This is a genomic window from Chryseobacterium sp. UYP7, from assembly GCF_056279225.1.
Genome location: NZ_JBWBQW010000004.1, coordinates 230,685 through 288,355, shown reverse-complemented (window position 1 = coordinate 288,355; position 57,671 = coordinate 230,685). Strand labels below are relative to the sequence as shown.

At 35.2% G+C, this 57,671-nt stretch carries 52 protein-coding genes (1 of these 52 only partly in view); 34 read left to right on the top strand and 18 right to left on the bottom strand.

Annotated features, from left to right (window positions below):
* The 9 genes from ACZ9HT_RS10720 to ACZ9HT_RS10680 form a co-directional block, all read left to right on the top strand.
* Positions 1 to 934: the 3' end of a polysaccharide biosynthesis protein gene (locus tag ACZ9HT_RS10720; RefSeq protein WP_476040480.1), read on the top strand. The gene continues 1,004 nt to the left of window position 1, outside the view; 934 of the gene's 1,938 nt are visible here — the last part of the coding sequence; its start codon lies off the left edge, out of view; it ends in the stop codon at positions 932 to 934.
* 44 nt (positions 935 to 978) lie between these two features.
* Complete coding sequence (locus ACZ9HT_RS10715; RefSeq protein ID WP_476040479.1) at positions 979 to 1,779, top strand: polysaccharide biosynthesis/export family protein; 801 nt, start codon at positions 979 to 981, stop codon at positions 1,777 to 1,779.
* 18 nt (positions 1,780 to 1,797) lie between these two features.
* Complete coding sequence (locus ACZ9HT_RS10710) at positions 1,798 to 4,161, top strand: GumC family protein (RefSeq protein ID WP_476040478.1); 2,364 nt, start codon at positions 1,798 to 1,800, stop codon at positions 4,159 to 4,161.
* 104 nt (positions 4,162 to 4,265) lie between these two features.
* Positions 4,266 to 5,732 carry a flippase gene (locus ACZ9HT_RS10705; protein ID WP_476040477.1) on the top strand — a complete coding sequence of 489 codons (1,467 nt, stop codon included), beginning with the start codon at positions 4,266 to 4,268 and terminating at the stop codon, positions 5,730 to 5,732.
* A gap of 62 nt (positions 5,733 to 5,794) precedes the next feature.
* The gene (locus tag ACZ9HT_RS10700; protein ID WP_476040476.1) at positions 5,795 to 6,898 is read left to right on the top strand and encodes an EpsG family protein; all 1,104 of its coding nucleotides are present in this window, start codon (positions 5,795 to 5,797) and stop codon (positions 6,896 to 6,898) included.
* A 36-nt stretch (positions 6,899 to 6,934) separates the two neighbouring features.
* Positions 6,935 to 7,831: a glycosyltransferase gene (locus tag ACZ9HT_RS10695; RefSeq protein WP_476040475.1), complete on the top strand. Its 897-nt coding sequence runs from the start codon at positions 6,935 to 6,937 to the stop codon at positions 7,829 to 7,831.
* A complete protein-coding gene (locus ACZ9HT_RS10690) occupies positions 7,831 to 9,009 on the top strand; it encodes a glycosyltransferase family 4 protein (RefSeq protein ID WP_476040474.1) in 1,179 nt (392 codons plus the stop codon). The genes ACZ9HT_RS10695 and ACZ9HT_RS10690 overlap by 1 nt, the downstream gene beginning before the upstream one ends.
* 1 nt (position 9,010) lies before the next feature.
* Complete coding sequence (locus ACZ9HT_RS10685; RefSeq protein WP_476040473.1) at positions 9,011 to 10,021, top strand: polysaccharide biosynthesis protein; 1,011 nt, start codon at positions 9,011 to 9,013, stop codon at positions 10,019 to 10,021.
* Between the two features lie 145 nt (positions 10,022 to 10,166).
* Positions 10,167 to 10,838, top strand: a complete 672-nt coding sequence (locus ACZ9HT_RS10680; protein WP_476040472.1) for an NAD-dependent epimerase/dehydratase family protein — start codon at positions 10,167 to 10,169, stop codon at positions 10,836 to 10,838.
* Between the two features lie 28 nt (positions 10,839 to 10,866).
* Here the strand turns inward: ACZ9HT_RS10680 and ACZ9HT_RS10675 are convergent, their stop codons facing one another.
* Complete coding sequence (locus ACZ9HT_RS10675) at positions 10,867 to 11,982, bottom strand: right-handed parallel beta-helix repeat-containing protein (RefSeq protein WP_476040471.1); 1,116 nt, start codon at positions 11,980 to 11,982, stop codon at positions 10,867 to 10,869.
* A gap of 65 nt (positions 11,983 to 12,047) precedes the next feature.
* Between ACZ9HT_RS10675 and wecB the strand changes: the two genes are divergently transcribed.
* From wecB to ACZ9HT_RS10605, 14 genes are all read left to right on the top strand, one after another.
* Positions 12,048 to 13,169, top strand: coding sequence for a non-hydrolyzing UDP-N-acetylglucosamine 2-epimerase (wecB, locus tag ACZ9HT_RS10670; RefSeq protein WP_476040470.1), 1,122 nt, complete (start codon positions 12,048 to 12,050; stop codon positions 13,167 to 13,169).
* Entirely contained in the window at positions 13,166 to 14,020 is an 855-nt protein-coding gene (locus ACZ9HT_RS10665; RefSeq protein WP_476040469.1) for a dTDP-4-dehydrorhamnose reductase family protein, read from the top strand. Before wecB ends, ACZ9HT_RS10665 begins: the two co-directional genes overlap by 4 nt.
* A gap of 8 nt (positions 14,021 to 14,028) precedes the next feature.
* Positions 14,029 to 15,222 (top strand): glycosyltransferase family 4 protein, encoded by a 1,194-nt coding sequence (locus tag ACZ9HT_RS10660; protein WP_476040468.1) that lies wholly within the window; start codon positions 14,029 to 14,031, stop codon positions 15,220 to 15,222.
* Positions 15,223 to 15,292: 70 nt separating this feature from the next.
* Positions 15,293 to 15,901 carry a sugar transferase gene (locus tag ACZ9HT_RS10655; RefSeq protein ID WP_476040467.1) on the top strand — a complete coding sequence of 203 codons (609 nt, stop codon included), beginning with the start codon at positions 15,293 to 15,295 and terminating at the stop codon, positions 15,899 to 15,901.
* Complete coding sequence (locus tag ACZ9HT_RS10650; protein ID WP_476040466.1) at positions 15,898 to 16,500, top strand: acetyltransferase; 603 nt, start codon at positions 15,898 to 15,900, stop codon at positions 16,498 to 16,500. The genes ACZ9HT_RS10655 and ACZ9HT_RS10650 overlap by 4 nt, the downstream gene beginning before the upstream one ends.
* Positions 16,497 to 17,645 carry a DegT/DnrJ/EryC1/StrS family aminotransferase gene (locus ACZ9HT_RS10645; protein WP_476040465.1) on the top strand — a complete coding sequence of 383 codons (1,149 nt, stop codon included), beginning with the start codon at positions 16,497 to 16,499 and terminating at the stop codon, positions 17,643 to 17,645. Before ACZ9HT_RS10650 ends, ACZ9HT_RS10645 begins: the two co-directional genes overlap by 4 nt.
* A 52-nt stretch (positions 17,646 to 17,697) precedes the next feature.
* Entirely contained in the window at positions 17,698 to 18,711 is a 1,014-nt protein-coding gene (locus tag ACZ9HT_RS10640) for a Gfo/Idh/MocA family protein (protein ID WP_476040464.1), read from the top strand.
* Positions 18,712 to 18,721: 10 nt separating this feature from the next.
* Positions 18,722 to 19,267 (top strand): dTDP-4-dehydrorhamnose 3,5-epimerase, encoded by a 546-nt coding sequence (gene rfbC / locus ACZ9HT_RS10635; protein ID WP_476040463.1) that lies wholly within the window; start codon positions 18,722 to 18,724, stop codon positions 19,265 to 19,267.
* 8 nt (positions 19,268 to 19,275) lie between these two features.
* Entirely contained in the window at positions 19,276 to 20,355 is a 1,080-nt protein-coding gene (gene rfbB / locus ACZ9HT_RS10630) for a dTDP-glucose 4,6-dehydratase (protein WP_476040462.1), read from the top strand.
* Positions 20,356 to 20,411: 56 nt separating this feature from the next.
* Positions 20,412 to 20,813, top strand: coding sequence for a four helix bundle protein (locus ACZ9HT_RS10625; RefSeq protein ID WP_476040519.1), 402 nt, complete (start codon positions 20,412 to 20,414; stop codon positions 20,811 to 20,813).
* Between the two features lie 38 nt (positions 20,814 to 20,851).
* Positions 20,852 to 21,712 (top strand): glucose-1-phosphate thymidylyltransferase RfbA, encoded by an 861-nt coding sequence (rfbA, locus tag ACZ9HT_RS10620; protein WP_476040461.1) that lies wholly within the window; start codon positions 20,852 to 20,854, stop codon positions 21,710 to 21,712.
* Between the two features lie 186 nt (positions 21,713 to 21,898).
* Positions 21,899 to 23,116, top strand: coding sequence for a cation:proton antiporter (locus ACZ9HT_RS10615; protein WP_476040460.1), 1,218 nt, complete (start codon positions 21,899 to 21,901; stop codon positions 23,114 to 23,116).
* A 45-nt stretch (positions 23,117 to 23,161) separates the two neighbouring features.
* Positions 23,162 to 24,463 (top strand): 30S ribosomal protein S12 methylthiotransferase RimO, encoded by a 1,302-nt coding sequence (rimO, locus tag ACZ9HT_RS10610; RefSeq protein WP_476040459.1) that lies wholly within the window; start codon positions 23,162 to 23,164, stop codon positions 24,461 to 24,463.
* A gap of 342 nt (positions 24,464 to 24,805) precedes the next feature.
* Entirely contained in the window at positions 24,806 to 25,183 is a 378-nt protein-coding gene (locus tag ACZ9HT_RS10605; RefSeq protein WP_476040458.1) for a septal ring lytic transglycosylase RlpA family protein, read from the top strand.
* Between the two features lie 678 nt (positions 25,184 to 25,861).
* Here the strand turns inward: ACZ9HT_RS10605 and ACZ9HT_RS10600 are convergent.
* The 4 genes from ACZ9HT_RS10600 to porX all read right to left on the bottom strand — a co-directional run bounded on the left by ACZ9HT_RS10600 (position 25,862) and on the right by porX (position 29,385).
* A complete protein-coding gene (locus tag ACZ9HT_RS10600; RefSeq protein WP_476040457.1) occupies positions 25,862 to 26,623 on the bottom strand; it encodes an exodeoxyribonuclease III in 762 nt (253 codons plus the stop codon).
* 73 nt (positions 26,624 to 26,696) lie between these two features.
* Positions 26,697 to 27,038, bottom strand: coding sequence for a hypothetical protein (locus tag ACZ9HT_RS10595; RefSeq protein WP_476040456.1), 342 nt, complete (start codon positions 27,036 to 27,038; stop codon positions 26,697 to 26,699).
* 192 nt (positions 27,039 to 27,230) lie between these two features.
* On the bottom strand, positions 27,231 to 27,734 hold the full coding sequence (locus ACZ9HT_RS10590; RefSeq protein ID WP_476040455.1) for a hypothetical protein: 504 nt from the start codon (positions 27,732 to 27,734) through the stop codon (positions 27,231 to 27,233).
* A gap of 109 nt (positions 27,735 to 27,843) precedes the next feature.
* A complete protein-coding gene (gene porX, locus ACZ9HT_RS10585) occupies positions 27,844 to 29,385 on the bottom strand; it encodes a T9SS response regulator signal transducer PorX (RefSeq protein ID WP_476040454.1) in 1,542 nt (513 codons plus the stop codon).
* Between the two features lie 263 nt (positions 29,386 to 29,648).
* Here porX and ACZ9HT_RS10580 point away from each other — a divergent pair, with 263 nt between their 5' ends.
* The 8 genes from ACZ9HT_RS10580 to ACZ9HT_RS10545 all read left to right on the top strand — a co-directional run bounded on the left by ACZ9HT_RS10580 (position 29,649) and on the right by ACZ9HT_RS10545 (position 37,444).
* Complete coding sequence (locus ACZ9HT_RS10580) at positions 29,649 to 30,860, top strand: HD domain-containing protein (protein ID WP_476040453.1); 1,212 nt, start codon at positions 29,649 to 29,651, stop codon at positions 30,858 to 30,860.
* 60 nt (positions 30,861 to 30,920) lie between these two features.
* A complete protein-coding gene (gene lpxD, locus ACZ9HT_RS10575; protein WP_476040452.1) occupies positions 30,921 to 31,952 on the top strand; it encodes a UDP-3-O-(3-hydroxymyristoyl)glucosamine N-acyltransferase in 1,032 nt (343 codons plus the stop codon).
* Positions 31,945 to 33,345, top strand: a complete 1,401-nt coding sequence (locus tag ACZ9HT_RS10570; protein ID WP_476040451.1) for a bifunctional UDP-3-O-[3-hydroxymyristoyl] N-acetylglucosamine deacetylase/3-hydroxyacyl-ACP dehydratase — start codon at positions 31,945 to 31,947, stop codon at positions 33,343 to 33,345. Before lpxD ends, ACZ9HT_RS10570 begins: the two co-directional genes overlap by 8 nt.
* Positions 33,342 to 34,130, top strand: coding sequence for an acyl-ACP--UDP-N-acetylglucosamine O-acyltransferase (gene lpxA / locus ACZ9HT_RS10565; RefSeq protein ID WP_476040450.1), 789 nt, complete (start codon positions 33,342 to 33,344; stop codon positions 34,128 to 34,130). The genes ACZ9HT_RS10570 and lpxA overlap by 4 nt, the downstream gene beginning before the upstream one ends.
* A 71-nt stretch (positions 34,131 to 34,201) precedes the next feature.
* The gene (efp, locus tag ACZ9HT_RS10560; RefSeq protein WP_039351669.1) at positions 34,202 to 34,765 is read left to right on the top strand and encodes an elongation factor P; all 564 of its coding nucleotides are present in this window, start codon (positions 34,202 to 34,204) and stop codon (positions 34,763 to 34,765) included.
* Positions 34,766 to 34,915: 150 nt separating this feature from the next.
* A complete protein-coding gene (locus ACZ9HT_RS10555) occupies positions 34,916 to 35,818 on the top strand; it encodes an LpxD N-terminal domain-containing protein (protein WP_476040449.1) in 903 nt (300 codons plus the stop codon).
* A 76-nt stretch (positions 35,819 to 35,894) separates the two neighbouring features.
* Positions 35,895 to 36,767 (top strand): succinate--CoA ligase subunit alpha, encoded by an 873-nt coding sequence (gene sucD, locus ACZ9HT_RS10550; RefSeq protein ID WP_476040448.1) that lies wholly within the window; start codon positions 35,895 to 35,897, stop codon positions 36,765 to 36,767.
* A gap of 14 nt (positions 36,768 to 36,781) precedes the next feature.
* Positions 36,782 to 37,444, top strand: a complete 663-nt coding sequence (locus ACZ9HT_RS10545; protein WP_476040447.1) for a porin family protein — start codon at positions 36,782 to 36,784, stop codon at positions 37,442 to 37,444.
* 104 nt (positions 37,445 to 37,548) lie between these two features.
* On the opposite strand, the gene ACZ9HT_RS10540 is transcribed toward ACZ9HT_RS10545, so the two are convergent.
* From ACZ9HT_RS10540 to ACZ9HT_RS10490, 11 genes are all read right to left on the bottom strand, one after another.
* Entirely contained in the window at positions 37,549 to 38,463 is a 915-nt protein-coding gene (locus tag ACZ9HT_RS10540) for a hypothetical protein (protein WP_476040446.1), read from the bottom strand.
* A gap of 418 nt (positions 38,464 to 38,881) precedes the next feature.
* On the bottom strand, positions 38,882 to 39,280 hold the full coding sequence (locus ACZ9HT_RS10535) for a GlcG/HbpS family heme-binding protein (RefSeq protein ID WP_476040445.1): 399 nt from the start codon (positions 39,278 to 39,280) through the stop codon (positions 38,882 to 38,884).
* Positions 39,281 to 39,383: 103 nt separating this feature from the next.
* Positions 39,384 to 40,574 carry a formaldehyde dehydrogenase, glutathione-independent gene (gene fdhA, locus ACZ9HT_RS10530; protein ID WP_476040444.1) on the bottom strand — a complete coding sequence of 397 codons (1,191 nt, stop codon included), beginning with the start codon at positions 40,572 to 40,574 and terminating at the stop codon, positions 39,384 to 39,386.
* A gap of 188 nt (positions 40,575 to 40,762) precedes the next feature.
* Entirely contained in the window at positions 40,763 to 41,596 is an 834-nt protein-coding gene (locus ACZ9HT_RS10525; protein ID WP_476040443.1) for a helix-turn-helix domain-containing protein, read from the bottom strand.
* Positions 41,597 to 42,002: 406 nt separating this feature from the next.
* A complete protein-coding gene (locus tag ACZ9HT_RS10520; RefSeq protein ID WP_476040442.1) occupies positions 42,003 to 43,319 on the bottom strand; it encodes an ABC transporter permease in 1,317 nt (438 codons plus the stop codon).
* Between the two features lie 65 nt (positions 43,320 to 43,384).
* Positions 43,385 to 44,293 carry an ABC transporter ATP-binding protein gene (locus ACZ9HT_RS10515; protein WP_476040441.1) on the bottom strand — a complete coding sequence of 303 codons (909 nt, stop codon included), beginning with the start codon at positions 44,291 to 44,293 and terminating at the stop codon, positions 43,385 to 43,387.
* A gap of 276 nt (positions 44,294 to 44,569) precedes the next feature.
* The gene (gene dusB, locus ACZ9HT_RS10510) at positions 44,570 to 45,565 is read right to left on the bottom strand and encodes a tRNA dihydrouridine synthase DusB (protein ID WP_476040440.1); all 996 of its coding nucleotides are present in this window, start codon (positions 45,563 to 45,565) and stop codon (positions 44,570 to 44,572) included.
* A gap of 239 nt (positions 45,566 to 45,804) precedes the next feature.
* Positions 45,805 to 46,008, bottom strand: coding sequence for a hypothetical protein (locus tag ACZ9HT_RS10505; protein WP_476040439.1), 204 nt, complete (start codon positions 46,006 to 46,008; stop codon positions 45,805 to 45,807).
* On the bottom strand, positions 46,008 to 46,634 hold the full coding sequence (locus ACZ9HT_RS10500) for a DUF3575 domain-containing protein (protein WP_476040438.1): 627 nt from the start codon (positions 46,632 to 46,634) through the stop codon (positions 46,008 to 46,010). Before ACZ9HT_RS10500 ends, ACZ9HT_RS10505 begins: the two co-directional genes overlap by 1 nt.
* Positions 46,635 to 46,643: 9 nt before the next feature.
* Positions 46,644 to 47,816, bottom strand: a complete 1,173-nt coding sequence (locus ACZ9HT_RS10495; RefSeq protein WP_476040437.1) for a thioredoxin family protein — start codon at positions 47,814 to 47,816, stop codon at positions 46,644 to 46,646.
* A 198-nt stretch (positions 47,817 to 48,014) separates the two neighbouring features.
* The gene (locus tag ACZ9HT_RS10490) at positions 48,015 to 49,694 is read right to left on the bottom strand and encodes a glutamine--tRNA ligase/YqeY domain fusion protein (RefSeq protein ID WP_476040436.1); all 1,680 of its coding nucleotides are present in this window, start codon (positions 49,692 to 49,694) and stop codon (positions 48,015 to 48,017) included.
* Between the two features lie 351 nt (positions 49,695 to 50,045).
* Between ACZ9HT_RS10490 and ACZ9HT_RS10485 the strand changes: the two genes are divergently transcribed.
* From ACZ9HT_RS10485 to ACZ9HT_RS10475, 3 genes are all read left to right on the top strand, one after another.
* Positions 50,046 to 50,648, top strand: a complete 603-nt coding sequence (locus ACZ9HT_RS10485; protein ID WP_476040435.1) for a hypothetical protein — start codon at positions 50,046 to 50,048, stop codon at positions 50,646 to 50,648.
* A 6-nt stretch (positions 50,649 to 50,654) separates the two neighbouring features.
* On the top strand, positions 50,655 to 51,467 hold the full coding sequence (locus tag ACZ9HT_RS10480) for a sensor histidine kinase (RefSeq protein WP_476040434.1): 813 nt from the start codon (positions 50,655 to 50,657) through the stop codon (positions 51,465 to 51,467).
* A 283-nt stretch (positions 51,468 to 51,750) separates the two neighbouring features.
* Positions 51,751 to 55,968, top strand: a complete 4,218-nt coding sequence (locus ACZ9HT_RS10475; RefSeq protein ID WP_476040433.1) for a T9SS type B sorting domain-containing protein — start codon at positions 51,751 to 51,753, stop codon at positions 55,966 to 55,968.
* A gap of 118 nt (positions 55,969 to 56,086) precedes the next feature.
* Here ACZ9HT_RS10475 and ACZ9HT_RS10470 read toward each other — a convergent pair whose 3' ends face one another.
* Together ACZ9HT_RS10470 and ACZ9HT_RS10465 are read right to left on the bottom strand one after the other, a co-directional pair.
* On the bottom strand, positions 56,087 to 57,115 hold the full coding sequence (locus ACZ9HT_RS10470) for an o-succinylbenzoate synthase (RefSeq protein WP_476040432.1): 1,029 nt from the start codon (positions 57,113 to 57,115) through the stop codon (positions 56,087 to 56,089).
* 32 nt (positions 57,116 to 57,147) lie between these two features.
* On the bottom strand, positions 57,148 to 57,609 hold the full coding sequence (locus ACZ9HT_RS10465; RefSeq protein WP_476040431.1) for a GNAT family N-acetyltransferase: 462 nt from the start codon (positions 57,607 to 57,609) through the stop codon (positions 57,148 to 57,150).
* Between the last annotated feature and the right edge of the window lie 62 nt (positions 57,610 to 57,671).

Here is a 57,671-nt window from a genome sequence, read left to right as displayed (position 1 = left end):
AGTGCTGGATCAGGCGGAAACCCCCATGTACGAAATAGAGATGGAAATGAGAGAAAAATTTCCACACATCAGTTTTAAATTTGTTTTGGCAGATATTTCGTGTGCAGAACGGATGGAGATGATCTTTCAGAAATATCAATTCTCTATGGTTTATCACGCTGCTGCCTATAAACATGTTCCTTTGATCGAAGAAAATCCACACGAGGCTATTCTGGTAAATATTGCAGGCACCAAAAATCTGTCTACAATGGCAAGTAAATATAAAGTCAACAGATTTGTAATGATCTCTACAGATAAAGCCGTGAAACCTACCAATGTAATGGGTGCCTCTAAAAGAGTAGCGGAACTTTTTGTACAGGCACTTCAAAATTGCGAAGGCAACACGACCAAATTTATTACGACGCGTTTTGGAAACGTTCTAGGATCCAACGGGTCTGTAATTCCACATTTTAAAAAACAAATTGAAGCCGGTGGACCTGTTACGATTACCCATCCTGATATCGTACGCTATTTCATGACCATTCCGGAAGCTTGCGAACTGGTTCTTCAGGCAGGAACCATGGGAAAAGGTGGTGAAATTTTTGTCTTCGATATGGGTGAACCGGTTAAAATTGTGGATCTCGCTCGCAGAATGATTAAACTGTCTGGCTTCGATCCGGAAATCGATATTAAAATTGTTTACACCGGTCTTCGTCCAGGAGAAAAACTATATGAAGAGCTTTTGAGTGATAATGCCACCACTATGCCTACTCATCACGAGAAAATAATGATTTCAAAAGATCCTTTAATGAATTTTGAGGACATCGATTCTTTTACAGATCATATCATTAAAGTGGCCTTAAGCAGCGAAAAAATAGAAGTTGTGCAGGTTTTAAAAGATATCGTTACAGATTTTAAAAGTAATAATTCTATTTATGAAGTTTTGGATAAGTAAGATAGAATTGTATATTTGCAAAATTCCTATTTAAACGGTATCAAATGAACAAATTTATATATCTATTCTATTTTTGCGTTCTTCTTTTGTTAACTTCCTGCAAGACAAAACAAAAAGTTAACGAATTTAACTACCTTCAAAATGCAGAGGAAATTGCTATAGAAACTTCTAATAAAACTTCTGTTCCCACCGTGCAAGTAGGCGATCAACTTCTTATATTGGTTACTGCTAAAAATATGGAGGTTGTGAAACCTTTCAATCAGAACTATTACTCTTCAGAAAATTCAATTACTCCCGCTCCCTCTGCTAATGCTAATACATCGGAAAAAACATATCTCGTTAATTCTGAAGGCAATATTGATTTCCCTACATTAGGAATGATCAATACTACGAACAAAACTTTGGAAGAATTGAAGATTGAAATGGTGAACAGAATTTCTGCATATGTTAAGAATCCTACCGTTACGGTAAGATTAGCCAATTTTAAAGTTACCATTTTAGGGGAAGTGTCTAGACCTGGGCAATATACATTAACTGAAGTTGATCCTACTATTTTGAATGCTTTGGGTATGGCAGGAGACTTAACCATGTATGGTAAAAGAGATAATGTACTGGTCGTTCGAAATGTTGATGGAGAAACCATTAAACAACGAATTAATTTGATGGATGCTTCGTTTATTAATTCTCCATTTTATAGAGTAAAACAAGGTGATGTTATCTATATTTCGGCAAATCAAACAAAAGAGAAGAGTGCCCGTCTGGATCCAAATACAAATATCTACATTGCTGTTGCAGGAACTATTATTGGTTTAGCCGGAATTTTCATTACTATTTTCAAAAAATAACTTTACAAGATAAAATTAATGAGCCAAATCTCAAATGCTAAAGGTAAAACTTCGGAGGATCTTAATGTGAAGGAAATGCTTAAACCCTATACCAAGAAATGGCTATGGTTTGTGTTTTCTGTCTTTGTCACAGTAATTTTAGCTTTTTTATTCTTAAAAGTTTCCTCTCCTGTTTATCAAATTGACTCTACGGTATTAATAAAAGATGCAAAAAAATCTCCAGGTGGTAACTTAAGTATGCTCTCTGACATAGGTGGTTTCGGTAATATGTCTACAAGCAGCATCGAAAACGAAATAGAAGTTTTCCGTTCCAAAAAATTAATGAAAGATGTTGTGACAAGTCTTAATCTCCAGACATCTCTTTATGCGGAAAAAAGCTTAAAAAAAACATATCTCTTTGGTGAGAACGCACCTATTTTAGTACAGGTAATAAATGAAAAGGAATATGATGAACCGATAAAAAAGCCTATCGATATCAGAATTGAGGGTGATAAGATCACCTTATCTTCTGAGGAATTTCCAGGTATTATTGTAACTACATATAATAAAACTATAAGTCTTCCGTACGCGAATATTATGATTCGAAAAAATCCACTTGTAAAACAGCACAAGATTAAAGATTTAGGAGATTTGAAATTGAACTACTCGACAGTAGATGGAGCCGTTACTGATTTCCAAAAAGCAACCAACGTGGAGCTAGTTGACAAGGATGCAACAGTAATAGGACTTAGCATTAGGTTACCCAATAAAGAGAAAGCAAAAAGTTTAATTAACAGCCTGGTGCAAGCATATAATAATGATGCTACTAATGATAAAAATTCTGAATCTAAAAAAACAAAGGATTTTATTGATGAACGAATTTCCATTATTTCTAATGAGTTGGGAGATGTAGAATCTCAGAAAGAAACATTTAAACAGGCGAATAAAATTACTGATATACCGAGTGAAGCCGCACTAAGCTTAGGAAAAGCTGCAACAACAAGACAGAAATATATAGAAACTGAAACGCAAATAAGTCTCGCAAACGATTTAATTGGATATATGTCTAAAATAGGGGGAAATCAAACGCTCCCATCTAGTGTGGGCTTAAGTAATCCAACAGCTTCCGCTAACATAAATGCTTATAACCAGTTAATCCTGGAGAGAAATAATCTTTTAGAAAATGCTACCCCTGAAAATCCTGTAGTAGCTGATCTTACAAAGCAAATTACTAATTTACGATCATCTGTGATGGATGGTTTAGTTAAATACAAAGTGGCTCTGCAGATTTCGATGGGCGATATAGAAGCGGAACAAAATACAGTTACTGCTAAAATTTCCAAAATACCTGCACAGGAAAAAATGTTTAGAAGTATTGAAAGACAACAGCAAATCAAAGAAAATCTTTATTTATTGTTGTTAGAAAAGAGAGAAGAAACAGCGATCAATCTAGCGATGACTGCACCAAAGGCTAGAATACTAGATTCAGCTTATGCATCCGAAAAGCCAGTATCTCCAAAAAAAATGATCACAATGGGTATGGCTCTGTTACTTGGTCTTTTATTGCCTTTTGGATGGATTTATCTGAAAGAGTTATTCAATACTAAAATCACTTCAAAACATGACCTCGAAAAACTATCAGATGCACCAATTATCGGGGAATTACCTCGGATTCTAAAAGGACAGGGCGAAATTGTCGAAATTAATGATCTTTCTCCCATGGCGGAAGCTTTTCGAATTATTATTACCAATTTGAATTTCATGTTGCCGAAAAAAGAGTTTGGTAAGATCGTATTTGTCACGTCTACGATTAAAGGAGAAGGTAAAACTTTTGCATCCCTCAATCTCTCTTTAACTTTAGCATCTCCGAATAATAAAGTAGTTATTATAGGTGCAGATATTAGAAATCCGCAATTGCAGCGCTATAATCCATCAAGAAAAGGTTTAGATGGTTTAACAGAATATTTATATAATGAAAGTGAAAAATTAGAAGATATTATTCATGTATCTACTTTTAACCCGAATTTAGATGTGATTTATTCAGGAAGCATCCCTCCAAACCCAACTGAACTTTTAACCAATGGCCGATATAAGATCTTAATCGAAGAATTAAGCAAAGTTTACAATTATATAATTATAGATACTGCTCCATTAATGTTAGTTACAGATACTTTTTTATCTGCAGACATGGCAGACGCAACCATATATGTTACCAGATCTGAATTTACAGAAAATCAGTTGATTGATTTCGCAAATAAACAGATTGAATCCAAAAAAATCAAGAATGTAGCTTTTGTTCTTAATGATGTTAGTAAGAGTAATTTTGGATATGGAAATAAATACGGATATGGTTATGGAACACAAGAAAAAAATTGGTTTCAAAAGCTAAAGGATAAATTTTAATTCATTTTAATTTAAAACTTTACAGAAAAATTAATAAGATTTTCGTTTTCATTTTTTTTAAATAAATTGTCAAAGATAAGCGATATCGCATTTTACCTTTTTAAATGCTTAATATAGGATCTAGAAGTATAAAAGCAAATTATATTCTCAATGTTTTGAGAATTGCATCTATTGCTCTTATCAGTATTTTTACAATTCCACACGTTAGTAGAGTTTTAGGACCTGATAATTTAGGCAAGGTAGAATATATTTTTACGATCATTAATTATTTCGTATTATTTTCAGGTTTAGGAATTCCAATGTATGGAATAAGAGAGATTTCTAAATGTAGAGACAATCCCAGAGAACGAAATAAGGTTGTTTTAGAACTTTATCTGATCTTGTTTGTTACTACAATTATTTCTTATGTAGGAATTGCCTTTATTTACCAATTGAGTTATTTTCAGGAATACAAAGATTTAATACTCATTATGTGCAGTATGGTCTTCTTAAGTAACATTGGCGCAGAATGGTATTTTCAGGGAACAGAAAATCAGCTTTTTATTACTATTCGAAATGTTATATTAAGATTAATTGTATTCGCCTTAATTATATACCTAATTAATACAAGTTCAGACTATAAAATTTATGCATTTTTAATGGTATTTGCAACATTCGGTGCTAATGTCTTAAACTTCGCTATTATCTTTAAAGGTGTATTAAAAGAAAAGTTTAATAAAAATGAATTAGATATTAAAAGGCATTTGAAGCCTATTTTGATTATTTTTGTTGCTACTATATCTGTTAATATCTACTTGCAACTAGACAATCTATTGATTGGTAGTATTTCTGGGGATCGATACGTGGGCTATTATGCCATTGCGAACAAATTAATAAGATTCCTGATCTCTTTCATTACAATTATTGGATCTGTTTTATTACCTAGGGTTTCATATTTATATATTAATGATAAAAATCTTTATCATGAATATTTACGTAAAAGCTTTAATATTCTAGCGTTAATGTCTGTGCCGTTTACTGTTTTCTTTTTTGTGTATGCAGATAATATTATCCATTACATGGGAGGGGAGCAATTTACCGCGTCTATACTTACTATGAAAATATTGTCTCCTTTATGTTTTATTGTTAGTATGGCTTATTTCATGGGTTTTATTATATTGTATCCTCAAAATAAAGAGAAAATATATACCGTTGCTACTATAATTTCTGCTGTTTTCAGTCTGTGTGTTAATTATTTTGCAATCACCTATTATCAACAAAATGGCGCCGCCGTAGTTGCAGTCCTTTCGGAGTTATTAGCCATTGCAATCATGTTCTACTTCTTAAAAAAAGAAGAGTTGTTAAAAAACATGGTAGACCGTAATTTTTTAAAGATTACTTTAGCGGGCTTAGCAATGTTAATTTTTTCTTTCGGACTTAAAATGCTGATCGGGCAGAATATATTCTTATTTGTTCCCGTTGTGTTTTTTAGTTTTATGGTTTATTTGTTAGCGTCACTGGTATTAAAAGAGAAATTTTTATCAGAGCTCTTCAATTCGCTGCTTTTAAAAATTAAAAATAGAAACGCATAAAAATTTTTAATCATGAGAGACATTAATAAAAACAAATCCTATTTAATATAAAGTAATTTTTAATGTTGGTATTAGCGGTAATATTTTTATTTCATTTTTTAATCGGACAATTTTTAGACATTTCTAAAAATAAGTTAGCCAATTATTTGGTCAGCATTGCTCTGCTTGCTACAGTTTTCTATTTTACACTGGGCGTTACAGAAACTTCAGACAATTTCATGTTCCAATTTTTTTATGAAAATGACTGGGATAAGATAGATCCTATGTTCATTCTTTTGATGAAGATCATGAACTATTTTCATTTTGATTATCACGCTTTTTATCAGCTTCATTTGGTTATCTATACTTTAGCTTATTTCTTTTTTATCTCCAGATATACTAAAAACATTTTTTATGTATTTTTAGTATTCTTTGTGCTGTACTACGTTCCTTACGTAAATCAAATTAGATATTATTTGGCTTTTCCATTCTTTCTTCTTTCCATTCATTACTTTATTCAAAAAAGAAATTGGATTTTATTTACACTTTTTACAGTGCTTGCATTAACATCGCACTCCACCACGATCTTATTATATGGTTTTATTCCACTTTACTATCTTATCTCTACTAAATCCTATTTTAAGATATTATTTATAGCATCTGGAGTCACATTTATAGTGGTATTGGCTCTTTTCCAGCTAGGTATTGCTCAGGAAATAGAACATTTTGGCGATTATTTTGACAAAGGCATGACTAGCTCGGTAGCTGGCGGTTTTTTTAATGCAGTTCCCTATTTTATCTACATAACTTACCTATATATCATTGATAAGCGCTACCGGAAAAAATATCCTGATTTCGCCGAAGATAAAACCTACCTTTTATTAAGCAAATTTTCATTTTTCTGTATAATTTTTATTCCAGCTTCTTTCTTCATTCAGGTTTTAGGTCATCGTTTTGTATTTCCCTTTCTTATTGTTTGGATGATATTTTATTTATACACCATTCGCAACGAGCCTCCGAAACGTAAATTTTTCAGTTTTTTGATAGCAGGATTTGTTCATTTACTCGTTGCGTTCAGTATTTATATTTTATCCTTTTACGTGTTAGGTACGACATTTTACGAAGATGAATTATACAAATCGGTGCGTTCAATTGAATATTTTGATTTTATTTACTTCTTTAAATAATAATTTCCTAAGACACCACTATTTTAATTAGAGCTAATGCATAAAAAAATATCTATCATTATTGTTACCTACAAATCCCAGGTATACATGAATGACTGCTTGTATTCTATTCAAAATTTTTTAGATATTGAGGCATCAGATCTGGAAGTGATTATTGTAGACAACAGTTCTGGAAGAGATGCTGATGAAATGAAAATACTTTCTGAATCCCACCCTTTGAACAAAACCTTGTCCATTAGATATTTGCATAACGTGACTAATTTAGGATACGGCCAAGGTAACAATGTCGGTATCAAGGCGAGTAGTGGCGATATAATATGTATTATGAATCCCGATGTTAGATTTAGCACTCCTCTGCTTAAAGACGCAGTAGAGAAATTTAAATCGAAGCGGGTTGCATTAGTAGCATATAAGCAGTTAGGCGGATATAACTACTCCTTTTACATGAAGCCAGAATGTAGAAATAGATTTGTAACTTTTATCACTAAAATCGCAAACAAGGTTGATGTTTTTTTACCAAAGTGCTTTTATTTGTCTGGAGCTTTCTTTTTTGTAGATAGAAAAATGTTCGAAATGGTGAACAATTTTGACGAAAATATCTTTATGTATTTTGAAGAACCAGATATTGCAAATCGACTGCAAGATGCTGGTTACAAAATAAAATACGATAATTCAAAAACATATTTCCACTTAGTTGGCGATCGGGTAGAGTGGTCAGAAATAACCTTTGCGCGGGAAATGGATTCTTTACTCTACTATTTAAGTAAGTATGGAATTGATCAGAAAAAGTATTTAAAATCAATGCTTTCTGAAGTAAAAATAAAATTGAAAATTGCGCAATTCTTAAATGATAAAGTAAGAATAGATAATTTTAAAACTGAGATAACTTACCGGCAGAAACATTTAAATGACTCCAATTATAAATCTAATTAATGACAAAGAATAAAAATAAAGAAATTATCGCGATTGGTACCACCACTCAAAACAATAAAATGGTAAATGGTCAATCGATGATGTTCCAATTATTGGTGGATGAAATGCAGAAAGTAAATTTTACTCCGATCATCGTCGATTTTGGTCTTTCTTTTTCGGAAAAGTCCAATAATACAAGAGTTTCCGGAAAATTTAGTTACACGAAAATGATTGATAATGTGCTTGTATTAATCAAGTTTTACAAAGCTATATTATTTCACTCAAATGCACCTATTTACTTAAATACCTCGCAAAGTAAGGTTGGTTTTATACGTGATTTCATCATTATAAATTCTGCCGCATTTTTTAAGAGAAAGATTATTGCTCACCAGTTTGGCGCGAATTACACGAGATATTATGCGGAACAGTCTGCTGAAAACAAGGAACGCATTCGATCCACTTTACAAAAAACATACAAAGTTGTGGTAGAAGGAGACTATACCAAGGAGCAGTTTTCTTTTTTACCTAATTACAAGGAAAAAGTTATTTCCATCCCAAATGGCTTACCTGAAAAAATTGATATCACGAAAATTTTTCCAAAGAAAATTTTTCCAAATGAACCTGTAAAAATGCTTTATTTAAGCAATATGATTGAGTCAAAAGGCTTTTGGGATGTTTTAGAAGCCTTCAGGATCTTAGTAGTTGAGAAAAATCAAAATGTAACTATTGTTTTTGCGGGTAAATTTTTCGGAGATACGGAGGATACCAAGTTTATAAATCCAGAAGATGCTAAAAAAGCATTTTTAGATTTCATAGAGAGTCATAACTTAAAAGACAGAGTTACCTATTGCGGAAACGGTCTCTATGGAAAGGAAAAAGCTGAAGCATTTCTTAATGCTAATTTCTTTTTACTCCCAAGTTATTATATTAATGAAGGACAACCAGCTTCTGTTTTAGAGGCTTTAGCATATGGGTGTGTTCCTATAACAACAAAGCATAGATTAATTCCAATGATGGTGACAAATGAAAACGGTGCGTTTGTAAATCCCAAATCACCGCATGAGATTGCTGATAAAGTTGAAATCTTTATAAATAATCCCGATAAATATAATCAACATTCACAAGCTGCGATTCAGGATTATAATCATAAATTTACCGCGGAAAAATACATGTCACAAATAATTAAATTATTGAGCTAAAATGAATATTAAAAATAGAACGCTTCTTATAACAGGTGGTACAGGCTCTTTTGGAACTGCGGTATTGTGTAAATTTATTAATACCGATCATTTTAAAGAAATACGAATTTTTTCCAGAGATGAAAAAAAACAAGATGACATGCGCAAACAGTTTAATAATGATAAGTTAAAATTTTATATTGGAGATGTTCGAGATTACAGCAGTGTAGATTCTGTAATGAGGGGAGTAGATTACGTATTTCATGCAGCCGCGCTTAAGCAGGTGCCTTCTTGTGAATTTTTTCCTATGCAGGCTGTGAAAACGAATGTAGAAGGAACTCACAATGTAATTGATGCTGCCGTTAAAAATAAGGTAAAAAAAGTGATCTGTTTAAGTACAGATAAAGCAGCCTATCCTATAAATGCAATGGGGATTTCTAAAGCGATGATGGAAAAAGTAGCAATTGCCGCCTCCCGTAATGCGGGAGAAACAGTGGTCTGTTTAACCAGATACGGAAATGTGATGGCATCACGAGGTTCTGTAATTCCATTATTTATCAACCAGATAAAATCCGGAAATCCAATTACCATTACCGATCCGAATATGACCCGTTTTTTAATGTCTTTAGATGAAGCAGTAGATCTGGTACTGTTCGCATTTGAACATGGTAAACCAGGGGACTTATTTGTAAATAAAGCTCCTGCCGGAACGATTGAAAATTTAGCTTTAGCACTAAAAGAGATTTTTAAAGCCGATAATGAAATTCGAACGATCGGTACACGTCACGGAGAAAAGTTGTATGAAACTCTTTGCACGAGGGAAGAGATGATTAATGCAGAAGATATGGGAGAATTTTTTAGAATTCCTGCGGATAACAGAGATTTAAACTATGCTAAATATTTCTCCGAAGGAACTTATGAGATTTCTCATGTTGAAGAGTATCACTCTCATAATACCAACCAATTAGATTTAGAGGGAATGAAAAAGCTTTTTCTTAATCTTCCAATTGTGCGAAAAGAGATTCCGGAGTAAGATTGTGGTGAAGATGATGATCTAAAAAGTTTTCCGTAAAAATGCTTTAATTATTCGTTCTATGTAAATTTAAAACGTATAAAATACATTTATAAAATTAATAGTAAGTAGAGAAAAACATGTTCTCGCGACAAATAAAACATTTATGATAGTTGGAAATGGACTTTTAGCAAAAAGTTTTAGTGATTTTGATGATGACGAATTTTTAATTTTTGTTTCTGGAGTGTCAAACTCTTTAGAAACTAATCCGTTGGCGTTTAATCGGGAGGAAGATTTATTAAAAATATCATTAGAAAATCATCCAAAAAAAAAGATAATTTACTTTTCAACCTGCAGTATTTACGACAGTACCAAAATATTAAGTCTTTATGTTCTTCACAAATTAAAAATGGAGGCAATCATTAAAGAGAAAGCAGATAGATTTATCATTTATAGGGTTGGTAACGTTGTTGGAAAGGGCGGAAATAACAATACTCTTTTTAATTTTTTATGTCATAAAATTAAGAACAATGAAAATTTTAGATTATACAAGAATGCAAAAAGACCTTTGATTGATGTAGAAGATATTTCACTTTATTTTGATGCAGATAAACATAGGTCGCTTAACCAAATCGTTGACATCTCGTATCCTTATCAGTATTCTTTGCCGGAAATTGTGACCGCAATTGAGAATTATTACCAAATCAATTCTCTGCATACACCAGTTTGGGAAGGTGAGGAATATACAGTTTCATTTTCCAAGGAAATTGATCATTTTTTTAAAGATAAGGACCCTGTCCATTATCTTGCAGAAATGGTTAAAAAATATGCAGAATAATTTAAAGGATTAACACATAATTGTTGATCTAATCGGGAATACTTGGTAGAAATTTTGGATTATTACTCTTTAATTTAGCTTTAAGCCTCTCATTCTTTCTTTTGCCAAAATCGATAATATTCGAAGAATAATCATTTTTCTTTGAGAGGTAAGTTTGAGTATCGTCTATACTTTCATTGGAGCCCAAAGTTTTGTTATGAGAAAAATTATTATACTCAGATTTCCCTGCTAATTTCAGTATATTTTGGTTTTGTGCACTTAGTACATTAACCGCGAAAAAATTAGAAGTTATATCATTTCCTGTCGCATTATTTAAATATATGTTATTAAAATGCTGCTCAAAGTAATTGTTCTGCACAAAATTATTTGATGCATTATTGATCAAAATGCCGGTGCCTATGGTATAGAGATTTGTGTCATCCTCATTTTTTGCAGGTTCCAGAAGATGAGCAATATTGTTTTCAATCATATTATTATTCACGAAGTTAGCGTAAGAATTATTTTGGATTAAAAGGCCCAAAGCATTATTTCGAATTTCATTATTAGTGAGGTACGCACTCGTTGAAGTTTGATCGATTATCACTCCAATTCTATTGTTTTTTATAAAGCAGTTCGTAATAAAGTTGTAATAGCTGGACGATATTTCTATTCCACTCCAAAGAAATCCGTCTATATTACAATTCTCTATCCTATTTCTAATTCCTAAAATTTTAATTCCCACACTTTTTGGATTGTTCCTTTTCAGATCTTTCCATTCAAACGGGTTTTTGCTAAATTCAGGACCAGTAATTGTGAGATTTTTAATAGTGTTGTAAGCATTATTGATATCAGCTTCATTTTTATTGACTTCTAAAATTATAGCTTCGTGTTCATTTGTTAAAACATTTAGTACGGTTGAGTTTGCAGATTCTCCTTCCAAACTTATATACTTATTAAGGATGATAGGTTCTGTTAGAATGTAGTTACCCGTTGGTATGAGCAGCGTTATATGTTTTTTTTGAGTAGAGTACTTTTTTTTAATATCTGTTAGGGCTTTGTAAAAGGTGCTGCTGTTTTTTGCACTGCCGTAGGATGAAAGATTCACCGTTTGGCTTTTTACAGATATTCCAAGGATTAAAAAAAATGACAGCAATATTTTTCCCATATTAAATAATTAGAGATTAAACTTAGCAAAAAAAAATTAAATTTAGTACTTTTGCCTCTTAAACTATGAAAAAACTAAAAGTAGCGACAGTTCTTGGAACGCGCCCCGAAATCATTAGACTTGCAGAATGTATTAAGCTTTGCGATCAGTTCTTTGAACATATATTAATTCATACAGGCCAGAATTATGATTATGAATTAAACGAGATTTTCTTTGAAGATTTAAATCTTAGAAAGCCTGACATTTTTCTAAATGTTGCAGGTAAGCATTTAGGGGAAACAATTGGAAACGTAATTGCAAAGTCGTACGAAGTGTTGGCTATAGAAATGCCAGATGCGCTGTTGGTTTTGGGTGATACAAACAGTGTTCTATGTACAATTGCGGCAAAAAGATTAAAAATCCCAATTTTCCATATGGAAGCCGGAAACAGATGTTTTGATCAAAATGTACCGGAAGAAATAAACCGAAAAATTTCTGACCACATTTCAGATATAAATTTGACCTACACAGAAAATAGTCGCAGATACCTTCTTAGTGAAGGTTTTCGAAAAGATCATGTATTTGTAACTGGATCGCCTCTTTTTGAGGTGCTGGAAAAATATAATGATAAAATAAATGCATCTGAAGTTCTATCGAATTTAGGGTTAACAGATGGGAAATATATGGTGGTTAGTGCACATCGTGAAGAGAATATTGATATAAAAAATCACTTCGAAATTCTTTCCGATTCATTAAATGCTGTTGCTGAAAAATATCAAATGCCAATTATTTTCTCAACACATCCTAGAACTAAAAACAGAATAGAAACTAATAATATTAATTTTCATCCCTTGATTAAAAACGTGCCGCCACTTGGATTTTTTGATTATGTGAAATTGCAAAAACATGCGTATATTGTGCTTTCAGACAGCGGTACAATTAGCGAAGAATCAGCGATGATGGGTTTTCCAGCTGTAAGTATAAGAACTAGTACTGAGAGACCAGAAGCGATTGATGCAGGTACAATTGTCTTGGGCGGAATTTCAAAAGAACAAATGATTAATGCTATTGATGTAACTAAAGGGCTTTTTAATCGTCAAATTCAACTTCCACTAGAGTATCAGGTAAAAAATACGGCTGATCGAGTAATAAAGGTGATACAAAGCTACACCTCAATCATTAATAAAGTAACTTGGGATAAGAAATGAACAGTGTAAAAGTTTTAGTTTTAGGAATTAAAGGAATGGCTGGCCATCTCATATATAATTATCTTCAGTATTATACCAGTTACAGCATTTATGGTCTTGCGAGAGATATAGAGAAATCTCCCCAAACTTTTAATTTAGATGTATTGGAAACCGAAGTATTGCAAAAAATAATCATTGAGAATCGCTTTGATTTTGTGATTAATTGTATTGGGATTCTTAACGAAGACGCAGAAAAAAATCCATCTAAAGCAATATGGTTCAATTCTTATTTCCCACATTTTCTGGAACAAATCACTCAAAATACCTTGACTAAAATTATTCATATTAGTACAGATTGTGTTTTCGATGGAACAAAAGGTAATTATTCAGAAAATTCGACTAAAGACGGGAAAGGTTTTTATGCACAATCTAAAGCTTTAGGCGAAATTGAAAATTCGAAAGATCTTACAATCCGAACCTCTATAATTGGTCCAGAACTTAGTAACGCGGGAATAGGTTTGTTTCATTGGTTTATGAGTCAAAAAGGTGAAATTAACGGATATACATCTGCCTATTGGAGTGGCGTTACAACGCTTGAACTTGCAAAAGCAATTCACTATAGTATGGAAAACCCTACCAGCGGCCTTGTTCATTTAACAAATGGTATCCCAATTAATAAATTTGACCTGATCAATTTATTTAAGGATATTTGGAAAATGAATGAGATCACTATAATACCGTATTCAAGTAAGATAACTGATAAATCTTTACAAAAATCAGATAAATTTCTGTACCAAGCATCTAATTACAAGCAAATGCTGGAAGAGCAGTATATTTGGATGAATTCGTTTCCCAAATTATATGCATATTAAGAGTTGAAATGAATATATTATTTGTTTTTTTTACATTGCCGCATCTGTCACAATCTTCTATGTACAGTGATCTTGTAAATGAGTTTAAAAAAAATGGGCACAGTGTTTATCCGATGGCTCCAGCCAATACTAAGCTTTTAAACTCTCAAGTATTAGTTGAGAATGATGTTGAGGTTCTAAGGGTAAGGACACTTGATGGTTTTAGCAGTAATAAGTATAAAAAAGGAGTAGCAAATTTACTATTTTCCTATCAGTATAAGAAGGCTTTTAATTATTTCTGGAAAAATAAGGAAATCGACTTAATCATTGTTGCCACGCCGTCTGTCATGTTTGCGAATTTTATTACACATATTAAAACCAGCACTGGGGCTAGAGTGTATTTGATGCAGAAAGATATCTTTCCACAAAATGCAGTGGACTTAGGTTTAATGAAAAAAGATAGTATAATCTATAAATTTTTCAAAAAGCATGAAATTAAATTAATGGCATCAGCAGATTCTATTGGAGCAACTTCACCAGGAAATGTACACTATCTTTTAAAAAACTATAGGTTTTTAGAAGTAGATAAAGTTCATTTACTATATAACAGTACTAAATTAATTGATGTTAAGGCTAAAAGCCAGGAACAACTTAAAAAATATAATTTGCAAGAAAAATTTATAGTTGTTTTTGGAGGAAATATGGGTAGACCACAGCAAATGGAAAATGTTCTAAAACTTGCTGCCAGTTCAACGATTTTTCCCGAAGTTCTGTTCTTAATTATCGGTCATGGAACCGAAGTGGAAAGGTTAAAAAAACATGTAAGTATTCAGGAAATTAGTAATGTGCGATTTATAGATAATCTTCCGAGAGAGGATTATTTTAATCTATTGACCAACTGTAATATCGGATTAATTAGTCTACACCAGGATTTCACAGTCCCAAATACGCCCATGAAATTGAATGATTATCTTAATGCAGGAATTCCAATTCTTGCGTCAATTGATAGATCAACAGATCTGGGCGAAATACTAGTGCAAAATAAGATGGGGTTATTCGCCTATGCTGATTCGCCAGAAGATTTGTTCTTGAAGTTCAAACTGCTTTATGAAAATCCAGATATCTGCCGGGAATTTGGAAAAAACGGAAAGCAATTCTGTTATCAAAATTTCGGTATAGAAAAAACTTATCAGGAGATTGTTAAAAGGGCGAAACTTCCTTAAAAAAAAGTATTTGTAGATTTGTAAACCTTTCTGTTTAAATTAGCCGTTCTTTTAAAAATAAGTTCTCATAATGTACCGAATCATAATCAAAAGATTTTTCGACTTTACCGCTTCCTTTCTAGGCTTAGTCTTGCTTAGTCCATTATTTCTTTTAGTAACCATCGGTTTATATCTTGCCAATCAGGGGAAACCATTTTTTTTCCAAAAAAGACCGGGCAAGAATGGACAGATCTTTAACATCATCAAGTTTAAAACAATGAATGACAAAAGAGATCCTCAAGGGAATCTTTTATCAGATGAACTTCGGTTGACTGAAATCGGTGCTTTTGTAAGAAAAACCTCGATAGATGAAATTCCACAATTGATAAATGTTCTAAAAGGGGAAATGTCTCTCATCGGACCACGTCCATTACTTCCAGAATATTTAAATTTGTATAATGATTTTCAAAGAAGAAGAAACGAAGTTCGACCTGGGATTTCCGGTTGGGCACAGGTGAATGGCAGAAATACGATCAGTTGGGAACAAAAGTTTAATTATGATGTTTGGTATGTTGATCACCAGAGTTTTTTATTAGACTTGAAAATTTTATTGATGACGGTGAAAAAAGTTTTTGTGTCCGAAGGAATAACTCAGGAAGGTCATGTAACATCCGATGAATTTAAAGGAAACATCTCATGATTCTTTTTGGTGCGAGCGGACATAGCAAAGTAGTACTCGATATCCTTATTTCTAAAGGGATAAAAGTAGATATGATCGTTGATGATAATCCAAGGACTATTGAAATTTTTGGAGTAAAAGTTAGAAAAACTTCACATTTGGATCTGAGCGAGTCCGCCATCATTTCCATCGGAAATAATTTAACACGGAAAATAATATCAGAAAAATATACTTTCAATTATGTTTCTGGGGTTCATTCAAGCGCTGTTATTTCTCAATTTTCGAGGTTAGGAATTGGAACTGTTGTCATGGCAAATGCAACAATCAATCCTGATGTAACTGTTGGGAAACATTGCATCATCAATACAGGAGCTGTTATTGAACATGATTGCCTTCTAGAAGATTTTGTACACATTTCGCCAAATGCTTCCTTAGCCGGGAATGTTTCTGTAGGAGAAGGTTCTCATATAGGTATTGGAGCTTCTATTATTCAAGGCGTAAATATTGGACGATGGGCAACAGTAGGTGCAGGAACAGTCGTTATTAAAAATATTCCGGATTTCGCAACAGTTGTTGGTAATCCGGGAAAAATTATTAAAATTAAAGATTTAGAAATATGAACTCAAAAATATGGCTCTCCTCACCACATATGGGAGGAACAGAATTAGACTATATACACGAAGCATTTAAAGAAAACTGGGTTGCGCCTTTAGGGCCTAATGTAAATAATTTTGAAGATGATTTGAAAAGTTATTTAAATCAAAATGTAGAAGTTGCTGCCTTAAGTTCTGGAACTGCTGCATTGCATTTAGCATTAATAATTAATGGAGTAAAAGCAGGCGATGAAGTTATTTGTCAAGCCTTTACTTTTTCTGCCTCCGCAAATCCAATCGCTTACCAGGGAGCAATTCCTGTTTTTATTGATAGTGAAGAAGATACGTGGAATATGTGTCCGATTGCGCTTGAAGAAGCTATAACGGACCGCATCGCAAAAGGTAAAAAACCCAAAGCTATTATTGTCGTTCATCTTTATGGTATGCCCGCAAAAATGAATGAGATACTGGAAATTTCGAATAAATACGAAATCCCTGTTATTGAAGATGCGGCGGAAGCTTTAGGTTCTACTTATAAAGAACAAAAGTGTGGAACATTCGGTGAGATGGCATTATTGAGTTTCAATGGAAACAAAATCATTACAACTTCTGGTGGTGGTGCCTTGGTGTGCAAAACAAAGGAAGAAAAAGATAAAGCAGTATTTTTATCCACGCAGGCGAGAGATGACGCTCCTCACTATCAGCATTCCGAAATTGGTTATAATTACAGAATGAGTAACATTTGTGCAGGTATTGGTCGTGGACAAATGGAAGTCCTGGATGAAAGAATTGCAGCACGCCGAAAAAACAACCAATTTTATCAGGATCTGTTTAAAGAATTTGATGGGATAGAAGTCTTTGTAGAACCTAATGATGATTATTTTTCTAACCATTGGCTCTCTGCAATTACCATCGATGAAAATATTACCGGATTTACGAGAGAAGATTTAAGGTTGAAATTTTTAGAACAAAATATTGAGTCTCGACCGTTATGGAAACCAATGCACCTGCAGCCGGTATTTAAAAATTCGCCTTACTACGGTAAAAAAGTAGCAGAAGAATTATTTGATAATGGTTTGTGCCTACCGTCCGGATCAAGTCTTACCGATGAAGAACGCGATCGGATCAGGGAAGTTGTTCAAAAATGCTTTTCCGCTCAAAGTATTAAATAATTTAAAGGTTTAATATAAAAGATATTTATTTGTAATAACATCCTGCTTCTTAATGGAAAAAAAAGTAAAAATAGCAATTTTAGGCTACGGACATATCGGTAAAAAGCATGCAGAAATGGTCTCCCAAAATCAAGACTATGAACTGATTGCTTTGATAGATCCCAAATTTACAACAGCGGAAATGGAAGAACAAAATTCAGTTCCTTATTTTCATTCTTTGCAAGATTTTGTTAACAGTCCTTTAAAAGCCAATATCGTTGCAGTTTGTACACCAAATGGTTTGCACTTTGAACAGGCAAAAACCCTTATTAATAAAGGAATAAATGTTATCATCGAAAAGCCAATTACACTTCACTCAGAAGAGGCTGAACAATTAGATAAATTAGCACTGGAAAAAAAGGTGCATATTTTTCCAGTCATGCAAAATCGCTTTTCACCACCCGCTTTATGGTTAAAAGATTTGATCGAATCACAGGTTTTAGGCAAAATATTTATAGTACAGATTTCTTGTTTCTGGAATCGAAATAATCAATATTACACCAAAGAATCCTGGCGGGGAACAAAAAAGTTAGATGGGGGAACGCTCTTTACCCAGTTTTCCCATTATTTAGATATCATGTATTGGCTTTTTGGAGACATCACCAATATCAAATCTAAATTTGCAGATTTTAACCATTCTGAAATGACAGAATTTGAAGACAGCGGAATTATCACTTTTGATTTTAATTCAGGCGGAATGGGAAGTTTCACCTTTTCTACTTCAGTCTGGAATGAAAATTTAGAAAGTTCTCTTACCATAATCGCAGAAAACGGTTCAGTAAAAGTTGGTGGCCAATATATGAATCATGTTGAAAAATGCATCATTAAAGATTACGCTGCACCTCATTTGCCTGAAACAAATCTGGCAAATGACTATGGAAGTTTCAAAGGCTCAGCACAAAATCACCAGCATTTGTATAAAAATGTCATCGATTTTTTAAGAACGGGAAAAGAAATTCATACTACTACAGACGACAGTATTCAGGTACTTAAAATTATAGAGAATATTTATTCCCACAACAGCTAAACTATTATTCATGACCATTAAGGAAACTCCATTAAAAGATTGCTACATTATCGAACCCACTATTTTCGAAGATGATCGAGGCTACTTTTACGAAAAATTTAATGAAAATAAATTTGCAGAATTAACCGGAATGAATGGTCATTTCGTACAGGACAATGTTTCAAAATCTTCCTACGGCGTTTTGAGAGGTCTTCACTTACAAAAAGGTTCAGATGCTCAAGCCAAGCTCGTTTCCTGTTTAGAAGGAAAGGTTTTTGATGTTGCCGTGGACTTAAGGAAGGATTCTTCAACTTTTGGAAAATGGTTTGGGGTTGAATTATCAGCAGAAAATAAGTTACAGTTTTACGTTCCCAGAGGTTTCGGACACGGCTTTTCTGTTCTTTCAAAAAGTGCAATCTTTGCTTATAAATGCGATAATTATTACAGTAAAGAATCGGAAGGTGGCGTTTTGTGGAATGATTTAGATCTCGATATCGACTGGCAATTGTCCGAAGAAGATATTCTGCTATCAGATAAAGATAAAATTCAACCTACCTTTGCAGAAGGAAATTATTAAACAACTTTATGAAAAATATTATTATCACCGGTGGAGCCGGATTTATTGGTTCGCACGTTGTTCGTGAATTCGTAAAAAACCATCCAGACAGTAAAATCATCAATCTTGATGCTTTAACTTATGCCGGAAACTTAGAGAATTTAAAAGATATTGAAAACGAACCTAACTACATTTTTGAGAAAGCTGATATCACTAAAGTTGACGAACTCAGAAAAGTTTTTGAAAAATACAATCCAGATGCGATCGTGCATTTAGCGGCAGAAAGTCATGTGGACAGAAGTATTGAAGATCCAAGTGCATTCATCAATACCAATGTAAATGGAACGGCAAATTTATTAAATTTAGCGAGAGAATTCTGGACTTTGAATCCAGATCACCAGCACGGAAATTTCCCTGATGAAACCCGAAAAAATTTATTTTATCACGTTTCTACCGATGAGGTTTATGGAAGTTTAGGCGAAACCGGTTTCTTTTTAGAAGACACTGCATACGATCCAAAATCTCCTTATTCAGCAAGTAAAGCTGCATCTGATCATTTAGTTCGAGCTTACGGAAATACTTATGGAATGCCGTTTATTATTTCTAACTGTTCCAACAATTATGGTCCAAATCATTTTCCGGAGAAATTAATTCCATTGTGTATTTCGAATATTTTGAATGGTAAACCACTTCCAATTTATGGAGACGGAAAATATACGAGAGATTGGCTTTACGTTATCGATCACGCAAAAGCAATTCATCAGATATTCTATGAAGCAAAAACCGGTGAAACTTATAATATTGGCGGTTTCAACGAATGGAAAAATATCGATTTGGTGAAAGAACTCATCAAACAAATGGATGAGAAGTTAGGAAATGCAGAAGGTCATTCAGAAAAATTGATAACTTACGTGAAAGATCGTCCGGGTCACGATTTACGCTATGCCATAGATGCTTCAAAACTGAACAAAGAATTAGGTTGGAAACCGTCTGTAACTTTCGAAGAAGGTTTAGGAAAAACAATCGATTGGTTCCTGGATAATAAAGAATGGCTGGAGAATGTAACATCAGGAAATTACCAAGATTATTACAATAAACAATATAATTAGTAATTGAGTTCTTGGATGATTGAGTTTTTGAGTTTTAACATGTAAAAATTTTGATGATGACTTTTGTGAAATTCCATAAAGATTTAATTGTTTACCAGAAAGCATTTTCTGCGGCAATGGAAATCTATGCGATTTCTAAAAAATTCCCTTCAGAAGAAAGATTCTCATTAACTGATCAGATAAGAAGATCGTCACGTTCGGTTAATGCGAATATCACTGAAGCTTGGAGAAAAAGGAGATACGAAAAATCCTTTATCAGCAAACTTAATGACGCAGATGGTGAAGCTGCGGAAACTCAAAACTGGTTGGATTTTGCATTTTCTTGCGAATATATTGATAAACAAATTTACTTAGATCTATATAAAAAATACGATGAAATTTTGGCTATGATTGTATCAATGACGGTCAATTCTAAAAAATGGACATTTACTGAACCCAAAATCTCGAAACCACAATAACTCAATCACTCAAAAACACAAACACTCAATAACTCAAAATGAAAGGAATAATTTTAGCCGGAGGTTCCGGAACCAGACTTTATCCATTAACAATCGCAGTAAGCAAGCAACTCATGCCAGTTTACGACAAGCCGATGATTTACTATCCGCTTTCCACCTTACTTTTGGCAGGAATTAAAGAGATTCTAATTATTTCTACACCCCATGATATTGGCGGTTTTGAAAAATTATTGGGAGATGGTTCCGCGATAGGGTGTAATATTCAATATAAAGTTCAACCAAGTCCAGACGGTTTAGCGCAAGCTTTTATCCTGGGTGAAGAATTTATTGGCGGCGATTCTGTGGCGCTTGTTTTGGGCGATAATATTTTTTACGGCGCAGGTTTAGCAAAGCTTTTGTCGAGTAAAACAAATGTAAAAGGAGGTTGTGTTTTTGCTTATCAGGTTTCTGATCCTGAACGATATGGCGTAGTTGAATTTGATGAAAATCAAAAAGCAATTTCGATCGAAGAAAAACCGACAGAGCCAAAATCAAATTTCGCTGTTCCCGGATTATATTTCTATGACAATTCTGTGGTAGAATATGCTAAGAATTTAAAACCTTCACCAAGAGGGGAATTAGAAATTACCGATATCAATAGAATTTACCTCGAAAAAGGAGAACTCGAAGTTGGCGTGATGAGCAGAGGAACCGCCTGGTTAGATACCGGGACTTTCGATTCTCTTCATGATGCTTCGGAATTTGTAAAAGTTTTAGAAAAAAGGCAGGGCTTCAAAATTTCATGTATCGAAGAAATCGCCTATATCAAAGGCTTTATAAACGAAGAACAGCTGCTAAAGTCTGCAGAGAAATACGGCAAAAGTGGCTACGGTGATTATCTGAAAAACTTAGTGAAATAAAATATATTTCAAATATTTATAAAGAGAGCTTCTAAAATGGCTCTCTTTTTCCTTTGAAAAAGGTCCCAAAATTAGGGTTTAGCTCTTAACGTTAACCCATTGGGAGGTTAATTTTTAAATAAGTACTTTTGGGATGAATAAAGGACCATCAAAATCATTTTGAGGTTTTTTTTATATATTTACCCTATGGCTGAAATGTTTATAATAGGAATTTGTCTGGTATTATTGGTTTCTTATATCTTCGATATTACCTCGAAATTCACGAAAGTTCCCTCTGTAATTTTTTTGCTTGCAACAGGTTGGCTTTTGAATCAGGTAGGTGGTTTATTTAATATCATCATTCCAAATCTGAATGTAATTCTTCCTATTTTAGGAACTATTGGACTTATTTTAATTGTTTTGGAAGGTTCCCTGGAACTCGAACTCAACAGATCAACGCAGAGTGTGGTTAAAAAATCGGCTCTTATTGCCTTGTTTCCTTTAGTAATAATCGCCATTGGGTTTTCTGTTTTCCTAAACTTAGAGTGGGAAATTCCTTTTAAGCAGAGTCTGATCAATATTATTCCGTTTTGTATCATCAGCAGTTCGATCGCCATTCCAAGTGCGATTAATTTATCCAAAGAAAAACGCCAGTTTATAACGTACGAAAGTAGTTTATCCGATATTATCGGGGTGATCTTTTTTAATTTTGCCACGTTCGGAACGGCTATTACTTTAAGCGGTGCATTTCACTTTGTGGGTCAGTTTATGCTGATGCTGCTCATTTCTTTGGTTGCATCGTTGGTTCTGGCTTTTCTCTTGGCGAAAATTGATCATCATATCAAATATGGTCCGATCATTATTCTGAATATTCTAATCTATCAGATCTCTAAGATTTACCATCTTCCGGCTTTAATTTTTATTCTCTTTTTTGGTTTGATCCTGGGGAATATTGATGAGTTAAAAGGATCGAAATTCCTCAAAAAATTCAGTTTTACAAAGCTTAACAAAGAAGTTAAACACTTTAAAGATGTTGTGATAGAAGCTACTTTTATCGTTCGTACCTTATTTTTTATCGTCTTTGGATTTGTTTTGAAGACGGAGGATATCATCAATGAAAATTCTTTAGTCTGGTCGATTTCAATTGTTGTTTCTATTTATGTGCTGCGCGCCATTTTCTTAAAACTGGGGAAGATGGATATGCAACCCTTGTTTTATATTGCGCCAAGAGGATTAATTACAGTCCTGCTTTTCCTAAGCATTACACCCAAAGATCGTTTTCCTTATCTTAATGAATCAGTCGTGATTCAGGTGATTCTATTAACCACGTTTGTGATGATGATCGGACTCATCTTCGAGAAAAATGTAAAGCCCGACATGCTACGCTTTCCAAACTTTAGAAAAGACAAAAATAAAGAAGAATAATTTTTTGCTATAATATGCTTACCTTTGCGTCCAATAAATTTTATAATGCGCACAAAATCAGTAGGAAAAAAGAGAATCAATATCGTAACACTGGGTTGCTCCAAAAATGTGTACGATTCTGAAGTCTTGATGGGGCAGTTAAAAGCCAATGGAAAGGATGTAGTTCATGAAGATCGAGGCGATATTGTAGTCATCAATACTTGTGGATTTATCGATAATGCGAAAGAAGAAAGTATCAACACGATTCTCGATTTTGTTGAAGCTAAAAACCGTGGCGAAGTAGAAAAAGTTTTTGTTACAGGTTGTCTTTCAGAGCGATATAAACCAGATTTGCTTCGGGAAATTCCAGATGTTGATCAATATTTCGGAACGCGCGACCTGCCTTTATTGTTGAAACATTTAGGTGCAGATTACAAACACGAATTAGTTGGCGAACGATTGCTTACCACTCCAAAACATTACGCTTACTTAAAGATCGCCGAAGGTTGCGACCGACCTTGTTCTTTCTGCGCAATACCATTAATGCGGGGAAAAAACATCTCAACTCCCATCGAAAATTTAGTGATCGAAGCTGAAAAATTAGCCAAACAAGGTGTTAAAGAACTCATATTAATTGCTCAGGATCTTACCTATTATGGATTGGATCTCTATAAAAAACGAGCTTTAGGAGATTTGCTATTGCGTTTGGTGAAAGTAGAAGGGATCGAATGGATCCGTTTGCATTATGCTTTTCCAACCGGTTTCCCGGAAGATGTTTTAGATATTATTAAAGCAGAACCCAAGGTTTGTAACTATATCGATATTCCTTTACAACATATTAATTCTGACTTGTTGAAAGCCATGAAACGTGGAACTTCACATGAAAAGACAGATGCACTTCTCGCTAAATTTCGGGAGAAAGTTCCAGACATGGCGATTAGAACGACTTTGATCGTTGGTTTTCCGGGAGAGACAGAAGAACGTTTTCAAGAGATGAAAGAATGGGTTCGCGAACAGCGATTCGACCGTTTAGGTTGTTTCACGTATTCCCATGAAGAAAACACGACCGCTTACGTTTTAGAGGACGATGTTCCGCAAGAAGTGAAAGAAGCCAGGGTAGAAGAGATCATGGAATTACAGTCCCAAATTTCCTGGGAAAAGAACCAAACCAAGATCGGACAAACCTTCCGATGTATTTTCGATCGTAAAGAAGGCAACTATTTTGTAGGCAGAACAGAATTTGATTCACCCGATGTTGACAATACGGTTTTGGTTCCGGCAGAAAATACCTACTTATCGATAGGAGAATTCGCAGACATCAAAATAACTTCAGCAGAAGAATTCGATTTATATGGTGAGCTGGTTTAGTAAATAGATAAAAATCTCTCACTTTTTTGATTATTTATCAAGAAAATAGTATAATAAAACTTCCAGAATTTCTGGAAGTTTTTTATTGATGTAGATGTTGATTATCAGTGGGTTTAGATCTCATTTAGCACTGTGTTATGCAATAGACTGTTAATAAAATTAACATTATAGCTTATTTTTTAACACAATTTAAGAACCTTTGTCAAACACCATGAAAAGTGATTGCACAAAGAACCTTAACAAAAAATTAACAATTCGTTAAGAGTGTTTAACAGTATAAGAGTAGCTAGTAATGATTTCGGAATAAATTTGCAGAGTCAAAACCAATAAAAATAATTCAAAATGATGAAAAGAGGAATACTCCTAATCATAATGATGATTTCAACGCTCGGTCTATATTCTTTTAACAAATATAATGCCGATGATACTAAGACCAGTATCGCATCATTTTACCACGATAAATTCAACGGTAGAAAAACAGCAAGCGGAGATGTTTTCAATAACTCGAAAATGACTGCAGCAAACAGAACGCTTCCTTTCGGTACAATGCTGAAAGTTACCAGTTTAAGAACAGGATTATCTGTAATAGTAGAAGTTAATGACCGCGGTCCTTTTCATTCGTCCAGAGCCATTGATCTTTCTAAAGCAGCGTTTGATGCAATTGGCAACACCAGAAAAGGTACAATGCCTGTTGAATACGAAATTATCGACAACGATTAAAATTACGTTCCATAGAACAATAAAGCCGTCTCATTTGAGTCGGCTTTTTTTATTGGTTTTTATTAAAGCGACAAATTTGACTTCGTCGAATAGGAATATTTTCTGGGGCGACAAATTTCCGCCCTCCGTTCCCGCTTTTTTGTTCCACTTCGTTTCACAAAAAGAGCTCCACTCAGGTCGGGTCGCAGGAAGTTCAAAAAACAAAAAGAAGTCTAAAAAAAAGAAAATTGAATATTCCCGTCCTTAATAACCTCACACCCTTAGCTAAGTGAAACGCCTTAGCGCGGTAATTTTGTTCAGCATGATAAAGAAACCTTTGCGTTAAAGTAAAATCATTTTCTTCGAGAGCTCTAACAAAACCGGACATAACCCGAACAAGTTTAATTAGCTCTGAGAAAGTATCTAAAACTAAACCTCACACCCTTGGCTAAGTGAAACGCCTTTGCGCCAGCAATTTTGTTCAGCATGATAAAGAAATCCTCGCGTTCCTTGCGTTAAAGTAAAATCATTTTCTACGAAAGCTCGACAAAACCGTGCAATCGAACAAGTGTTAGCTCTGAGAAAGTATTTAAAACTAAACCTCACACCCTTGGCTAAGTGAAACGCCTTTGCGCCCGCAATTTTATTCAGCATGATAAAGAAATTTTTGCGTTCCTTGCGTTAAAGTAAAATCATGTTCTACGAAAGCTCCACCAAAACCGGACAATGATCCGAATGCACCGCTTCCTTCAAAATAACCGCTCTCGACAGCTTCTCTTTTAAAGCGTAAGACACAAAATTATAATCCAATCGCCAACCTTTATTATTGGCTCTGGAATTTTGTCGGTAACTCCACCAGGAATAATGATCAGGTTGCGAATTAAAATACCTGAAACTGTCGATCATTTCGCATTCCTCCATAAACATCGTCATCCATTCTCTTTCCATCGGAAGAAAGCCAGAAGTCGTGGCTAATCCTTTCGGATTGTGAATATCGATCGCTTCATGACAAATATTAAAATCGCCACAAATGACGAGGTTAGGAATCGATTTCTTCAACTGCCTAATGTAATCCATAAAATCATAACAAAATTTCATTTTAAATTCAAGCCGGTCAATATTTGAAGCCGAGGGAACATAAACAGAAATCACTGAGAGATCCTCGAAATCTGCCCGCATAATTCTGCCTTCGCTATCGTAATGTTCAATTCCGCAACCATATTCAACATGCAAAGGTTTTACTTTCGAGGCGATCCCAACTCCAGAATATCCCTTCTTCTGCGCAGAATGCCAGTAACTGAAATAGCCGTTTTTTTCTAAACTTTCGATATCGATCTGGTCGTTGCCGGCTTTACTTTCCTGAATGCAAATGACGTCGGGATCAGCAACTTTTAACCAACCCAAAAAATCTTTGGTAAATGCTGCTCTAATTCCGTTAACATTGTAAGAAATAATTCTCATAGGTTTAAAATTTAAAATTTAAAAACAAAAAAAAATATAAAAATAGGAATACAACAATAATCAGAATGATGTACTACCATCTTTCTGTCTTGTCAATTTTAAAAAGTGCAGATTTCTTTTGCTCATGATAATTAGGATTTTTAAGAAATTCTCTTTCGTACTGCAAAAGCGCTGGTTTCGGCCCTAAAGTTTTTTTTATAAGTTCCCATTCCGGATCAGCAGGAGTTACGCGCCTTGTTTTTTTATTTTTCAATTTTAGCTCTACAGATATTTGCCCGTTATCACTGATCAAGCCTATTTTTTCGTATGGCAATTCCAGAATTTCTTTATCCTCGAAATAGATCTTCCCGTTTTGAAAATTTTCTACAAGATCTTTCGCGTTGAGTAAAGGCAAACCTGTTTTATCAATCACCATTTTAATGACAAGTAATATTGAATCTTCGGCGATATGCTATTTCAGCTCGTCTTCAGAAAGATCGAAGGATTTCAGATATGATTTTATTTCCTGCAAATTTTTAAAATTTTTATTGTTCCTAATTCACAAAAAAAGGCGTGCAAAATCTAAGACTTTTCCCGCCTAATCCATTTACTTTTTAGGAAATAATTTTCATGGATTAAAATTTTGATAAAGATAATAGGCTGCGATCAGCATTGCAGTGACAAGTAGAATGTATTTCCATTTTTTCATTGGACTTTCCTCAACAAACAAACTACTTTTTTTAGGAGGAGTAGTTGCATTATCTGAAAACTCCTTTTCATAAGCGGCAATCTTCGGAATATGGTTCAGCGCTTTTCGTACTTTAGACCAGTCTTTATCATTGGGATCAATAAATTTTTCTGGTGCATCATTTTCTCGAAATTTTATCGAAACATTGCCGTTCTTATTTTCGTAATTAACTTTCTGACTACTTTCGATTGCATTAAAATCGTAAGTAAATTCCTCTTCTTTATTTTGTATGCTATTTAATAAGCTAATCGTGTTTCCCAAATTAAAATTGGCTTTTGTCTCAATGAGTCTTATTGCCTCAAACATTTTGTCATTTTCAACAAGACTTAGAATTTGGTTTTTATCGATACCGAAATCTTCCAGTGCAGTTTTTACATTTTGCATTGCTATTGTTTTAAATAATTCGATAGGAATATACAAAAAAAGGGCGGTAAAAATCTTTGATTTTTACCGCCCAAATAGATCCCAAATAAAATAAACTATGAAAAAAAACTTACTTGGGTTCTAAGATGCTTATTGGAATAATAACTTCTTCTAAAGAAATTCCACCATGTTGGTACGTCTCTTTATAGTAGTTCACAAAATGATTGTAATTTTTTGGATACGCTAAAAAGAAATTATTCTTCGCAAAAATATATTTAGAACTTAAATTTCCTTTTGGTAAAAACAGTTTTTCTGGATTAGAAATCGCCCAAACATCGCTGTTTTCGTAGGTTAAACTTCTTCCTGTTTTGTATCGAATATTCGTTGACGTTTCTCTGTCGCCTACCACTTTACTAGGTTTTTTCACATAAATAGTTCCGTGATCGGTTGTAATAACGAGTTTGAAACCGTTTTCTGCCGCCTGCTTAATAATTTTTAATAACGATGAATTTTCAAACCAGTTATACGTTAAAGAACGGAAGGTTTTATCATCTCTGATCAATTGATTTACGATGACATTATCTGTTTTTGCGTGCGATAAAATATCGATGAAGTTGTACACGATCACCAACAGATCATTATTTTTATGCTGGTTAAAATCATCTAAAATTTTACGCTCGAAATCCGAATTCAGGATCTTAAGATATTTCATGCTTTTACCTGAAAGTCCAAGACGTTTCATTTGATCCTCTAAAAAATCTCTTTCGTGCTCGTTTTTATTGCCTTCCTCATTGTCATTAAACCAATAATCTGGAAATCTTTTTTCAATCTCCGACGGTAGCAGTCCCGCAAAGAACGAATTTCTAGCATATTGTGTCGCTGTTGGCAGAATGCTGTAATAATAATCCTCAGAGGTTTTGTTGTAAAAACGGGTAAACAAAGGTTCGATCACTTTCCATTGGTCGTAACGCAGATTGTCGATCACAAGTAATAAAACTTTGTCCTTCTCAACTTCAGCTTTTATTTTATCTTTAAATAAGGTATGACTCATCATCGGCTTATCGCTGGTGTGCAGCCAATCTTCGTAATTGTTTTCGATGAATTTTGAAAACTGAATATTTGCCTCCTCTTTTTGAGATTGTAAAAGCTCAGAAAACTCATTATCGAAAACTTTATCGAATTTGATTTCCCAGGTAAGGATCTTTTTATAATATTCTGCCCATTCCTGATACGTTCTTAAGTAAGAAAGTTCCATTGAAAGGTTTCGAAATTCCTGCTGATATTCCAGAATAGTTTTCTGTTCCACTAAAGTATCTTCCTGCAAATTTTTCTTCAATGATAGTAAAACCTGATTCGGATTGATGGGTTTTAAAAGATAATCGGCGATCTGTGAACCAATTGCCTGCTCCATGATCTGCTCCTCTTCATTCTTCGTAACCATTACAATTTTAATGGCAGAATCAATATTTTTGATCATCGGAATCGCTTCAAGGCCAGAAATTCCAGGCATATTTTCATCGAGCAAAGCCAAAACGAAATTTTCTTTTTCGATCATTTCCAAGGCTTCGTTCACGTTATTTACAGGGGAAATTTGATAGCCTTTACTTTCTAAAAATACAATATGTGGTTTCAGTAAATCTACTTCATCGTCAATCCAAATTAATTTTGTCATATAATTATTTCAATATTTATATTTTGGTTACATGTTAGAACCATCTTTATAGCAACAAAAATACGACCATTTGTTCTTAAATTTTGCCCAAAGGTTTCTGCAATAAAGTTAAAGTTGAGTTAACGAAAAAGCTTGAAAATTAGACGAATTTTTATTGAAAAAGGACGATTTAAATCACTGAGAATCTATTAAAATTAGAATGGTAGGAAGTTTTGTTTTATTATAATTAATTTTACGCTTCCTTAAATATTTACTTTCAAAAAATGACCAATAAACTCAAAATTATTAACGATCCGGTTCACGGTTTTATCAAAATACCTTCTGAAATTATTTTTGATGTTATAGAACATCCTTATTTCCAAAGATTACGCAGAATTTCACAAACGGGTTTACTCAATTTAATATTTCCCGGCGCTACACATACAAGATTTCATCATGCTTTGGGCGCGATGCACTTGATGTTCACGGCTTTGGAAACTTTAAAATTGAAAGGAATAGAAATTTCTAAAGAGGAAGAGAAATCTGCCTTACTTGCGATCTTGCTGCACGATGTTGGTCATGGTCCTTTTTCCCACGCTTTAGAAAATATGTTGATGGATGATTGGCACCACGAAAAACTGTCGCTGCTGTTGATGAATAAGATGAATGCTGAATTTAGCGGAGAACTTACGATGGCAATTGAAATGTTTCAGGGGAAATACCACCGGAAATTTTTCAACCAGTTAATTTCTTCTCAACTCGATGTGGACCGATTAGATTATTTGAAACGCGACAGTTTTTACACAGGCGTTGCAGAGGGGAATGTAAATACACAACGTATTATTTCGATGATGAATGTTTCTGAAGATGAGCTGGTGATCGATGCAAAAGGAATTTATTCCATAGAAAATTTTTTAACAGCCAGAATGTTTATGTACTGGCAAGTCTATTATCATAAAACATCGGCCTTGGCAGAACATCTTTTGGTTAAAATTTTGAATCGGGCGAAAGTGCTGACTTCCGAAGGAAAAGACTTACCAGCTTCCGAAAATCTAAAATATTTTCTTCATAAAAGCCATTTCGAGAGTCCTACAGAAGAAGATATTCAGCGGTTCACAGAACTCGACGATAATGATGTTATTCAGGCCATGAAATTCTGGACTAAATACGATGATTTTATTCTGTCTTATCTGTGTAAATGTGTGATGGAAAGAGAGTTTCCCCGCACCATAATATCTTCTCAACCGTTTGATGCTGAATTTATTAATGATAAAGTAAAAAAGATCAATCAAAAATTTAATATAGAAAATGGAGCAGAATTAGTTGATGAGATTTCCCGAAGTTTACTGCCTTATAATAAGGACGTTCAACCTATTTATTTACTGCAGAAAAATGGCGATAAAATAACTTTAGAAAACTCTGAAAATCAGATCCTTTCTTCCTTTATCAATCAGCTGAATACCAAGTATATTTTATCATTCCCAAGAGAAATCTAGGTTAATATTTTTCGCTGAAAAGGAATTGAGATATTTGGGAATTTCCTATATTTGCAAGATATGGAATTTACAGCATCACAGATTGCAAGTTTTATTAACGGAAAAATTATAGGCGATGAAAATGCTGCAATTAGCGGAGTTTCACCTATTGAGAGTGGCGAAAAAGGCCACCTTTCTTTCGTTGCACAAGAAAGATTTGCAGAATTTATTGGGACCTCTAAATGCTCCGTTCTTATTGTTTCAGAAAAACTTTTAACCAAAGACTCTTATCCTACCACCATTATTGCTGTTGATGATGCCTATCTTGCTTTTCAGATTTTAATGAATCTTTACAAAGAAATGCAGGGCAGAAAATCAGGTATCGAAGATGGTGCAGTATTTCACGAAACCGCAAAAGTGGGTGAAAATGTGTACGTTGGAGCTTTTACATGTGTTTCCGAAAAGGTGAGGATTGGTGATGGAAGTCAAATTTATCCCCAGGTTTTTATTGGAAAAAATGTAAAAATCGGCAAAAACTGTGTGATATACAGTGGTGTTAGAATTTACGATTACTGCGTGATCGGCGATAATTGTATCGTACATTCCAATACCGTGCTCGGATCCGATGGTTTTGGTTTTCAGCCGACAAAAGATGGCTATCAAAAAATCCCGCAACTCGGTAATGTCGTTTTAGAAGATGATGTAGAAATTGGTGCGAACTGTACGGTCGATCGGGGAACTATTGGTTCTACGATTATTGGCAAGGGAACCAAAATAGATAATTTAATTCAGATCGCCCACAATGTAAAAATTGGGCAGAACAATGTAATTGCGGCACAAACCGGAATTGCAGGTTCTACAACGATTGGTGACTGGAACCAAATTGGTGGTCAGGTTGGAATTGTTGGTCACATAAAAATTGGAAGTCAGGTAAAAATTCAGGCACAAAGCGGGGTTACAACCAATATAAATGATAAAGAGACTCTTTATGGATCTCCGGCAATAGCCTATAACGATTACCTGCGAAGTTATGTTCATTTCAAGAAACTACCGGAAATGGCAAAAAAATTAAATAATCTAGAAAATAACTCAAAAGATAAATCGAGTGAGTGATAAACAAAAAACTTTAACGGAAGAGGTAACGCTATCCGGAATTGGTCTTCATACCGGTAAAGAAGTAAAACTAACCATAAAACCTGCAAAGGAAAATACAGGATTTGTCTTTGTAAGAACAGATCTAGAGGGTCATCCTCATATTGAAGCCGACGTTAATTACGTAACAACTACTGAAAGAGGAACCACTCTGGAAAAATTAGGCGTACGGATTCATACCTGCGAACATTTGCTCGCTGCTTTAGTCGGTTGCGATGTCGACAATGCGATCCTCGAAATGGATAGTGCTGAACCACCGATTTTAGATGGTTCTTCCAAATTTTTCGTGGAGGCAATTGAAAAAGCAGGCGTAACGGAGCAAGCTGCGGCCAGAGAATATCTGGTTGTGAAGGAAGTGCTCAGTTATGTAGATGTTGCAACAGGTTCAGAACTTACAATTATTCCTTCCGATACTTACGAAGTTACAACGATGGTGGATTTCGGAACGAAAGTTTTGGGAACACAAAATGCAACTTTAAAGGATATTTCCGAATTTAAAAATGAGATCTCTTCTGCAAGAACTTTTAGTTTTCTGCACGAGTTAGAAACGTTGTTAGATGCCGGTTTAATTAAAGGCGGAGATATTTCGAATGCAATTGTTTATGTAGATAAAGAATTAACGCCGGAAACCGCTGAAAAGTTGAAAAAAGCCTTTGGTAAAGATGATATTTCAATCAGACCCAACGGAATTTTAGATAATCTGACTTTGAATTATCCAAATGAAGCTGCACGTCATAAATTACTTGATGTGATCGGTGATTTAGCTTTGGTTGGAGTAAAAATAAAAGGAAAAGTAATTGCCAACAAACCAGGACATTTTGTAAATACTCAGTTTGCAAAAAAACTGAACCGACAGTGGAAATTACAAAGAAGGAAAAATGTGCCGGATTTTGATTTATTAAAAGAACCGGTTTTCGATATTAATGGGATTATGAAATTACTGCCACACCGGCCACCATTTTTATTGATCGATAAAATATTAGAATTATCAGACAGTCATGTAGTTGGCTTAAAGAATGTTTCGATGAACGAACCATTCTTTGTGGGTCATTTTCCCCTGGAACCAGTTATGCCGGGAGTTTTACAGATAGAATCAATGGCACAGGCAGCCGGGATTTTGGTTTTGGCAAGCGTTCCTGATCCAGAAAATTATTCGACCTATTTTATTAAAATTGATAAAGTAAAATTCAAAAAGAAAGTAGTTCCCGGAGATACTTTACTTTTTAAAATTGATTTGCTGGAACCGATCAGAAGAGGAATTGTTCACATGCAGGGCTATGGTTACGTACGCGACAGTGTTGTAGTTGAAGCAGAATTGATGGCGCAGGTGGCAAAAAGAAAAGTAACGGAATGATACATCAATTAGCTGCAGTAGATAAACGTGCGATCGTTCATAAAAATGTAATTGTAGAACCTTTTACAACAATTGCAGGAGATGTAGAAATAGGAGAGGGAACGTGGATCGGAGCCAATGTAACCATCATGGATGGTGCAAGAATTGGTAAAAATTGCAAAATATTCCCCGGAACGGTAATTTCAGCGGTGCCCCAGGATTTAAAATTTGATGGCGAAGATACTCAGGTGATGATCGGCGACGGTACAACGCTCAGAGAATGTGTCACTGTTAACCGCGGTACCAAAGCTTTAGGTTTTACAAAAGTTGGTAAAAACTGCCTCGTTATGGCAACGTCACATATTGCGCACGATTGTGTTTTGGGAAATAATGTCATTATCGCCAACGGTTGTGGGATCGCAGGTCATGTAGAGATCGGAGATTACGCTATTATGGGCGGACTTTCTGCCATTCAGCAATTCGGAAAAATTGGTAAACATGTCATGATATCTGGCGGATCGCTCATCCGAAAAGATATTCCACCTTACATAAAAGTGGGCAGAGATCCAATTTCTTACGCCGGAATTAATTCGGTAGGATTAAGAAGACGTGGTTTTACGAATGAGAAGATCTTCGAAATTCAAAAAATTTACAGAGCTATTTTTCAAATGAAAATGAACGTTTCCCAGGCGGTAACTTATATTGAAAAAGAACTTCTTCCAACCGCAGAACGAGATGAGATCTTAGAATTCATCAAAAATTCGCCAAGTGGAATCGTAAAAGGCTATGGAACCGGAAAAGACTAATCAATTTAATTCGAGATCAATTCTTAAAGATCAACTTTAAAAAAATAAAAATTTATAACATCATATTTTAAATGGCAACAAGCAACGATATAAAAAAAGGAATGTGTATCGAATTCAGCAACGATATTTTCAAGATCATCGAATTCATGCACGTTAAGCCTGGAAAAGGTCCGGCTTTCGTAAGAACTAAAATGAAATCAGTAACCAATGGAAAAGTGTTAGACAACACCTTTTCTGCAGGTCATAAAATTGATGAAGTAAAAGTGATTACAAGAAAATTCCAGTATTTATATGAAGACGATAACGGATTTCATTTCATGAATAATGACGATTTTTCTCAGATCTATATTGATAAAAATATGATCGAAAATGCTCAGTTCATGAAAGCTGGCGAAGAAGTAACCATCATTTTGAAAGACAGCGATGAATCCCCACTTTCTGCGGAAATTCCACCCACTGTTTATTTAGAAGTGATCGAAGCTGATCCAGGTGTAAAAGGAAATACAGCAACAAACGCTTTAAAAAATTCCATCGTAGAAACAGGAGCAAGAGTAATGGTTCCTTTGTTCATCGAAGCTGGAGACAAAATTAAAGTGAATACTGAAGACGGAAGTTATCTGGAAAGAGTAAAATAATATTTTTTTGGGCAGCTTAATCCGCCTTCCGCTCCCAATCTTTTTTCTCAACCCAACCCTCTCCAGAGGAGCGGCAGTCAAGGCAAAAAAAAGGATTTCCGCTCAAGTCGGGCTGCAATTCCCGCTAAAAATAAAATGATCAGTTAAAACATGACATTCAATCAACCGCAAACTTTAAAAACCATTTCAGAATTGATCGGTGCCCAAATGATTGGCGACGAAAATTTTCCGGTTTTGGGAACCAATGAAATTCATCGGGTAAAAAGTGGGGAAATTGTGTTCGTAAATCATCCAAAATATTACGACAAAGCTCTGAATTCTGAGGCAACTATTATTTTAATTGATAAAGAAATAGAATGTCCTGCCGGAAAAGCACTTTTGGTTTCAGAGGATCCTTTTCGGGATTTCAATAAGATCAACACGCATTTCAAACGGATTTATAATTTCACGAAAGAATTGCATGATATCGAAGTAGGAGACGGAACCCATATTCATCCTTCTGCAGTGATCGGAAATGAGGTAAGGATTGGAAAAAATTCTCTGATATTTCCTAATGTAGTTATCGGAGACGGAACCATCATTGGCGATAATGTTATTATTCAAAGTGGAACCGTTTTAGGCGGCGATGCTTTTTATTACAGAAAACTGAATGGCGCATTCGACCGGTTAATATCAGTCGGAAACGTGATCATCGAAAATAATGTAGAAATAGGTAACAACTGCACGATCGATCGTGGCGTTACCGATTCGACCGTAATTGGTGAAGGTTCAGTTTTAGATAATCAAATTCAAATTGGTCATGACACCATCATCGGAAAAAGATGCATGATCGCTTCTTTGGTCGGAATTGCAGGTTGCTGTATTATTGAAGATGAGGTCACCGTTTGGGGACAAGTCGGCATGGCATCTGGAGTTCGCGTAGCAAGTGGAGCTGTTCTTTTAGGAAAAACCGGAGTGAATCAGGACTTGAAAAAAGGAACTTATTTCGGCCCGTTGGCACTGGAGTTCAAAGAATATTTACGAAGAGAAATAAAAGTCAAGAATTTGAAATAACAGTTTGTTGATCGAAACAGATTTTATTAAGTATTTTTGCAGTATATAAAAGTTAAATAAATTTAAAAAATAAAAAATGTCAGTATTAGTAAACAAAGATTCTAAAGTAATCGTACAGGGATTCACCGGAAACGAAGGAACTTTCCACGCAGGTCAAATGATTGAATACGGAACCAACGTTGTAGGCGGTGTAACTCCAGGAAAAGGAGGTTCTGAACACTTGGGAAAACCAGTTTTCAATACCGTTGCAGAATCTGTAGAAAAAGCAGGCGCTGATGTTTCTATCATTTTCGTTCCACCAGCATTTGCTGCAGATGCGATCATGGAAGCTGCAGAAGCCGGAATTAAAGTGATCGTTTGTATCACAGAGGGGATTCCTGTAGAAGATATGGTGAAAGTAAAAGCTTACATTGCTGATAAAGATACTCGTTTGATCGGACCAAACTGTCCGGGAATTATTACTTCTGATGAAGCTAAGATCGGTATTATGCCAGGATTCGTTTTCAAAAAAGGAAGAGTAGGAATTGTTTCTAAATCAGGAACTTTAACTTACGAAGCTGCAGATCAGGTTGTGAAAGCAGGTTACGGAGTTTCTACCGCGATCGGAATTGGTGGTGATCCAATTATCGGAACTACTACTAAAGACGCTTTAGAGCTTTTTATTAACGATCCAGAAACAGATGCTGTGGTAATGATCGGTGAAATTGGTGGTAATTTAGAAGCCGAAGCTGCAAGATGGTACAAAGCGAGTGGTTCTAAAAAGCCAGTTGTTGGATTTATCGCCGGACAAACTGCACCAAAAGGAAGAACGATGGGTCACGCCGGAGCAATCGTAGGTGGTGACGAAGATACCGCACAGGCAAAAATGGCTATTATGAGAGAAAACGGCATCAACGTCGTAGATTCTCCAGCAGAAATTGGCGCTACGGTTGCCAAAGTTTTAGGATAAAAACACAACACAATATGAAAAGAATTTTAATCAGTTCGGCACTTTGCGCAGCTACTTTTTTATCTGCTCAGATTGATTTCAGCAGTACAAGATATGGCGTTACTGCAGGTGGAACTTACTCTCGGGTAACCAACGCTCATAATCCATCAGGTCCCAAATTTTCGGGTTACGGCGGTTTTCTGGCCTTAATTCCGGTAGACAGCAATGACCAGTTTTATTTTCAGCCCGAGGTGGAATATTTAGGCGCTGGAGAAACGGGCAAAGATAAAGATGCAAAATCTTCACCTGGTTATGATGCTGTTTATGCGAATAACTACATTAGTGTTCCTATTTATTTTAAAGGATATTTTTCCGAAGCGGAGTCAGAATTCTTTGCAATGGCAGGGCCACGGTTTAATTTTTTGATCAACCAGAAAGTAACTGATGCGCCTTTAAGATATACCGTAGATGGTGATCCGGAAACAGGTGTTAATGGTAAAGCAGCCAGTTTTAATTTCGCGGTTGGTCTAGGTTTGGGTTTTTCTTACAAAAGAATGCTCGAAATCACTGCAAAATATGACTTGGGTGTAAGCAATACTTATCCTGGCTTAATGAATGAAAAAGGCACTGATTCGAATATTACCAAGAGGAAATCGGAACAGGTTTTTAGTGTAGGACTGAGTTATATTTTTGAATAACCGAATTTTTCTATAAATGAAGATCCCATCAATTCAGTTGATGGGATTTTTCTTTGTTGAATGGTTATGTTTTATTCTTGTTTCAGAGAAATATCAGACATACTTTATTTCATTTGTTTCAGGATCCAGTTCATCGTACTTTTAGAATTCATGATGCTCCAGGAATGGGGATGTTTTGTTCCATCTGGTCTTTTTCCTTTATTGTACGTTGTAATTACTTCTGCATTTTTGTTGCCTTTCAACTGAAGCATATTGATCATCGCAGAAATATTGATGCAATTTAAATCATAGAGATCTCGCCGTCTGTTTTTAATTTGCCATTCAACGCCGGGTTCTGTGTAAATTCTTGTCGGTATGTTGATTAAGAATCTTGCGTTTCCCCCATCTGCCTTTCTATGCGTGTACATTGAGTATTTTTCATATTCGTCGGGAACTTGTGATGGACTTCCTCCAAATGTTTCGGTCAGATCTTCAATAAAATACTTTGCTTCACTTACGCCAAGTTCCGAAAAATTTCTAAGTACTTCTCTTTCGCTTCTCTCATAAACGTGTTCAAGATCCAATGGCGGATCAACCGCAAAAATTGCTCTTGGAATGAAGGATGTGTTTTGATCTCTAACTGCCCTTTCCGCGAAAGTAATCGCCAACATTCCACCTCCGGAAAAACCTCCTAAAATAATTTTGTCTTTCGAGATGTTATATTTAGCAATTAATAAACGCGCGATCTCATCGATCCCTTTTACGTCTTCAATCATTTTTGAAGTATCCTCTGAAAAATACGGAACAATAACAATGAAATTATTTTTCAAAGCCAGTTCAGGAAGCTGAATCTGTTTTAAGATGTCTTCGGGTTTTTCACCGCCTCCATGTAATAGGAAGAGTATTGCTTCAGGTTGATTTTTGGGAACAATTTTTAAATAATAATCTTTTGGATTCTTGAGTTGAATCTTTTCCGGTTTTTGTGCGAAAATCTCAGAAGGAATTAACACAATAAATAATAATAAAAAGATATTTTTCATTGTCAATGGAAGGTTTGTTTAGTCTTTTCTGATAATCTTTTGTATGGAAAACTGCACCAAATTAAGCTTAAATTTTTTAGATCATAAAAGACTTTAAATATATGAAAAAGTGAATGAAGTACTAATTTCGTAGCCATTTCTTGTAAACTTTCCAATTAAAAATATTCATGGATGGATTAATATGTGAGGCAGAAATATTTCTGATGTATCAATCATTGCAAATCTTGTTTTTTCAGAAGCTAATGAAACACGACTACTTAAGAGACTGCAACGGTTTTGTCTTTAATGATAATAACTCCTGTAAAAAAAAAGTAATGCAAATATCACATAAAATTCAGCTAAATATTGCATCAAAAATTTCAAAATAAAAAGAGGATAATTATTGCTAATTATCCTCTTCTTCTAAACTTATATTTTATTAGAATGTTGAAGCTCCAGCTTCCGCAACGGTATGGTCGTTTTCAACCGAACTTCCGCTTACGCCTATGGCTCCGATAACAATACCTTCTGCATTTTTAATTGGAATTCCTCCGGGGAAAGTGATCAAACCTCCATTGGAATGTTCGATGTTGTATAAAGAACCTCCTGGCTGCGACAATTCTCCAAGAATACCGGTATTCATATCGAAAAAACGGGCAGTTTTCGCTTTTTTAGTTGCGATGTCAAGTGAGCCTAACCACGCTCCATCCATGCGTACGAGTGCAATTACGTTTGCGCCACCGTCTACAACTACGATATTCATTTTAGTATCGATCGCAGTTGCTTTTTGTTTTGCTGCTTCGATTGCTTTTTCTGCTTGTGCTAATGTAATATTCATTTTATGATGTTTTAATTGTTACTATTTATATTGCAAAGATACCGTTGAAAGTAAGAACTGTTATTACCATAACAGTTCAATAACTTATGATAAAGAGTCAGATTTATTTACGGATCATTCCGTGGGGATCGATGACGAATTTTTTGGCCACGCCACTATCAAATTCAGCATAACCTCTTGGTGCATCTTTCAGGCTTATTACTTCTGCGTTCACCGCTTTAGCAATATCTATTTTGTCGTGTAAAATAGCATTCATCAGCTGTCTGTGGTATTTCATCACTGGTGTTTGTCCGGTGTGGAAAGAGTGGGACTTTGCCCAGCCTAGACCAAAACGGATTTTTAAACTTCCCTGTTTTGAAGCTTCATCCGTTGCTCCTGGATCTTCCGTCACGTACAAACCAGGAATTCCGATCGATCCGCCTGCTCGGGTAATTGCCATGGCTTGATTTAGAACTATAGCAGGCATTTCTTCACCCGCGTTCGCGCCGTGTCCGCTGGCTTCGAAACCTACACAATCCACAAAACAATCAACTTCAGGTACACCAACGATCATAGCGATCTGTTCCTGCACCGGAATACCATTGGTTAAATTAATGGTTTCGCAACCGAAACTTCTGGCGTGGGCAAGTCGATCTTCATTAAGATCGCCAACGATCACAACGGCTGCACCTAATAACTGACAACTTGATGCACAAGCTAATCCCACTGGTCCGGCACCGGCAATATACACAACTGAACCAGCTGTCACGCCTGCCATAACCGCTCCGTGAAATCCGGTGGGTAGAATGTCGGTCAGCATGGTTAGATCTAAAATTTTATCCATAGCCTGGTCATTATCCGGGAATTTTAATAAGTTAAAATCGGCATAAGGAACCATCACATATTCTGCTTGACCGCCGATCCAGCCGCCCATATCTACATATCCGTAAGCACCGCCGGCTCGATCTCCATTTACATTTAAGCAAATGCCTGTTTGACCATTTTTACAATTTCGGCAACGGCCACACGCAACGTTAAAAGGAACCGAAACGATATCACCTTTCTTAATAAATTCAACGTCCCGTCCTAATTCTATAACTTCTCCTGTGATTTCGTGTCCTAATACCAACCCCTTTTCGGCCGTCGTTCTTCCTCTAACCATATGTTGGTCGGAACCGCAAATGTTAGTGGCTACGATCTTTAAAATAACACCGTGTTCACACTTTCTGTCACCCAATGCTAATTTAGGATATTCTATTTCCAGTAATTCTACTTTTCCTGTTCCCATATAAGAGATACCGTGATTTTTACACATAATGTTCTGATTTTGTTTGAATTAATAAATAGCTGTCACTAAATTGAATTTCAAAATTAGAGATAATTCTACATGTAGTTCTTATTAAAAAAGGTCAATATTTATGTAAAAAGGTCTAATATGCTCCATTGGTACGATCAACGAATAAAAAACGGATTGAAAATGAAATGTAAGGTGAAAAAGCTTTATCAAATCTCACTTGGACTGATTCCAAACTTATTCTTAAAAGCAGTACTGAAGTTAGAAAGATTGTTATATCCAAAATCCAGATAGATTTCGGAAGGTCGCGAATTCCCTTCCTCTAAAGTTTCTTTGGCTTTTTGAAGTCGTTTATCCTGTAGCCATTTTCCAGGTGATAGTTTGTATTCTTTAATAAAATGACGTTTAAAAGTGGATAAACTCATATTGCATAAAAAAGCTATTTCCTCTAATTTCAGGTTAGAATGTATTTTGCTTTCTACACTTTTTTTAAAAGGCGAAGTCTCTTTAATGACCAATGAATGCAGATATAAATCAAATTTTTTACCGTATTTCTGCAGCAGATAAAGCATTAATTCTTCAAATTTTACGGAGAGTAAATTCTCCATAAAAATATTTGGAGCTTCACTAATGGTAGACAGCGAATTTATATACGAGATAATATAATCATCATTTCTAATAATAAAATACGGAATTTCATCTCTAACCGCTTCTTGATTTTGAGAATGCTTTTCTAAAAATTCGATCAGTTTTTTTTCGGAAAAGAACAGGAGCTTGCAATAGTAAATTACTTCTTTATCCAGTAATTCTGTCCAAAGCCAATTTCCTTTTTTCAACAGTAAGGACTGATCTTTATTTACGGCAACAGAAGTTCCTGCAAAATGTACCTGCTTTTTCCCGACCTGCAAAAAACTGAACATATTCATACCCAAATTAACCTTGCTTTTCACAACATCATTGTTCATTTTAAAATCATAAACGAACAGATCAGGATTTCCTTTTTTCTCTTTAATAAAGATTTCTGGTATGTTTTCTATTGGCATCTGGATTGTTTTTCAGCAGGTAGGTTTCGAGAATTCTTCAGAAAATCTGATTTCCCAATTAATGTTTCTACAATATAAATTTCGTAGTCATTTGTATTAATGTTTCGAGAAAACAAATTTAAAGACAGAATATTGCTAAAGTCAAAATTATTAAAATTTTTTTCATGTAGAATTTTGTTTAAAGATTGTAGGCGCATCTTTTATAAGTATCAATGCATGACAGAAATACCAAAATTTACGGTGGGTTACTATTGAAATGCAGACTTATAATTATTTAGAAGAAACTTAGATATTTCTTTCCAAAGTCTTCAGATTCAAAAGAAAATTCCCAAGTTAGAAGACCTTTTATTAATAGCTACTTTCTTATTTAAAACATCCAACATCCAACATCCAACATTCGTCAATCCTAACTTCTGATCCATTTCCACAATTCCTTCGCGCTTGCTTTGTTGCCGTACATTAGAATTCCAACCCTGTAAATTTTCGCCGCCAGATAAATCATTAGTAAGGTAGAGATCACCAGCAAAAACATCGACAACGCTATTTGCCAGGCCGGAACTCCAAACGGAATCCGCGCGATCATCGCAACGGGCGAAGTAAATGGAATCATCGATAACCAAAATCCGAGTGGACCTTCAGGATTATTCATGATTGTAAAACTTCCGTACATTCCCAACATTAAAGGAATGATTGCAAATAAAGTAAATTGCTGCGTTTCTGTTTCATTGTCAACCGCAGAACCAATAGCTGCATACATGGAACTGTAAAAAATGTAACCCAATAAGAAAAAGACGATGAATACGAAAATGATCAATGGAAAATTCATATCTAAAAGAATATGAGAAACTTCTGTAGCGGTTTGTTTAAAATCAAATTTCTGCATCATTTCTGCCGACTGTTCTCCGCCCGGAATTTGTTGCTGCATGGCCGAAAATCCAGTATTTAAAAATAAAGCGCCAATTACCGACATGGTGATCCAAATGCTGAACTGCGTTACCGCAACCAATGTTACGCCCAGAATTTTTCCCATCATCAGCTCAAAAGGTTTTACGGAGGAGATGATAATTTCGACAACGCGATTGTTTTTTTCTTCTAGAACACTTCGCATCACCCGGACTCCATAAATAATAATGAACATGAAAACCGCGTACATTAAAACCATGCTTAATCCGGATTTTACGCCAAAATTTAAGTCGGAATCACCTTTGTTGTTATCCACCACATTCTGTGTGTTGAGGTCGAAATTTTTATCTAAGCTGCTTAACTGATCCTCAGAAATACCGAGTGTTTTTATCTTTTCTTTTTTAATGATTTTTGAAAGAGCTGAAACAACACTTGATTTGGTGTCGAAACCAATTTTCTTATTGATGAGCAACTGAGAATTTTTCTCCATCTCATCGAAATTGTTGTTTTTCAATTCTGGAATAATCAGTAAGCCTTCAATTCCTGTCATTTCTTTCAAAGTAGAAGTTAAAGCCCGTTCGTTTTCCTGCGGTACAAAAACATATTTAATGGCTTTGGTGCTTTTTAAATTTCCTACAAAAAGTCCGCTTTTATCAACGACGTTAAAAGTGCTGGAGCTTTCGTTCGCCTTAAACATAAAGGCGATCAAAAGCCCGAAGCCGATCATTAGAATTGGTGCCATTAAAGTAAGCACGACAAAAGATTTTTTCTTTACCTGCGTGAGATATTCTCTTTTGGTAATTAGAAATATATTTTTCATAAGTAATAAATATCGTCACCTATATCGCTTTCTCAAAGAAAGAGATTTTAAGGACGGTTTAAAAATTAGTTGTTTGCTACCGCATTAATGAAAACTTCGTTCATGCTCGGGATTTTTTCGTCAAAAGATCTTATTTTCCCGATTTTCATCAATTCATTTAAAAGTAAATGTTGATCGTTATCATTTTTTAGATCAAAAGAAACCAATTGATTTTCTGTGGTGTAATCTTTAATCTGAAATTGATTTTTAAAACCCTCAAATTTTTCACCGTCAACATCAGAAAGCGTTATACCAAAGATATTTTTCTTGAATTTTTCACGTACGTCGAATATTTTACCGTCTAAGACTTTCTTTGCGTTATCGATCAATGCTACATAATCACACATTTCTTCAACACTTTCCATTCGGTGCGTAGACAGGATAATGGTCGTTCCTTCGTTTTTTAATTTGAGGATCTGGTCTTTAATTAAATTCGCATTCACGGGATCGAAACCAGAAAACGGTTCATCCAGGATCAGGAGTTTCGGCCTGTGTAAAACAGTTACTACAAACTGAATTTTCTGCGCCATTCCTTTCGAAAGTTCGCTCAGTTTTTTCTTCCACCACTGATCGATCTGCAATTGTTCAAACCAGTATTTTGCCTGAGAAAGCGCATCGCTTTTGCTCATGCCTTTCAACTCTCCGAAATAGAGGATCTGGTCACCAACTCCCATGTTTTTGTACAATCCACGTTCTTCCGGCATGTAACCGATCTGGCGGATATGTTCCGGATTTAGCTTTTGGTTGTTGATATAAACTTCGCCGGAATCGGCCTGCGTAATCTGATTAATAATACGGATAAAAGTGGTTTTTCCGGCGCCGTTTGGACCAAGAAGTCCATAAATACTGCCTTCCGGAACATCGATTGAGAAATCCTCAAGCGCCAGTTTTTTACCTGCGTTGTAGGTTTTGGTAACATTTTCTGCTTTAAGCATCCAATTAATTTTATTGATTAGTCTTTAAATAACAGGGAAAGTTACGGAAATATAGGGGAATATTTAGGAGCAGTCTCGTCCTCAAACGAGATGCTTTCCTTATTCGTTTTTTTACAAATTTTGCCGTGGGCGATGCCATCTGCAAATACTTGTAGAGAGAGCTCAAATATGCCATTCAATGAGGGCTGATTTTAAAAATAGACAAGTAGATAATCGACGAAGAGACAATGAATTGATCACTCAAATATTAAATCAGTCAAAAAACTTTACCTCAGTTTAATGAGTCAATTCAAAATTTTTGTAGAACTCATCAGCTTCTGCGATCACAACATCCATTTCTTCTAAAGTAAATACTTCTAAAAACTTCCGGCGGAAATCTTTAAAATGTGGGATTCCACGGAAATAGTTGCTGTAATGCTGACGCATTTCTATTAAACCTAAACGTTCGCCTTTCCATTCCATGCTCCATTCTGCGTGTTGACGAACAGCTTCTAACCGTTGAGAAAGAGTCGGTTCGGGCAAAACTTCTCCGGTTTTGAAGAAATGTTTTACTTCGTTAAAAATCCAGGGATAACCGATGGCGCCACGACCGATCATTATGCCGTCGCAGTCATATTTGTTTTTGTAATCCCAGGCCTTTTGGGGCGAATCTACATCGCCGTTCCCAAATATTGGAATATTAATTCTGGGATTGTTTTTAACTTTTGAAATATAATTCCAGTCTGCCTCTCCTTTATACATTTGGGCGCGCGTTCTTGCGTGGATCGTTAAAGCTTTTACGCCCACGTCCTGCAGTCTTTCAGCGACTTCCATAATATTGATGGTTTCTGTATCCCAACCTAAACGTGTTTTTACAGTCACTGGCAAATCGGTAGAATTCACAACGGCTTTGGTAAGGCGGATCATGAGGTCGATATCTTTTAAGACTCCAGCACCGGCTCCTTTACAAACCACTTTTTTTACCGGACATCCAAAATTAATATCGACAATATCCGGACTTACTGCGGCTACGATCTTTGCAGAAAGCGCCATTGCATCTTCATCGCCACCAAAGATCTGAATTCCAACAGGTCTTTCATAATCGAAAATATCGAGCTTTTTCATGCTTTTCATGGCATCACGAATCAATCCTTCGGAAGAAATAAATTCCGAATACATCATGTCTGCTCCGTGCATTTTACATAGCCTGCGAAAGGGTGGATCCGAAACATCCTCCATTGGAGCGAGTAACAAGGGGAACTCTGGCAGTTCGATATTACCGATTTTTATCATGGTGCAAAGATATCAATTATGAAAGAAAGAATTAAAATCAAAAAATATTTAATGAGTTATAGGATGAATATAGATGCATAAAAAAAATAAATAACATAGTCAAAGAAGATCTGTTAACCGAAATAATGAAGTGGGAAGTTCACATAAAATAAACTCGCTTAATTCAACCGATATAAAAACTTATAAACTTTTACGTGAAAATTTTCCGACAATCTTTTGTGACTTTCTAGTAAGAAATCCTAATCAAAATCGTGATGTGTATCGTCTTTTGAATTGCGATAAACAAACCACATTCCGATTGTAAGACCTACAACTCCGGCAACGGCGGTCATTAAAGCACGCTCTAATTTGTCTGGCTGTGTATTTCCGATGTAATTGAACAGAAATAAAATAATGAATGTGATTGCAGCAATAACTGCGTATTTTGTACTTCTTATATTCATTAATTTAGTTTATAAGAAATCATCACGCCGCCACGATAAGGCAGGATTTCTCCGCTTTTATCCCATGGTCGACCATCATCGTCATATCGAATTCCCAATTCTTTGTGATAGCCTTTGTAAAAACTTTGCACGCTTCCTGCACCGAGGTAAAGATCCATATTCCATTTTTCGCCAAGTTGAAATTGATATCCTACTACGCCACCGATCATTACTGCATAGCCATCCTGATAGAGATCAGATGCTTTGTACAAAGGTGAATCTAAATTATACTGTGTAAGATCATCAGTCCAATAATTAAATTTCTGCATAATGAAACGAGCCGCGGAAATATTGGCACCAACATACCAGTGTTTAAAGGCTTCTTTAAAATAATACCGCCCATCAAAACCAATCATATAAACCTGGGCATATTTGCCGGCAAACGATTTCCAGGGAGAAATAAAGACTTCGCCTTGTAAAGTCATTTTGTTATTTAGCTGATATTCTAATCCTGCATTCAATATTCCTATTGGAAGAAAAAGTGCGTTGGCTTTAACGTAAAGCTTTTTTTGAACAATCGAATCCTGCACCTGGGCATTTATGATGAATGAAAGGGAAATTGCAAAAGCAAAAAGAAGTTTTTTCAAAGTAATACTTTATTTTAAAGTTTGTAAAAGTTGGGCGGCCATCGTAGCGTCTTTGCCCTGAGTTACTGCAAGATTTTGAGAGATCTCTGCGTAAGTTTTTGCAATGTCTTTTTTACCCGTTAGCGAATATAACTTCGCCAAAATGTAAGTGTTTTCTGCAGTTTCGGTTTTCATGACTGATTTTTCTGCCCATTCTTCTGCTTTTTTGAGGGAAGAAGGTGTCGAAATATGTTCACTAAAAATCCAGGCAGCTTTCAAAAGTTCTTCAGCATCAAAACTATCCGAATCATTATAATATACTAAAGCAGCTTTTTCATATCCTGCGAAATTGTTTACGTTAGGATAGAAAATAACTTTCATTCTGTTTAGAGCGATTTCTGCGTCTGTTTTTCCTATTAAAGGAATTGCGTTCTTAAAAAAATAATCGTCGTTAATGATTCCTGTTTTTTGATCCAAAGAATTGTCTAAAATTTTCGAGATCTTAATGTTTGCGTCAAACTGCTTGTAAATGTCTTCGGACATTAATTGAACAATCTCCGGCTTTTTGTTCTCGAAAATTTTGTAATTAGGATCAGTTGGCGATTTGATGAAATACAGTAACATTCCCAAATCCTCTTTGGTGAGTGGTTCGTTCTTCTTCACCGTAAAATATCTTTCAGAAACTTTCTTAGCCAGTTCATAATCTTCATTAGAGTACAAACGCATCATGTTTAATAAAAATTCTGGATCTTTTTCGCCCTTTTCAAAAAGTTCTTTACTGGAGGCAGTTCGGAATTTTGGATTGTTGGCTTCTTTGGCGATGGTCAAAAAATCCTCTTCTCCCATATATCCCAAATTTTTCATTACCAGTTCGCCGTCTCCATTTAAGAAAAGAAAAGAAGGGTAGGAGCGAATTCCGTATTTAACTGCGAGGTCGCGACCTTCGCCCTTTTCCATATCGAATCGCGCATTCACAAAATTGGTATTATAATACTCTTTAACAGCAGGCAAAGGAAAAATATTTTTTTCCATCATTTTACAGGGACCACACCAAGATGCATAAGCATCAATAAAAACCAGTTTCTTTTCTGATTTTGCCTTTGCGAGGATTTCTTTAAAAGTTAGCTGCTGAAAATCTATACTTTCCTGAGAAAATAAAAGTGTAGAAAAACCTATTATGAAGAAAGAAAATAACTTTTTCATTTTTTAATAAAAATTTGATGCGAAGTTAAATATAAAAAATACAACGGAAAAGATTTTATTCGATTATAAAAATTACTCTTTTCCAATTGGAAACATAAAAGGTTAACGATTACAAAGATTCAAGTTCCTTCCATTCCTTCTAAATTCATTAAAAAAAAGAGCCGAAGCTCTCCTTTTTACTCATTGTCAGGCTGGGATTTATTGTCCATCAATTTTAAAAGAATCTTTCAAGGTAACGGTTCTGTTAAATACCAGATTCTCATCGGTAGAATCTCTGTCTTTCATAAAGTATCCGATTCTTTGGAACTGGTAAGGATGTCCGATCTCTGCGTCTTTCAAACTTGGTTCTGCAAATCCTTTTACCGTTTTTAAGCTTTCAGGATTAATAAAATGCATAAAATCGGTTTCTTTTTCCGCATCTGGTTGTGGGGTTGTGAAAAGTCGGTCGTATATTCGAACATCAACAGGAATCGCATGTTTTGCGGATACCCAGTGTAAGGTTCCTTTCACTTTTCTTAAACTTTCTTCGGTTCCACTTCCCGACTTGCTTTTCGGATCGTAAGTCGCATAAATCGTCGTGATCTCGCCGTTTTCATCTTTATCAACACTTTCAGCTTTAATGATGTAAGCGGATTTCAATCGAACTTCGCTGCCTAATTTCAAACGGAAAAACTTTTTATTGGCTTCTTCTTTAAAATCTTCTCTTTCGATGTAAATCTCTCTGGAAAAAGGAATTTCTCTGGTTCCCGCATTTTCATCTTCGGGATTATTTTCAGTTTCTAATAATTCATCTACGTTTTCCGGATAATTGGTGATCACCAGTTTCACAGGATCCACAACAGCCATTACCCGCGTGGCGATCTTATTTAAATCCTCGCGCACAAAAAATTCTAATAACTGAATGTCAATAAGATTTTCTCTTTTTGCAACACCCACTCTTTCGATAAAATTTTTGATAGAAGTTGGCGTAAAACCTAATCTTCGCATTCCGGAAATAGTTGGCATTCTGGGATCGTCCCAACCGGTAACCGCATTTTCAGCAACCAATCGCTGCAATTTTCTTTTAGAAGTAATAAGATAAGACACGTTCATTCTTGCAAATTCGCGCTGTTTGTTTCTTACCGTAGTTTCATCGTAAACCTGATCCAGATACCAATCATAAAGTGGACGGTGATTTTCGAATTCCAAAGAACATAAAGAGTGAGAGATCTGTTCAATATAATCGGATTCTCCGTGAGCCCAGTCGTACATTGGATAAATTTTCCATTTGTCGCCTGTTCTGTGATGAGGTCTTTTCAAAATTCGGTACATCACAGGATCGCGCATATTCATGTTGGGCGATTTCATATCTATTTTTGCACGTAAAGACATGGAACCTTCTTCGAACTCTCCATTTTTCATCTTTTCGAAAAGTTCTAAACTTTCGGCAATCGGTCGGTTTCGGAAGGGTGAATCCACGCCTTCTTCAAAAGGATTTTTTCGCTGTGCAGTAATCTCTTCGGACGGTTGCTCATCTACATAAGCTTTTTCGTCTTTGATCATTTGTACAGCCCAATCGTATAGCTGATCAAAGTAATCAGATGCATACAATTCCTGATCATATTTAAAACCTAACCATTCAATATCTGCTTTAATGGAATCCACAAATTCCTGTTCTTCTTTTTCGGGATTTGTATCATCAAAACGAAGATTGACAGGCGCACCATATTTTTCGCCCAAACCGAAATTAATGCAGATCGCCTTGGTGTGACCAACATGCAGATAACCATTTGGTTCCGGCGGAAAACGGAATCTAAGCTGGTCTTTAGAAAAACCATTCGATAGATCATCTTCTATAATTTGCTCAATAAAATTGAGAGACTTTTTTTCTTCTTCCATTATTAATTCTTGTAGAAGGCAAATTTACAGATTATTGAGGAAAAGAGAAACTTATACTCTTAGCAATTGTAGTTTTTTAATAATGGTGTTATGCCGGGATAAAATTTTAATGAATTAATCAAGAATTATTCAATTTAATCCTAAAGATTTGTAGTAATCGCAAAATTTTAATTAAATTTATACCGAAATTAATGATAAGAACCGTCAAATTTTAACAATCTGAAAACTTCTGGACAATTTTGGTATCAGGAAGTTTAGAAATATAATTTTTGTCGATTTTTTCTTACTGCAAGAAATAGGAGTTCTATAAATAATTTTCTAGCAAATTATCACAGATGAAATTATAAATTTATGCTCGTTTCTTGCCTAATTACTATTTATCTCTTTCTGGTTTTTGTATGTTTAGTCATCTCCTTTCTGCGAAGAAAGATTGATGGATCATACCTTTATCTGTATTTTCTTTCTGTAGCTGTCATCGAGATTTCACCCCGTATTTTTGCTGTCGAAGCAAATCGGATTTATACGTTAGGATCATTTCTCTACATCGGCTTTTTAACTTTTTACTATTCCATAAAGATCCCGGATCAGAAAAGAACGGTCTATGTTTTAGGATTATTAACATCGGTTTTCAGCGTTGTTTTCATTGTAATGTCAAAGCAAATGTTTTCTACGGCTTTGGGAATTACCTTATCTGTTTTTTATATGACCCTGTCATTACTATGGTTTTTTAGCCAGATCAAAAACAACGATGACACATTTATCACACACAAACAGGCTTTCTGGGTAAGTTCCGCCATGCTTTTCTGGAGTGTTATTTTTCTTTTCAGGGTTTCTTTCATGTATTGGCTGGCAGAAAATGACCATGCTTTTTTAGTGCTTCTCGACAAGATTTTCAAAATTTCGGTGGTATTGACTTATGGTTTTTTTCTTATTGCCGTAACCCGCAAATATTAGGAAGTTATGAAACAGCTGCCTATGGACATCAAGATTTCTATCATTTTAGCCATTCTCCTGATGGTAATGATCGTCGTATTCCTCATATTTATTATTGTTTTGTATTATCGGCGACAAATGCTTTTCGATAAAGAAAAGAGATTGAAGGATATGGAATATCAAACCCAGCTTTTGCAGAAGGAGATCGACTTTCAAAAAAGAACGCGTAAAGAACAGGAACGTATTTCTCATGATCTGCACGATGATCTGGGAGCTGGACTTACTGCTTTAAAACTTCAAACCGAATTTCTAAAACGGAAAACGACCGATGAAACCATCGGACAAAATATCGAGGATCTGCTACAGACCTGCGACGAATTACATGTCTCGATGCGACAAATGCTCTGGAATTTGAAGGCAGGCAACGACAGTCTGGAAAATTTTACGCAGCGCATCATTAATTACACCAGAGGATTCTTTGCGAAAACGACCATCGAAGTACATATTACTAAAAATGAAATCGGCTTCCACGAAATTTTAGCAGATACGCGACGAAATATTTTCTTATGCATGAAGGAGGCGCTGAATAATATTTACAAACACAGCAATTCTAAAAGAGTAGAAGTGCACTTTAAAAAAGAAGGAAATATTTTTTCGATTGATATTATTGATGATGGAATCGGGATGACAAATACATCCAGGAATGGAAACGGACTCAAAAATATGCGATCCAGAATGGCAGCAGTATGTGGAGATTTTAGTTTTATTCCGACCGAAGAAGGATTACACATTAATTTACGAATTGATCTGGATGAAATTGAAAAGACGAAAGCAAATTAAGCACTTTATTTTCTCTGAGATGATTTTTGTTAGGGATAGAAAAAAAATCACACTGAGAGTAATTCCAATTTCAAAAAATATTCGTACACTTGTATTTCTGTTATCGCAACTATAATAGCGTTGATGTATCGAATTTGATTACATATTACTATTTTTGTAAAAAATGTTAAGCCGTAATCCGTAATTCATATGTTTAACCTATTTTTCAGTATTCTAATAGAAACTTTAATAAACACACAAATTTTGAAAGGAAAACAACAACAACAAAAAATTTACTGTATAAATGCGTACAAAATTATTTTTTCTTATTTGTTCCTTCCTGTTCTTCAGCTTTCCTCTAGCAGGACAGCAGATTTGTGCTGGTACAAAAATCACTGATGTTCTAGGAAACGAAGATCCTGTAATCGACTGTAGTTACCCTTTAAATGGTAAATGCCTTTTACTGAATGCCAGTATTCCCCAATTTAATAAAACAGATTCCTACGCGGTTTCTGCCGAAACCTTCACGCCTTATGGTGATTTTAATGCAGGAACGCCACTGGCTGCGGATGGTGACGATTCTTTTTTTGCGAAAGTCGATATGCCCTTTAATTTTTGCTACTTTGGCGGTAATTACAAATCGGTAATTGTTGGAACAAATGGCGTGATATCTTTCAATGTTCTGCAGTTAGGTAACGTAAATTATCCAAATGTTGATGATTTAAATCCTAGCGTGTCGCTTCCCAAAAGCAGCGTTTTCGGAGCTTATAGCGATCTGGTTTTTTCTAAAGACAATGATTCCGAAATTTATTACAGCATCGTAGGAACAGCACCGTGCCGAAAGTTGATCATTAATTTTTACAAGGGCCGAATTTTAGGATGCAATGAAACTTCTACCTCTCAGATCGTATTGTCTGAAGGTTCTAATACGATCGAAATCTTTGTGCAAAACAAACCACTGCCGTGTCCTGTCGCAAAATTTAAAAATTCACTTCTGGGTATTATAAATGAAGACCGCACTATTGGATATTCTCCAACCGGCAGAAATACGGGTATTTGGGAAGCGCAGAATGAAGCCTGGAAATTTACACCAAGCGGCGATCCTATCATCCCCCAAATTTCGTGGTTCAATTCCAGCAATCAAAATGTTGGTTATGGCGAAACAGTAAGCGTTTGTCCGGAAAAAAATGAGATCTATACCGTAAAAGTGAAATATCCGATGTGCGGAAATTTCGATTACACCTTAGAAGATACTTCGAGTGTCACTTTTGCGCCAGATTATCCCTTATCCAAAGATTTTACGGAAATTTTGTGCGGAAGTAACTCCTTCAATATTAATTTAGGTGATTATGTAGGCAACTTAACTCCGCAAGATCCAAATAACTTCTATTTTACTTTTCATAATTCCCTGGCCGAAGCGCAAAGTGGTATCGATCCACAATCAGAAACTTATGTTTTATCGGGTAATAAAAAGTTTTATGTACGCGTTCAGAATAAGTTAGATCCAACCTGTTACCGAACTTCCGTCTTAAATTTGAATACTATTTCGAAAAGTTTGCTAACTGATACAGTTGAAATTTGTGATTCTAATAATGATGGCGTTGAGAATAATTTCCAGCTCTCTTCCCTCAATTTTAAATTATTTAACGCGCCGATCAATGGCACAATCCATTATTTTTTATCAGCAGCCGACGCTGCAAATAATTTGAACGAAGTCACAACGACTAATATTACAGCAACTACGCAGTTGTATGTTAATTATCAAACCTCTAATTGTAATCAGGTTTTTGGTCCTGTAAGTGTGACTTTTTCACCAAGCCCTGTTGTAAATTCTCCGGTCACGTTTCAGTGGTCAACGTGTGATTATAAATATGATCTGGTCGAACTTTTTAATTATCATGATCTTTTAGGACCTTTGGTTACTTCTGAATCTAACGTAAATTTAAGTTTCTATCTTAGTTATCAGGCTGCTTTTTCCGCAACTGGAAGCATTACCGGCACCATTGTCGAAGGGACTTATCCTGTTTTTGTTCGCGTAGAATTTCCGGGTGGCTGTTTCAGTATTGCAACGGTTAATATGGAAATTATTTTTACAGAAGTAGTAGCAAAAGACAAATCGGTTCATATCTGTTTTGATGGGACGCAGGATATGCCGGTGAATTTGAGCACTTATTCCCTGGGTATGTTGCTGCAGTCGCCTGTTGGAATTACCATTTCCTATTTTGATTCAGAAGCTGATGCAGAAAATAATGTCAATCCAATTTCAAATCTCCAGACTGTTACAAAGGACGGAAATTTAGTAAAGAAAGCGTTTTATGTGAGATTTACTGATCCAACAGGTTGCTATGCTGTAAAAGAAATTGAGATCAATTTAGTGCATGTCGTTATCTTTGAAACCCAGTTCGATGTATGTGATTTTTTTAATGACGGTTCCGAAAATTACGAGCTCGCCAACTTGAGTGCACGGATCAAAGGAACACAAAATGCGACTGTAAAATATTTTGTGAGTCAAAGTGATGCAGATAGTAACACTAATTCATTAACGAGCTTTAATGTTCAGGCGAACACTAAACTTTTTGCCAGAATTGAGTCTTATGGCTGCTCTAATATTTTTGAAATTAACTTGACTTTAGTTCCAACGCCAGTTTTAAAAACAACCGTTTCGCCCGTTAGAGATTCTGCTTGTGATAATAATAATGATGGGCTGGAACCTTTTGATCTAACCACATTACAATCCGAAATTTACAGTGGTGCTAATGCGGTTACCTTTCAATATTATACTACGTACAACGCCGGAAATAATTCCCTGTCAGGTTTTATCCCAAATCCAACTTCTTTTGTCTCCCAGAAAACGAGTAAAGTTTATGCTAAAGTTACTTTTGTAAATGGCGGTTGTTATTCTGTAAGTACCATTAACATTACTTTAAACTTTTTACCGGCTATTATTTTGAAACCTGCAGTTTTGCAAAAATGTGATTATGATTTTAATTTAAATGAATCATTTAATCTTCCCGATGCTTATCCGCAATTGTTTTCGCAAGTTCAAAATTCAATTCCACTCGGAGATCTTAAAATCACTTATTACAAAACTGAAAGTGAAGCAAATGCTGGAAATCCTGCGACTGAGATCTCTTCTCCAGTTGTTACGTCGCGTTCCAGACTTATTGTATGGGTAAGATTTACCTCAAAAATTACGGCCTGTTATTCGATTGCACCCATCGAACTTCAGACTTATTTGCCTCCAAAAGCCCTGAACGCTGTTATCGCTGATATTTGCGATGAAAATTTAGATGGTTTTTATGATCTTAATTTAACGCTTTATACGCCAAGAATGGTGTTTACCCAAAGTGCAGATAATAAATTTATATTTTATAAAAGCAAGGCAGATGCAGACAGTAACACCAATGCGATTCTGGATCCAACAAAATTTACTTTCGATGCATCGGTAACCAGAATTTGGGTGCGGGTAGAAAATATTCCGGGGTGTTTTGATACGGCCTCTGTAGATTTCAGATTTGGACTAAAAGTAAAATTGGCAGATAGTGGACCTTTCACGGTTACAAATGCCTGTGATGTTGGAAACGATGGCAGCGAAAATATTGATCTTACTCAGTTTGAAAATATCATTTTTAACGGTCAGGTAAGCTTTGAGTATTATCCAACATTTCTTGATCTTAATAATGGCACCAACAAAATTGGGGCACCAACAACTTTCCTTTACAACGAAAATTCAGGACCGCAAAAGATCTTTGTAAAAATAATGGCTGCTGGTTTTTGTCCGGATAAGGTGGAGATCAATCTGACCTTAAAGAAAACGCCAATGTTTACTTTACCAGACTACAATTATTGTCAGGAAAGTTTTATTGATATTAAACCCGACTTCAGTAATCTTAATATTGTAACTTTCGAATGGTTGGATCCTACCGGAAAAGTGGTTTCTACCACCAATCAACTTTTAGGGGTAAAAATTTCGGGAGTGTATAAAATAAACGTGATCGCCGCAAACGGCTGTACATTCTCTACCACTTTTAAAGTTACCCCTTTTGAGGTTCCTGTGATCACGGATTTAGTAGCCAGTGGAAATACGATCACTGTGATCGCGACTGGTAGCCAGAAAATTCTTTATTCTAAAGATGGGATCAATTTCGGGGATAGTAATGTCTTTCCTAATTTGCCTTTCGGAGTTACTACTTTTTATGTCAAGTTTGAAGGATCAACCTGCGCTCCGGAAAAGAAAGAAGGTTTGATCTTAGATATTAAGAACGCGTTTTCCCCAAATGCCGACGGTTATAATGACAACTGGATCATTGATGATTTAAATGTTTTCAATGGTAAAATGGCCAATCTTAAAGTATTTGACCGGTTTCAAGTGATGGTTTTTGAACAGGACAGTTCAACGCGGTTTGTGTGGGATGGCACAAGATCGACCAGAGTTGTAAATACCGGATCGTACTGGTATCTGCTCACTTTACCGGATGGCAGAACTTACACTGGCTGGGTTTTATTAAAAAATAGAAATTAGATAGGTTAGATGTTGATAAAATGTTGGGAGTAATTTTCGAAAATTCTTAAAAAGTTTTTAAAATTGTTCCCAATTATTTTTGTCGTAACGATCCGGTTAGCTGAATCCTGATTTCTTTTTAAAGCATAGAAATCTGATCACCTGTCAACTCCAGATCTGATTCAAAATTATTTGTAAATAATCCGCCTGTTCCTAAACCTTGTGGCATCGTAGGATTTTTTGTAAACGTATATTGTGCAATAGCATTTAAACCGATATTACTTTCCAAAGCAGAAGTGATCCACCAACCGATACCTAATTCTTCGGCGATTTCGATCCATTCGTCACTACCGGAAAATCCGCCAATTAAAGAAGGTTTCAAAATAATATACTGAGGTTTTATATTTTCTAAAAGTTTCCGTTTTTCCTGCTGATCCAGGATTCCAATAAGCTCTTCATCTAAGGCAATTGGCGTGGGAGTGGTCGCGCAAAGTTTTGCCATGGCATAAACATTTTGACTTTCAGATTGCTGAAGAATGCCAGCTTTTATGGGTTGTTCGATGGAATGAATACCTAAGTCCGATAGTTCTTGTAACACCGTTTTTGCTTCTTGAAAGGTAAATCCACCGTTCGCATCAACGCGTAGCTCTAATTGATCTTTCGGAAATTGAGTTCGAAGTTTTTTTAAGATTTCTTTTTCGGAATTCCAGTCGACGCCAATTTTCAGTTTGATGCAGTCGAAACCCTGCTCCAGTTTTTCTGCAATTTGTTGCTGCATAAAATCTGCATTTCCCATCCAGATCAAACCATTTATTTTCAAGGAAGCGTTTCCTTTTGTAAATTCACTAGGGAAATAAAGGTTTCCACCGTATTTCAAGTTCAAAATAGCCTGTTCGTACCCAAACCAGATCGAAGGGAAATGTTTAAATTCCTCTCTCAGAAATGTGGAATCTGCGTTAATATTGTCACAAAGCCATTGTAATTTCTCTTCGTAATTCGGAACATCATCGTAACTCAAACCGCGGAAAAGTCCACATTCGCCAATGCCTTTTCTACCGTTTTCGGAGATGTTCAGGAAAAAAGTTTCCTTCGTAAGCAAAATGCCGCGCGATGTTCCGCTTGCCTGCTTAAAATTTAAGAGATATTGGTTGAAAGTTGCTTTTTTCATTGATTGAAATAATTGGATAAGTACATGAAAATTTACTTAAGATTAAATCTCATCTTCGGAAGAAATCGATCTTGGATAGATAATTTTTTATATTCGATGGTGGTGAAGCCAAATTTTTTATAAAAACCTTCGGCGTGTGGATCAGCTTCCAAAGTAATGCTTTTGATGTTCAGGTTTTTCGCTCGTTTTAATAAATTTTCGACAAGGCGTTTTCCAAAGCCTTTGCCGATAAAATCAGGGAGTATAAATAAATGATCTAATATAATTTGGTCTTCTCCGGCTTTGATAAAAGAATAAAAACCAATTGTTTCGGAATTTAAAATCAATTTAAAAACATGGTTTTGAGTAATATATTCTGCAGTTATGGTGAGGTCATCTTTCCATTTTTCTAATTGGTCCTGAGAATAACCCCAAAATGACTTACTCTCAAAAGTTATCTGAGTTAAGATAGAATGATCGATCGCCGTTGCTCTTTCAACTATTACTTGTTCCACAAAACTTAATTGGATTCAAATTTCTAATTTTAAAATAGCCCTGATCGCAACGGTATCCTTTT

Excerpts from the sequence above, each read along its gene's own strand:
- ACZ9HT_RS10715 (WP_476040479.1), top strand. The coding sequence starts at position 979 with ATGAACAAATTTATATATCTATTCTATTTTTGCGTTCTTCTTTTGTTA.
- ACZ9HT_RS10710 (WP_476040478.1), top strand. The coding sequence starts at position 1,798 with ATGAGCCAAATCTCAAATGCTAAAGGTAAAACTTCGGAGGATCTTAAT.
- ACZ9HT_RS10705 (WP_476040477.1), top strand. The coding sequence starts at position 4,266 with ATGCTTAATATAGGATCTAGAAGTATAAAAGCAAATTATATTCTCAAT.
- ACZ9HT_RS10700 (WP_476040476.1), top strand. The coding sequence starts at position 5,795 with ATGTTGGTATTAGCGGTAATATTTTTATTTCATTTTTTAATCGGACAA.
- ACZ9HT_RS10695 (WP_476040475.1), top strand. The coding sequence starts at position 6,935 with ATGCATAAAAAAATATCTATCATTATTGTTACCTACAAATCCCAGGTA.
- ACZ9HT_RS10690 (WP_476040474.1), top strand. The coding sequence starts at position 7,831 with ATGACAAAGAATAAAAATAAAGAAATTATCGCGATTGGTACCACCACT.
- ACZ9HT_RS10685 (WP_476040473.1), top strand. The coding sequence starts at position 9,011 with ATGAATATTAAAAATAGAACGCTTCTTATAACAGGTGGTACAGGCTCT.
- ACZ9HT_RS10680 (WP_476040472.1), top strand. The coding sequence starts at position 10,167 with ATGATAGTTGGAAATGGACTTTTAGCAAAAAGTTTTAGTGATTTTGAT.
- ACZ9HT_RS10675 (WP_476040471.1), bottom strand. The coding sequence starts at position 11,982 with ATGGGAAAAATATTGCTGTCATTTTTTTTAATCCTTGGAATATCTGTA.
- wecB (WP_476040470.1), top strand. The coding sequence starts at position 12,048 with ATGAAAAAACTAAAAGTAGCGACAGTTCTTGGAACGCGCCCCGAAATC.
- ACZ9HT_RS10665 (WP_476040469.1), top strand. The coding sequence starts at position 13,166 with ATGAACAGTGTAAAAGTTTTAGTTTTAGGAATTAAAGGAATGGCTGGC.
- ACZ9HT_RS10660 (WP_476040468.1), top strand. The coding sequence starts at position 14,029 with ATGAATATATTATTTGTTTTTTTTACATTGCCGCATCTGTCACAATCT.
- ACZ9HT_RS10655 (WP_476040467.1), top strand. The coding sequence starts at position 15,293 with ATGTACCGAATCATAATCAAAAGATTTTTCGACTTTACCGCTTCCTTT.
- ACZ9HT_RS10650 (WP_476040466.1), top strand. The coding sequence starts at position 15,898 with ATGATTCTTTTTGGTGCGAGCGGACATAGCAAAGTAGTACTCGATATC.
- ACZ9HT_RS10645 (WP_476040465.1), top strand. The coding sequence starts at position 16,497 with ATGAACTCAAAAATATGGCTCTCCTCACCACATATGGGAGGAACAGAA.
- ACZ9HT_RS10640 (WP_476040464.1), top strand. The coding sequence starts at position 17,698 with ATGGAAAAAAAAGTAAAAATAGCAATTTTAGGCTACGGACATATCGGT.
- rfbC (WP_476040463.1), top strand. The coding sequence starts at position 18,722 with ATGACCATTAAGGAAACTCCATTAAAAGATTGCTACATTATCGAACCC.
- rfbB (WP_476040462.1), top strand. The coding sequence starts at position 19,276 with ATGAAAAATATTATTATCACCGGTGGAGCCGGATTTATTGGTTCGCAC.
- ACZ9HT_RS10625 (WP_476040519.1), top strand. The coding sequence starts at position 20,412 with ATGACTTTTGTGAAATTCCATAAAGATTTAATTGTTTACCAGAAAGCA.
- rfbA (WP_476040461.1), top strand. The coding sequence starts at position 20,852 with ATGAAAGGAATAATTTTAGCCGGAGGTTCCGGAACCAGACTTTATCCA.
- ACZ9HT_RS10615 (WP_476040460.1), top strand. The coding sequence starts at position 21,899 with ATGGCTGAAATGTTTATAATAGGAATTTGTCTGGTATTATTGGTTTCT.
- rimO (WP_476040459.1), top strand. The coding sequence starts at position 23,162 with ATGCGCACAAAATCAGTAGGAAAAAAGAGAATCAATATCGTAACACTG.
- ACZ9HT_RS10605 (WP_476040458.1), top strand. The coding sequence starts at position 24,806 with ATGATGAAAAGAGGAATACTCCTAATCATAATGATGATTTCAACGCTC.
- ACZ9HT_RS10600 (WP_476040457.1), bottom strand. The coding sequence starts at position 26,623 with ATGAGAATTATTTCTTACAATGTTAACGGAATTAGAGCAGCATTTACC.
- ACZ9HT_RS10595 (WP_476040456.1), bottom strand. The coding sequence starts at position 27,038 with ATGGTGATTGATAAAACAGGTTTGCCTTTACTCAACGCGAAAGATCTT.
- ACZ9HT_RS10590 (WP_476040455.1), bottom strand. The coding sequence starts at position 27,734 with ATGCAAAATGTAAAAACTGCACTGGAAGATTTCGGTATCGATAAAAAC.
- porX (WP_476040454.1), bottom strand. The coding sequence starts at position 29,385 with ATGACAAAATTAATTTGGATTGACGATGAAGTAGATTTACTGAAACCA.
- ACZ9HT_RS10580 (WP_476040453.1), top strand. The coding sequence starts at position 29,649 with ATGACCAATAAACTCAAAATTATTAACGATCCGGTTCACGGTTTTATC.
- lpxD (WP_476040452.1), top strand. The coding sequence starts at position 30,921 with ATGGAATTTACAGCATCACAGATTGCAAGTTTTATTAACGGAAAAATT.
- lpxA (WP_476040450.1), top strand. The coding sequence starts at position 33,342 with ATGATACATCAATTAGCTGCAGTAGATAAACGTGCGATCGTTCATAAA.
- efp (WP_039351669.1), top strand. The coding sequence starts at position 34,202 with ATGGCAACAAGCAACGATATAAAAAAAGGAATGTGTATCGAATTCAGC.
- ACZ9HT_RS10555 (WP_476040449.1), top strand. The coding sequence starts at position 34,916 with ATGACATTCAATCAACCGCAAACTTTAAAAACCATTTCAGAATTGATC.
- sucD (WP_476040448.1), top strand. The coding sequence starts at position 35,895 with ATGTCAGTATTAGTAAACAAAGATTCTAAAGTAATCGTACAGGGATTC.
- ACZ9HT_RS10545 (WP_476040447.1), top strand. The coding sequence starts at position 36,782 with ATGAAAAGAATTTTAATCAGTTCGGCACTTTGCGCAGCTACTTTTTTA.
- ACZ9HT_RS10540 (WP_476040446.1), bottom strand. The coding sequence starts at position 38,463 with ATGAAAAATATCTTTTTATTATTATTTATTGTGTTAATTCCTTCTGAG.
- ACZ9HT_RS10535 (WP_476040445.1), bottom strand. The coding sequence starts at position 39,280 with ATGAATATTACATTAGCACAAGCAGAAAAAGCAATCGAAGCAGCAAAA.
- fdhA (WP_476040444.1), bottom strand. The coding sequence starts at position 40,574 with ATGTGTAAAAATCACGGTATCTCTTATATGGGAACAGGAAAAGTAGAA.
- ACZ9HT_RS10525 (WP_476040443.1), bottom strand. The coding sequence starts at position 41,596 with ATGCCAATAGAAAACATACCAGAAATCTTTATTAAAGAGAAAAAAGGA.
- ACZ9HT_RS10520 (WP_476040442.1), bottom strand. The coding sequence starts at position 43,319 with ATGAAAAATATATTTCTAATTACCAAAAGAGAATATCTCACGCAGGTA.
- ACZ9HT_RS10515 (WP_476040441.1), bottom strand. The coding sequence starts at position 44,293 with ATGCTTAAAGCAGAAAATGTTACCAAAACCTACAACGCAGGTAAAAAA.
- dusB (WP_476040440.1), bottom strand. The coding sequence starts at position 45,565 with ATGATAAAAATCGGTAATATCGAACTGCCAGAGTTCCCCTTGTTACTC.
- ACZ9HT_RS10505 (WP_476040439.1), bottom strand. The coding sequence starts at position 46,008 with ATGAATATAAGAAGTACAAAATACGCAGTTATTGCTGCAATCACATTC.
- ACZ9HT_RS10495 (WP_476040437.1), bottom strand. The coding sequence starts at position 47,816 with ATGAAAAAGTTATTTTCTTTCTTCATAATAGGTTTTTCTACACTTTTA.
- ACZ9HT_RS10490 (WP_476040436.1), bottom strand. The coding sequence starts at position 49,694 with ATGGAAGAAGAAAAAAAGTCTCTCAATTTTATTGAGCAAATTATAGAA.
- ACZ9HT_RS10485 (WP_476040435.1), top strand. The coding sequence starts at position 50,046 with ATGCTCGTTTCTTGCCTAATTACTATTTATCTCTTTCTGGTTTTTGTA.
- ACZ9HT_RS10480 (WP_476040434.1), top strand. The coding sequence starts at position 50,655 with ATGAAACAGCTGCCTATGGACATCAAGATTTCTATCATTTTAGCCATT.
- ACZ9HT_RS10475 (WP_476040433.1), top strand. The coding sequence starts at position 51,751 with ATGCGTACAAAATTATTTTTTCTTATTTGTTCCTTCCTGTTCTTCAGC.
- ACZ9HT_RS10470 (WP_476040432.1), bottom strand. The coding sequence starts at position 57,115 with ATGAAAAAAGCAACTTTCAACCAATATCTCTTAAATTTTAAGCAGGCA.